Consider the following 52768-nt stretch of genomic DNA (forward strand, 5'->3'; position numbering starts at 1 on the left):
CCTGAACTGCTCAGCCATGTGCTGGTATCGAAGTATGCCGATCATTTACCGCTGTACCGTCAGCGCCTGATCTATCAGCGGGCTGGCATTGATCTGTCCAGATCCACTTTATCTGACTGGATAGGTCGCTGCGGTGTAGAACTGGAACCTCTGGCCAATGCCTTAAAACAGGTGGTGCTGCAACAGCGGGTGCTGCATGCAGATGAAACACCAGTCACCATCATGCGGATGGGTGATGATGAGAAAAAACCGAAGAAAGGTTATGTCTGGGCCTATGCCACCACACAGTACAATCCAGTTCAAGCCGTGATCTATGACTTTCAGGATAGTCGTTCAGGTCAGCATGCTGAAGCGTTCCTGAAAGACTGGCAGGGTCATCTGGTTTGTGATGATTACAGTGGTTATAAAGCACGCTTTAAATCAGGCCAGGTCGTTGAGGTGGGCTGTATGGCGCATGCGCGTCGTAAATTCCATGAACTGCATGTGACCAAAAAAAGTCAGGTCGCTGAACAGGCATTAGTGCTGATTCAGAAACTGTATGCGATAGAAGCAGAACTCAGGAAAAAGACCGATAGTACAGCAGAACACCGCCGCGAATACCGACAACAGCACAGCCAACCAGTGATGCAACAACTGTATGAATGGCTCAACCAACATCAACTGACGGTGCCATCGAGTTCTCCCACCGCCAAGGCCATCAATTACACGCTGAAGCGTTGGCCAGCTTTAAGCCGCTATCTGGATGATGGCAATCTACCGATTTGCAATAATTGGGTAGAGAATCAGATGCGACCTTGGGCCTTAGGACGCAAGAACTGGCTGTTTGCTGGCTCGCTGCGCAGTGGCCAACGAGCTGCCAATATCATGACTTTAATCCAGTCAGCAAAGCTCAATGGCTTGGATCCGTATGCCTATTTAAGTGATGTGCTGAAAAGGCTACCGACACACAAAGTGACCCAAATTGAAGAATTACTGCCACACCGGTGGCAACCCGACCAAAATTAAAAAATAGGTATGGGGTTCAGCGGATGCTTACTATGGCTTTGTTACACAAAGCTCATATAGGAGGCTTATTGAGTAATATAAGCTCAAAATGAATAAGCCTATTCCTAAAATTTCTCGCACAACCAATTGGTCTTCCTATCATGGATCCTTGGTTAGCCCAGACAATCTTTCCATTCGGTTTCATACTTAGAATCGGTGGTATGATCAGCCAAAAGGAAAATAAAGTAAGAATCAAATCTACTCTGATACAATTATTCAATGATCAAAGCTCTATTTTAAGTCTTTTTAAGTAGGGGGGGAGGTTTGGTTCAAAGTCTGATTAAACTTTGCGGATGAGATGCGACAGCCCTAGAGTACATAATGCTGTGTAGAAGAAAAAAGCATATTGCGATGAGCGATCAAAAAAATCATGATAATCTTACCTTAAAAGTTGAACTTTATACCTCTTGCGAAAGTAAAAATCACCTCCATATAAATTTCATGAGATATCAGAAATTAAACCGTTTTTCAGATCCTGAATTCAAACGCTTAGTTGGCGTACCTCGACAAGTTTTTACTGAAATGGTAGAGGTTCTAGAAAAAGCAGAATCACTCAAAAAGAAATCAGGTCGACCTCATACTTTAGATATAGAGGATCAGTTGTTATTAACTCTCGATTACTTACGCAACTACAGCACTCAACTGGAATTAGCGGCAAATTACCATATCGCTGAAAGTAATGTGAATCGAACCATTAAGAAGGTTGAAGATGCATTGATGAAATCAAGACGTTTTACCCTGCCAAAACGAAGCATAACCACAGCAGAAGAACACTTGAACTGGGTCATTATTGATGCGACAGAATGTTCAATCGAACGCCCGAAAAAAAAATCAGAGTAAGTTCTACAGTGGTAAAAAGAAACATACGCTAAAGGCCCAAGTGATCTATCATCCGAAGAGTAAACAAACCATAGGGCTAGATATATCGAATGGCGGTCAGCATGACATCAAACTGGCAAGAGAAACGGTTAAGAAATTTAAGCATTGTAAATATGTTGTGACCGATTTAGGGTACTATGGATTAGAGCAACATGGCTTTAAATTATTGATGCCCATAAAGAAAAAGAAGAATTTCCCGTTATTTAGTGTTGAGAAAAAGTACAATAAACTGATTGGAAAAATACGAGTTGTGATCGAACACATCAATAGTCAATTGAAAACATTTAGAATATTAAGTGAACGCTATCGAAATAGACGGAAAAGATTCGGTTTACGCATTAACTTAATTGCTGCACTAGTAAACCGAATAAACTTGCAATAACCACTTTCGCAAGAGGTCTTTTCTTTAGCTCAGTTTAAATTGAAAATATTACTTCTATGAAAAATATTCTTAGGGATTTAAGCCTAAATTTATCCAGCTGCATTTATTTGGATATGGTAAGGCATTAAAGAAAAACAGTCAGACATGTAGGAGGGTCTCTGGTCTGAGTGCCGTCTTCGAAGGTTTGGTGGAAGCCACGATACATCGCATCAAATTATTAGACGATAAATTGCCAGTAAGGAGCTTCTCTAGTGAGATGTATGCACATGTAGTAGTACTCAATAGATTTATAGAATTAATCTGTCCTCATACCTAAGCTGCATCTTAAAGTTGAATAATTAAGGGTAGCTCTGCCCCTATGAATCTTTGGGCAACAAAGCTAGTCCGTATAAAAAGTTATCTCTTCGGATAAAGTTTTGAGGGAATTTTGATAAGAATTGATAGAGTTGAGTGTTTTATATTGTAGGGTAATATAGTTTCATACTATACATTTTATAAATAATTGATTTTAATAAATAAATTTTTAATATTAATTAAAGAAAGTTTCATACTACTAACAACAAAATAATTTTTGATTCATTTAAAAATAAAAAAAGTTCCATACTTATTTCTTAATATACTGAAAAATATGTAAATATATTTTAAGTATAGAAAAAGTATGGAACTTTATTTTAGGGTGAAGGACTTTATTACATAGTATTAAACATTTTTACTCTATTACAAAAGCGCCCTTCTTTATGCACTGTATTATTCAACTGTTACCGATTTTGCCAAGTTACGCGGCTGATCGACGTCCGTACCACGTAACACTGCAACATGATAAGACAGCAATTGCACAGGTACGCTATATACAATTGGCGCCAGAATTGGGCTAATACTTGGTACAGCGACCACATGTTGACGCTCTTTACAGCCAATACCGCTGTTTTCATCAGCAAAAACAAACAGTTCACCACCACGTGCTTGCACCTCTTCCATATTCGATTTTAGTTTATCGAGCATGTCATCTTTAGGTGCAAGAATCACCACTGGCATATCGTTATCCACGAGTGCCAATGGACCATGTTTGAGTTCACCTGCAGCATAGCCTTCAGCATGAATATAAGAAATTTCTTTAAGCTTTAACGCACCTTCTAAGGCAATCGGGAACTGTGTACCACGACCTAAGAATAAGCAATGCTGTTTTTCAACAAATAATTCAGATAAACGCAAAATTGAATCATTGTTTTGCAGGGTATCTAAAATCACTTTTGGCGTATGCCAAAGCTCAGCGGCAATGCTAGAAATTCGCTCAGCATTAATGGTATTTTTTACTGCACCAATTTTAAGGACTAGAAGCATTAAAGCTGCAAGTTGGGTGGTAAAGGCTTTGGTCGAAGCTACACCAATCTCAGGACCCGCTAAAGTCAACAAGTTATGATTGGTCTCACGAATCATTGACGATGTTGCCACATTACAAATGGCCATCGTTGTAATATCTAAATCTTTAGCTCCTGCACGTTTTTGCGTATCACGTAATGCAGCTAAAGTATCAGCAGTTTCACCTGATTGTGAAATGCATAGATATAAAGTATTGGCTACAACCACTGGCAAGCGATAGCGGAATTCGCTGGCAATTTCCACTTGGCATGGTAAATCAATTAGTTGTTCAAACCAATATTTAGCAATCATGCCCGCATGGTAACTGGTACCACAGGCAATAATTTGTATTTGCTGAATTTTCTCAAAATCTACAACTGCATCTTTTAAGAAATCAGGGCGTAGGGCATTGCCATCTAAAGCTTGAGAAATGGTTTGCTGAATAGCTTCAGGCTGCTCATAAATCTCTTTCAGCATGTAATGTTTATATTCACCCTTAGATGCATTGCTGACCGTTGCATCTAATTCTTTCACTGGACGTTCAACTAGCTTGCCATCGACAAAAACTTCAATGGTATTACGAGTTAAACGTGCAATATCACCTTCTTCAAGGTAGATAAAACGGTTGGTAATTGGCAATAATGCTAACTGATCCGAACTAATAAAGTTCTCGCCAATACCTACACCAATCACTAGCGGTGAACCTTCACGTACTGTGATGAGTTCATCTGGGTGTGAAGTGTGGACAATACCAAGCGCATAAGCACCTTTAAGTTGAGGAACAACTTTTTTGACCGCTTCTAATAAACTTGGTGTGGTTTTAAGGGCATCATTAACTAAATGCGCGACAACTTCGGTATCAGTTTGTGAAGTAAAGACATAGCCTAAAGCTTGTAAGTCATCTTTAAGTTCTTGATAGTTTTCGATAATACCGTTATGCACCACAGCCACATTGCCTGAAATATGCGGATGGGCATTATTTTCAGTCGGTTTACCATGGGTTGCCCAGCGAGTATGTGCAATACCCAATGAACCTGTGATATGTGACTCTTTAACAGCTTGATCAAGATTAGCCACTTTGCCTACACGGCGTTCACGTAACACTTGACCTTGGCTGACTAAGGCTAGACCTGCTGAGTCATAGCCGCGATACTCAAGACGCTTTAGACCTTCAATTAAAATACTGGTAATACTACGTTCTGCAACGCCACCAACAATACCGCACATATTTAAATCCTCTTATTTCTTAACCTTTTGGGGGCGTGGATAGTTTTCTTTTACCAATTGTTTACTGCGTTCAAAAGCAAGGCTATGGTCTGCCACATCACGGGTAATCACTGAGCCTGCACCTACGGTTGCACCATTGCCAATGGTCACAGGAGCAACTAAAGAACTGTTTGAACCAATAAATGCAGCATCACCAATGATGGTTTTAAATTTATTGGCGCCATCATAGTTACAGGTAATTGTGCCTGCACCAATATTTGAGCCTGCGCCCACTTCTGCATCACCTAAATAAGTAAAGTGATTGGCTTTAGAACCAAGACCAATGCTCGAATTTTTAACTTCAACAAAGTTACCAATATGTACTTCGTCTGCAAGTTTAGCGCCTGGGCGTAAACGGGCAAATGGGCCAATCTGTACATTTTCACCCACTACTGCATTTTCAAATACGCTATATGGTTGAACTTTGGTGCCTGCTGCAATGGTGGTGTTTTTAATGATACAACCTGCACCAATTTCCACGTTGTCGCCTAAAGTCACCTCGCCTTCAATAATCACATTGATATCAATGCGAACGTCTCGACCAACAGTTAAATCACCACGTAAATCAAAACGACTTGGGTCAATTAAATGCACACCTTGTTGCATTAAGCTCTTGGCTTGAAAGGCTTGGAATTCACGTTCTAAGGCTGCTAGTTGTACGCGGTCATTGACGCCTTCAACTTCAAAAGCAAGTGTTGGTTGCACAGAGGCTACGGTCATACCATCGGCTAAAGCCATAGCGACAATATCTGTTAAGTAATATTCGCCTTGGGCATTGTCGTTAGACAGTTTTGGGAGCCACTCATGCAATTTGGCATTGCTGACACAGTAAATACCGGTGTTAATTTCTTGAATTTGGCGCTGCTCATCAGAAGCATCTTTATGCTCAACAATAGCTTGAATTGCGCCATTTTCACGCACAATACGCCCATAACCTGAAGCATCAGGCAGGGTAAGAGTGACTAAGCCAATACCGCTTTGTTGTGAAGCATCCAGTAAGCGTTGTAAAGTGTCTTGTGTTACACAAGGTACATCACCGGATAAAATTAACGACATACCCTCTTGTTTAAGGACGGGTAGGGTCATTTGTACCGCATGACCTGTACCGAGTTGCTCGGCTTGTTCGACCCAATCAATTTGTTCAGCTGCAAAAGCTTGTTGTACTAAAGCGCCGCCGTGACCGTAGATTGTAATAATATTATTGGCGTTCAATTTCTTGGCAGTGGCAATCACGTGACCCAACAATGGACGCCCTGCAAGCGGTTGCAATACCTTAGGTAAACTTGAACGCATGCGCGTGCCTTTACCGGCAGCTAAGATAATAACGGTCGTAGACATGAAAAATCCTACTTAATGATCTATGTCATTGTTAAATGTAAGTATGCCCAGATACATAATGCTGCCCAAATACCCGCGATAATATCATCGAGCATGATGCCAACGCCCCCACTGACTTGGCGATCTACAACATTAATTGGCCAAGGCTTCCAAATGTCAAACACTCGAAATAGCACAAAACCAATGAGTACCCAGAATAGACTCATTTGCCCGAAGTAAATGAGAGGTAAAAAAGTAATAGACTGTCCTGCAAACTCATCCCAGACGATACGCCCATCATCATGTACCTGCATGATTTGAGCGGTCTTTCCACAAATATAAATTCCCACCAAAGACATCAGGACGATAGCTAATATAGTGTTTATAAAGCCAAATGCAAGCCAAATAGGAATAAATATCAATGCGAAAGCTGAACCAAATGTGCCTGGTGCTTTAGGTGTTAGACCCGAACCAAAACCGACGCCACAGAACACAATAAAACGTTCAAAAGCAGACATACGGCTAAATTGAATAGGTGTTTTAGGCAAAATGTTGGTATCCGTTAAAATCGAAGTGATAAGCCTGTCCATATTGGGTAAATGTTAACCCAAGTGTGTTGTGCACTGCACCAATTTTACGATAAGCGAGATTAAGATTCAGCGCTTCAAGACGCGCATAATTTTCTGGACTGATGGTAAAGCACAACTCGTAGTCATCACCTCCAGCCAAAGCATAGCGATAACGCTGTTGTTCGTCTAAAGCAGCTAATGTGGCACTGAGCGGTAAATCATTGACTTCAATCACTGCACCCACTTGAGATGCCGTTAAAATATGGCTTAAATCTTGAGCTAAACCATCTGAAACATCAATCATACTCGAGGCTAAGCCTTTTAAAGCAGCACCTAATTCACAACGCGGTGTCGGATAATCGAGACGTTGTTGCAGGGGATGACCTAGATGTGCGAGGCCATAAGCAGCATCACCAACGGTGCCACTGACACAAATATAATCGCCTGGCATTGCACCAGAGCGGAGTACCCCTTGACCGTGTTCAATCCAACCAAGGGCGGTGACGGTAATAGTCAGATGTGGGCTTTGCGTGGTATCACCACCAATTAAACTTACACCAAATTGATCGCAACAATCATATAAACCCTGACTAAAGCCTTTGAGCCAGTCATGATCAATTTGGGGTAGGCTCAATGCCAATAAAATACTATGCGGTTTGGCACCCATTGCAGCAATATCAGATAAATTCACTGCCACAGATTTCCAGCCAATCGAATGTGGATGGGTTTCTACAGGAAAATGCCGACCTGCGACAGAGGTATCTGCGCAAATCACCAATTGTTGACCTTTTGGCGGGGTGAGCAGGGCTGAGTCATCACCCACACCTAAATCGACAGAGTTTTTATTCTGCCGATTAAAGTAGGTCTCAATAATTGAAAACTCAGCCATCGCAACAAACCAAAATTAATTTGCTTGTTGCTTTTCTGCTGCACGTAAAGTCGTTGCTAAGCGATCTAATACACCATTGATGTATTTGTGGCTATCGGCACCGCCAAAATGTTTCGCAAGCTCAATTGCTTCGTCTAAAACCACGCGATAAGGAATTTCAAGATGTTCTTGAAGTTCATAGGCGCCTAAACGAAGGGTCGCAAGTTCAACGCCATCTAGGGCATTTAATTCACGATCCAGCACAGGGATAAGCAGCTCATCTAGAGCTTCTGAGTTTGCAACCACTTGAGTCAACAATTCATGATAGTAGCCAAGATCCACTTTATGCATGGCATTGTCGGCACGTGTACGTGCTTCAATTTCATGCACAGGGTTGTGGCTCATTTGCCATTCATAAATACCTTGTACAGCAAAGCGACGTGCTTTACGTTTTGCTGCATAAGTTGCTTGAAGTGTTTGCGACATAGCGTTAAATAGCCTTTAACAAGTTAACCATTTCAATAGCAGTCAAGGCAGCTTCGCTACCTTTGTTGCCTGCTTTCGTACCAGAGCGTTCAATCGCTTGTTCGATACTATCCGTAGTTAATACACCGTTAATTACTGGTAAGCCAGTATCTAGACCAACAACGCCTAAACCTTTGGCACATTCACCCGCAACAAAGTCGAAGTGAGGTGTGCTACCACGAATTACCGCGCCAAGAGCAATGATTGCATCAAACTTATTGGTTGCTGCTAATTTCTTAGCCACAACTGGAAGTTCCCAAGCGCCGGGTGCATGAACAACAGTGATATTATCCTCTGATACACCATGACGTTTCAATGTATCAATTGCACCTTCTAGTAAATGTTCTACAACAAAACTGTTAAAACGACCCACTAAAATCGCATAACGGTCTTCGTTCGCGAGATGTAACATACCTTCAATACGGCGAACTGCCATAATAACCTCGATGATTTCTTAAGATGTTTGATTTGCGGTGATGTATTCCACCACTTCTAAGTTAAAACCTGAAAGTGCATTAAAACGTAATGGCGAACTTAACAGTTTCATTTTTTCTACGCCTAAATCGCGTAAGATTTGTGCACCAACACCAATGGTTTGATATTGCTGCGACAATGCTGCATTAGATTTAGTCTTCTTAGGTGCGGTTAAGCTCTCTAAAGCTGGACCTAAATCTTGTAAATGACGTTGACCAATCCATACCAAGACACCGCGCTCGCTGCTTGAAATTTCTTTTAAAGCACGATCTAAGTTCCAAGCGGGTTCACCGTCTTGTTTATTAATTTTGAGTAAGTCGCGTGCTGGGCTAAAACCATGTACACGTACGGTGGTCACACCTTGTTTAGGCTCACCCTTGACCAAAGCTAAATGAATATCTGGGTTACCCAATTCACGGTAACGGAATAATTCAAAAGTACCGTATTCAGTATCTAGTGTTTGTTGATCTAAACGTTCTACCGTTTGCTCATTGGTCATACGGTAGTGAATGAGGTCCGCAATGGTACCAATTTTAAGACCATGCTTTTCTGCAAAGACTTCTAAATCAGGACGGCGCGCCATACTGCCATCTTCATTAATAATTTCACAAATCACAGATGCTGGCTCTAAACCTGCTAAACGCGATAAATCACAACCTGCTTCGGTATGACCGGCACGGTGTAATACACCACCTGGCTGCGCCATTAACGGGAAAATATGCCCCGGTTGTACAATATCCGCAGGTTTAGCATGTGCTGCCACCGCAGTTTGAATGGTGTGGGCACGTTCGGCAGGAGAAATACCGGTTGAGATGCCTTCAGCCGCTTCAATAGAAAGGGTGAAATTAGTACCGTGCTGGGCACCGTTAGCATCAACCATTAAAGGCAGATTTAATTGTTGGCAACGCTCTTTACTCAACGTTAAGCAAACAAGGCCACGCGCGTGCGTGATCATAAAGTTGATGTCTTCCGGACGCACGTGCGTGGCAGCAATTACAAGATCACCTTCATTTTCACGGTCTTCATCATCCATAAGGATGACCATTTTTCCTGCACGGATATCTGCTACAAGCTCTTCAACTGTATTGAGCGGCATCAACCTTCACCTTCTTGTTTGTCTCAACGGACATTTCATTGCATTGATTGTGGGCATAGTCTAACGCTTTTATAGGCCTTTTGACTATGCTTATTGCTTTTCCCTAAAGTCCATTGTTATACACAGCAGCGTCATGTTTGAAAAGAGCTAGACTTTAAAGTGTGTTGATTATGCAACGTGTTTTAGCAAATAAAATGCAGAAAAACTGCGAAAAATATCAAAAAAAATGCAAAGTTAGCTAATTTTAGGAAAATTTTTACAGTAAAAAGCTCGAATGCCCATAGGATAAAACTTTAGTGGCAAGACTGCTTGGTTGCTTATTCTATGTGCAAGGCTAGTAAAAAATAATAGGCGAAAAAAAACCCTGATATAAAATCAGGGTTTTTTTAGAATCTGGAGCGGGAAAGGAGACTCGAACTCCCGACCCCAACCTTGGCAAGGTTATGCTCTACCAACTGAGCTATTCCCGCGGAGTCTATTCGGTTTTTTAAATAAAAAACTAAATCAAAAAAAATTTGGAGCGGGAAAGGAGACTCGAACTCCCGACCCCAACCTTGGCAAGGTTATGCTCTACCAACTGAGCTATTCCCGCGGAGTCTATTCGGTTTTTTAAATAAAAAAACTAAATCAAAAAATTTTGAGCGGGAAAGGAGACTCGAACTCCCGACCCCAACCTTGGCAAGGTTATGCTCTACCAACTGAGCTATTCCCGCATGGCTACGTATAATACAGATTGAAAAAATTAGGTCAACACCTTTTTTTAAATTAATGCATTGTTTGAGTAAAATTGCAGCAAATTAATTTAATTTGATTAAAATCAAAGCATTTTTACCTGATTAATACGCTGACTACTGCTTTTTTAAAGGAGCACGCTATACTCAAATCAAAATGAATCAATGGTGAATACAATGTTAGAGCAGCAGTTAACACAGTGTTTAGAGGCACTCAGCCCGACTTATTTAGAAGTGGTTAATGAATCTTCTGGTCATGGCGGCTATTATCCAGGTAAAGAATCGCATTTTAAAGTGGTGATTGTGAGTGATGTATTTGCAGGCTTACGTTTGGTACAACGTCATCAAAAAATCTATGCAGCAGTGGGTGATTTACTCAGCCCAGGTAAAATTCATGCACTGGCCATTCATGCGTTTGTAGCAGATGAATGGCAAGGTCAAGATACAGCAAGTCCAGAATGTGCGCATGCACCTAAAGCCTAAGGTAGATTATGGAAACTCAATTATTGGTCAAAATTATTCATATGAGCTTGGCCAGCCTACTGATTGTCGTCATGTTGGCACGTACAGCGAGTTTATTTGTAGGTACACAAGGTCAACAGCCAAGTCCCAAAGGGCGAAAAGTGTGGGTAGGTTTACAGCATTTTAGTTTAACTTTTATGGCTTTAACTGGTTTAATCTCTTTGTATTTAAAGGATTTTGTGGTACAGCCATGGTTCTATGCCAAAGTGGTGCTATTTTTTGTCATTGTCTCCTCAATGATCAAAGCTTTTAAACAAGATGATTCAGTTTTGTTGGTACAGCGTCGTGCTGGAATGGGAATTGCCATATTGGCTTTAATAGGCTTACTAGGTTTGGTTATTATTAAACCAGTTTTCTCGTGATTGTTGGACATAATTAAGCCCTGATTAAAACCTCTCAGTTAGACTGATGTAAAACTACACAATAAAAACTGAGGGGGAATTTATGCTGACACGCGTGGTCTTTAATCAAAAAGGTGGTGTGGGAAAATCCAGTATTGCTGTAAATTTGGCGGCGCTAAGTGCTCAGCAAGGCTATACCACATTACTTATTGATTTAGATGCTCAAGCCAATGCCAGTCAATATGTGTTAGGGCAGGATGCCATTGCTAGCGCTGATTATTGGCTCCAACCGAATATTCAAGAATATTTTCAAAATGTCTTAAATAGTCCTGCTAAAGGCCTACTGAGTAATGCTTTAGGTGGTTTATTAAAAAATCGTTCTCAAGGTTTAGCACCTTATATTCATCAATCTAAATTTGCCAATCTTGCAGTGGTACCAGCAAGTCCACATTTGGGCAGCTTAACTGCGGCCTTGGAGGCCAAACATAAAATTTATAAGTTACGTGACGCGCTAGCGGAGCTTAATGGGCAGTATCAGCGTATTTATATTGATACACCACCTGCATTTAATTTCTTTAGTTTATCGGCATTAATTGCTGCAGATCGCGTCTTGATTCCTTTTGATTGTGATGTCTTTTCGCGCCGTGCTTTAGATAGCTTAATTCATAATATTATCGAAACGCAGGATGATCATAATCCTGATTTAAAAATCGAAGGAATTGTAGTCAATCAGTATCAAATGCAAGCCAAATTACCCCGCAGTGTAGTGGCAGATTTGGTGGCGGAAGGTTTGCCCGTATTTGAAAATAAACTGCCGCCATCCGTAGTGATGAAAGAGTCACATCAACGTAATTTACCGTTAATCCATTTTGCCACAGAGCATAAATTGACGCAGGCCTATCAATCGTTGTTCAATGAAATAGAACAATGAACATATTGAGATCGATATGAAAAAATTAACTGTTGCTGCTGTGTTGGCGAGCTGTGCTGTATTACTCAGCGCATGCTCAACGCCAGTTAAGCCTACTTATGTTTCGCCAACCCAATATCAAGCGTTAAACTGTCAACAATTGCAAAGTGAATATAATCGCATCAGCCAATATATTGCCAATGGTATAGAAACGCCAAAACGCACAGGCATGGGCGTAGGCGTTGGTCTTGGTGGTGGTTGGGGCAGTCGTGGTGGCTGGGGCTTGGCACCCAATGTGTCGGTGAATATGGGACAGTCAAGTAATACCAAACGTAGCGAAGAAGCACGACTTTTGGGTCAACAAGAAGCTTTAGTACAAGCGGCAAAATTTAAAAGCTGTCCTATGATTGTGCGTCAAAATGTAAAAAAATAATACGCTTTAAGCAGCCCAATGGAGTGTTTTAAGCTGCAGCATGCGAAGGGGTAAGGATGCTAGAGAACTGGATTTTTCTGATGGCTGTATTTGCTGTGTTGATGATCCCTGGGCCGACCAATGCTTTATGGGCCAGTTCGGCTCATCAACAAGGCATTGCCAAAACCAGTGTTTATCTTCCGATGCAATTATTTGGTTATATCTATGCCATTAATTTATGGGCATTATTTATTCACTTAATGCAGCCTTACTGGCCAAAAATTAGTTTGGTTTTTCATGTGGCGAGTAGTCTTTATACGATTGGTTGGGCTTTTTATTTATGGAAAGCCAATCACTTACAGAAGTACAGTCAACAGCATCATACCATTCGCGCTTATCAATTGTTTTTTGCCACCTTAAAAAATCCTAAAGCGTTACTTTTTGCCGCGGGGATTTTTCCAATACAGACTTGGGATGATCCACAACGTACCGTTACTGTCTTTGCTTGTTTTAGTATTATTTTAATTCCAACAGCACTATTTTGGATGGGCTTTGGACGTGCCTTATTAGACCCTCAAAACAGTGCAAAAAATGCCGATCGCTTATATAAGGGATCGGCAGTTTTATTAATCGTGTGTGTACTACCAGTACTCATTGGCTTGTTTTAAGCTGGGGTTTTCTTAAAAAATCTTTGACGAATAACACCAATGACACCGGGTAAAACACTTAAAATAATGATGCCAAAAATTAGGTGGGTGAAGTTATCTTTGACAATTGGCATATTGCCAAATAAGTAGCCCAAAATCACAAAGGAGCTAATCCACAGCGCACCACCCACGATGTTATAGGTTAAGAAAAATTTATAATTCATATGACCTGCACCAGCGACAAAGGGCGCAAAGGTACGGGCAAAAGGCACAAAGCGCGCAAAGATAATGGTTTTACCACCATGCTTTTCAAAGAATTGTTGTGTAGCCAGTAAGTGTTTTTTATTAATAAAGCGTGATTCAATTTCAAAGACACGTGGCCCAATATAACGACCAATATGATAATTTAAGGTATCACCTAACACTGCAGCAACAAACAACAGTGGAATTAAAATCCAAGGGTCCATAGCACCCGTTGATGCTGCTAAAGCTCCCGCTGCAAAAAGTAAACTGTCACCTGGCAAAAATGGCATCACCACCAAACCAGTTTCCACAAAAATAATCAAAAACAAAATTGCATAAATCCACACCCCGTAATTGATGATGAATTCAAGCAAGTGATCGTCTACGTGTAAGATAAAATCGAGGAGTTCCATGAGCGGCAGCAAGCTAAAGTGTCGCCAAATGCTAACAGTCTAGGGGGGGAAAGTCAGTAGCCAAGTCAAATAATTTCAGCTTTTGTTGTGCTGTAATCATCTTGTAAAACTATAAGATTATAGAGGTATAAAACTGCTCAAATTACCACCAAAATTTACATTTAAAAAAAGTTGAGCTCTTAAAATAATGCTATCCATACAACAATCCAGAGAGAAATATGCAAAAAATTATTTTAAGTCTGTGTCTTGGTGCAGCATTACTCAGCAGTCCTTTAGCTTTTGCCAAGTCAGATCAACTGCTATTACAAGAAGCAGCTAAAAATCAGGTGAGTGTTGCCAAAGCCAAAACACTTAAAGATGAAACTGGCGTGACTTTAACAGGTACCATTGTTAAGCATATTGCTGGCGATGATTTTGAGTTTAAAGATGCTACAGGCAGCATTATGCTAGATATCGATGATGATCTATGGAAACCGATGCAACTCAAAGCTGGTGATAAAGTGAAGCTGATGGGTGAAGTGGATACCCATCGTAGTAAACCTACAGATATTGAAGTGATTAAACTACAACGTCTGCCTTAAGCCCGCAATTTCAGCCAAAATAATCAGGTTAGAAGCTAAATTGGTTAAAAAGGCACAGTTTAGTTTTTAACCTTATCTGAATAGTGTGCCTAATCGTAGGAAAAATGCTAGAATAGCGCGCTTATATTCGTTGCCTGCATAGTTGTTTGCCATGACTACCAATACCCAAATTACTGAAGATCGTATCCTGATTCTGGATTTCGGTTCTCAATATAGTCAGCTTATTGCACGTCGTGTACGTGAAGCTGGTGTTTATTCAGAAATGTACGCCTTTGATATGTCTGAAGAAGACATTCGTGCATTTAACCCAAACGGGATCATCCTGTCAGGTGGTCCAGAAAGTGTTCATGAAGAAGGTAGTCCACGCGCACCGCAAGTTGTATTTGAACTTGGTGTACCTGTTCTTGGTATTTGCTATGGTCTACAAACCATGTCTGCACAGCTTGGCGGTAAAGTAGAGCCAGGTACTGTTCACGAATTTGGTTATGCAGAAGTGAATATTCAAGTGCGCGACAAACTTATTGGCGACCTTGAAGATTCTAAAGACCAGTTAAAAGTTTGGATGAGTCACGGCGATAAAGTGACTGCCATTCCTGAAGGTTTCCAAATTACTGCTAGCACACCAAGTTGCCCAGTGGCGATGGTTTCTGACGAAGCACGTCGTTTCTACGGTATTCAATTCCACCCAGAAGTAACTCACACTGCAAAAGGTGCTGAATTACTGTCTAACTTCGTACACAACATTTGTGGTTGCCGTGCGCTTTGGAATTCTGAAAACATTATCGATTTACGTGTTGAACAACTTCGCGCGCAAATTGGTGATCAAAAAGTTCTTTTAGGTCTTTCAGGTGGTGTGGATTCATCGGTTGTTGCGGCATTATTACACCGCGCAATTGGCGATCAATTGACTTGTGTATTCGTAGATAACGGTTTATTACGTTTGAACGAAGGTGAGCAAGTGATGGACATGTTTGCGAAAAACATGGGTATTCGCGTGATCCGTGCTGATGCTGAAGATCGTTTCTTATCTGCACTTGCAGGTGAAGTTGATCCTGAGAAAAAACGTAAAATTATTGGTCGTGAATTCATCGAAGTCTTTGCTGAAGAAGCACGTAAGTTAGATGGCGTAAACTTCCTTGCACAAGGTACGATTTACCCAGACGTGATCGAATCTGCTGCAACCAAAAATGGTAAAGCACACGTCATTAAATCACACCACAACGTGGGCGGTTTACCAGATGATTTAGCTTTTGAATTGGTTGAGCCAATCCGTGACTTATTTAAAGACGAAGTTCGCCGTTTAGGTACAACTTTAGGTTTACCTTTCGAAATGCTTTACCGTCACCCATTCCCAGGTCCGGGTCTAGGTGTTCGTATTCTTGGCGAAGTAAAGAAAGAATATGCAGACATTTTACGTTTAGCAGATGACATCTTTATGCAAGAATTACGTGCAAGTGGTTGGTACGACAAAACTGCGCAAGCATTTGCGGTATTCCAACCTGTAAAATCTGTTGGTGTAGTGGGTGATGGTCGTCGTTATGCATGGGTGATTGCACTTCGTGCCGTTGAAACTGTAGACTTTATGACAGCGCGTTTCGCACATCTTCCATACGATTTAGTCGACAAAATCTCGACGCGTATCATGAATGAAATTGCTGACGTTTCTCGTGTTGTTTATGACGTATCGTCTAAGCCACCAGCGACTATCGAGTGGGAATAATTTTCTAACGAAAATTATTTGATAAAAAAGGGCGCTTAGGCGTCCTTTTTTTGTTTAAGATATATGTAATTAAGAAAAAACTTAGATATATAAAATGTATACCCATTACGATTTAATGTTGCCTTTGCTAAAAATTATGCAAGCTAATGATAGAGTTTATAGTTTACAAGAAGCTTATAAGGAACTCATTCAGGCATTAAAATGTTCTGAAAAACAGGCAAACGCCACTATGGAAGATGGTCGGAATATTATTTTTTATCGTTTGCAATGGGCGAAAACATATCTAAAAAAAGCAGATTTACTTGAATACCCAAAGAAAGCGCATTTTCAATTGTCAAAGACAGGTAAAAATCTTGATCTAAGAAATATTGAACTAATTAATGCTAAATATCTTTCACAATTCGGCTCTTTTAGTGATTTTCGAAAATTAAATTCCAAAACTGATAAAGAGACTAAAGTTTCTGTCATAAAAGAAGAGAGTTTAGTAGAGGAACTTACCCCTCCTGAAATAATTGCTGAACAAGCACAAATTCTAAAAGATGATTTAAAAAGTGAGTTATTAGGTTTAGTAAAGAATAATTCTCCAAGATTCTTTGAAAGATTGGTTGTTGATCTTCTCGTTGCTATGGGCTACGGAGGTTCTCATCAAGATGCTGCACAAGCGATTGGAAGAACTAACGATGGTGGTATTGATGGTGTGATTAGTGAAGACCGTTTAGGTTTAGATAAAATTTATATCCAAGCGAAGCGTTGGGAAGATACCGTTGGTCGTCCTCATATTCAGCAATTTAAAGGTGCATTGGCAGATCAAGTAGCTAAAAAAGGCGTATTTATTACTACGTCAGGTTTTAGCAAAGAAGCAATCGAATCTGCGAAAAAGTCGGGAATCGTGCTGATTGATGGCGATAAACTCACATCATTGATGATCGAATTTGGTTTAGGCGTACAAGTTGAGCGTAGTTTTCATATTTATAAAATCGACCAAGATCGCTTTGATGAAGATAATCTTTAGAGCCTTAAAAGGCTCTTTTTTGTTACTAAATTAAAATAGTGTTGTCCTAAAGATAGGATTTAGCGTATCAAATGGATGATAGATTCGTACCAGTAAAATGATTAAACTTTTATAATCAGCAACACTTAGGATGTGTCATGACCAATAATACTTACACCGAAATTTCGCATTCTGATGATTGCGCCAAATATATCAACCAATTTATTCAAACATTTACTCTACGCCGTGCTGAAATTGGCCAAGGTACGGTGATTAAGCGCGCTTTGCCAAGTCGTGAAAAACGTATGATTGGTGCATGGTGTTTCTTAGATCATGCGGGTCCTGTCCATTTTCCACAAGGTGATGGTTTAGATGTTGGTCCACATCCACATATTGGTTTGCAAACCTTTACTTGGATGATTGATGGCACGATGTTGCATGATGACAGCTTAGGTTCGAAGCAATTAATTCGCCCTAAACAAGTCAATTTAATGACCGCAGGGTATGGTATTTCACATACCGAAGTAGCGCCCGAAAATGAAACGCAAATGCACGCGGCACAGCTATGGATTGCGTTGCCAGATGATAAGCGCAATATTGCACCACGTTTCGATCATTATCCAGATTTACCGGTAGTGCTTAAAGATGAGATTGAATTTACCGTGTTAGTAGGTGACTTCTTAAATAAGACTTCACCAGTGAAAGTCCATAGCGAGCTACTAGGGGTAGATTTAACAACCAAGCAAGCAGCCAATAGCATGTTAAAACTCAACCCCAAGTTCGAGTATGGCTTTATGGTGTTAGAGGGCGAAGCAAGCGTCAATGGCCATGACTTAAATGACGATAATTTCCTCTTTATTGAACCTGGTTTACAACAGATTGATATTCAAATTGCCGCTAACAGTCGCGTGTTATTGCTTGGCGGTGAACCATTTGAATCACCTATTTTATTGTGGTGGAATTTTGTCGGACGTACCCAAGAAGAGTTGGCTGAAGCACGTCAGCAATGGGTAGAGGGGCATGCGCGTTTTGGTACGATTCCAGCCTACGAAGGCCCACGTTTAGAAGCACCGGTTTTACCTGAGCGTATGCGGGCCAGTAAATAACAATGTTAAGGCATTTAGGCTCTAAATAGCCTTTATGTAAATGGGGCAGATTTTCTGAAGCAAAGCTCGTTATAGTCAAGACCAAACGAGAATAGGAGCATGCAGATGATCTGCTTACATCATTTAGAAAAGTCGCGTTCGTTAAGGATTTTATGGGCGCTTGAAGAACTTCAGCTCGACTACCAAGTTAAATTTTATCAGCGTCAGAGCAATTTCTCCGCACCGCCAGAATTAAAAAATGTTCATCCATTAGGTAAAGCACCTATTTTAACCGATCAAGAATTTACTTTAGCTGAATCAGCAGCCATCTTAGAATATCTCCAAGAACAATATGATCAACAAGATCAGTTTAAGCCTAAAGCGCAAGCTCAAAAATTACAGTATCGTTATTGGATGCATTATGCTGAAGGCTCATTGATGCCTTTATTGCTAATGACCTTTGTTATGAATGAAGTGCCTAAAAAACTCCCTGACGTGCTGCAAGGTGTTGCAGATAAAGTCTTGGATGGGGTGAAGCACAATTTCATTAGCCCTCGTTTAAAAGAACATTTAGAATATTTGGAAGACTACTTAACCCAAAATGAATATTTTGCTGGCCAATTTTCTTTTGCTGATATTCAAATGAGCTTTGCACTGCAAGCCTTGGCAGCACGCTTTGGGGATGAATATGCCAATATTCAATCTTATGTAAAGCGTATTGAAGCGCGTGATGCTTATCAACGCGCGAAAGCCAAAGATCAAGAACTAAATCAGACGCCATAAAAAGCGACCATTTAGGTCGCTTCAGTTTTAGCGTTTTACCACAATGGAATCAATACCACTGTGTTGTAAGGTTTGCTGAGCACTGATTGCAGCATCTTGCGATTCATAGGGACCTGAGATGACGCGATACCAGGTCTCACCATTTTCTTGAATTTTGAGTACATCGGCAGATAAGCCATTTAAAATAATTTCAGCACGGCGTGCATCGGCCTGATCAGGGTCATTATAGCTACGCACTTGTAAAATGTAGTTGCTTTTGACTTCTTCTGGGCTGAGTAAACCAGTCTGATTAGGGTTGGCTTCTGAAGCCGGCGCTTCAGGCGCTTCAATAATCACCACTGCATTGGTGTTTTTATTTTCGGGTATAGCTTGTTCGGGAATTGGAGTAACTTGTTGTTGGGGTAACAACTCATAAAAACGATAGTCTTTGTTGGTGTCTTCTTGGGTTTGCTCAGTGGTGACTTGGGTCTTGGTCTGTACAGGCGACCACGGTTTCCACAGCATCAATGCGACAGCAAAGCAAAGTACAATTAAAATGACCAACAACATCCATAACCAAGTCGGGATGAGTGGCTTTTTTTGCTTATTCGGTCGTTCAGATACGCCGCGTTGCGTTTTTCCAAACACGTAGATGTCCTTATTTAAACAGATCGAGTGAATAAACCACTTGTAGCGATTCAAAGACTTAAAGTCAAACCTTAAGCCTTTGAACTCACCATGTAATAACAATCTATTACATCGTGAATATAAAGTGCTTGATGCACTTTAAGTTTGCTGCTCAAAAGATGATGAGCAGCAAGAAAGGGCAGCCCTATAAAGGTATTACATGCTCTCTGGTGCAGATACACCGAGTAGCTCTAAACCGTTACGTAGCACTTGCTGTACATTCACTGATAACAATAAACGTGCTTGAGTGAGCTCAGCGTCGTCACCTAGTACTTTATTTTCGTTGTACCAGCCGTGGAATAACGCTGCCAGTTCTTTTAAATAATTACCCACTTGGTGCGGTTCGTAGCTATTAGCAGCACGCGCAACAATTTCAGGATAAGCAGCAAGCTTGGCTAAGATTTCAGTTTCAGCATCTAGCTCAAGTTTAGCAGCTAAGCCACGCGCAACTGTTGCATCAAAGTTGATGCTTAAGGAGGCTGCTTTTTCTAACATACGGCAAATACGTGCATGCGCGTATTGGATGTAGTACACCGCATTGTCTTTACTTTGTGACACAGCTAAGTCTAAATCAAAGTCAATGTGCTGCTCTGATTTACGCATCACGTAGTAGAAACGAGCCGCATCGTTACCCACTTCTTTACGTAGGTCACGTAAAGTTACGAACTGACCTGAACGAGATGACATTTGCACCATCTCGCCGCCACGCCATAAGCTAACAAATTGAACCAAAAGTACGGTCAATTTTTTAGAGTCGTAACCCATAGCATCAATCGCTGCTTTCACACGTGCAATATATCCGTGGTGGTCTGAACCCCAAATATCGACGATATCGGTATAGCCACGTTGTAATTTATTCAGATGGTAAGCAATATCAGAGGCAAAGTAAGTAGTTTGACCATTACGACGTTTCACCACACGGTCTTTTTCATCGCCAAATTCAGTGGATTTAAACCAGATGTTGCCGTCTTTTTCATAAAGGAAGCCACGTTGGTCTAAGGTCTGTAGTGCTTCTTCAATTTTCTCAGTTAATGAAGCTTCGCTAAACCATTGATTAAACGTAACACCAAATTCGCCAAGGTCATCTTTGATGTCATCAAGAATGGCTTTTAAAGCTGCTTGGTGGAATACGCGGTAACCTTCGCCAATTAACGCTTGTGAGTTATGAATTAAACCATCGATATGCTTTTCTTTGTCGCCAGATAAAACGACCTTGTTGCCATCTGCATCCAATTCGGCAGCAAACTGTACGTCTTCAGGTACATCTTTATAGATATCTGCTACAGGACGCACGTGTGCATCACCATCTTGGTCAATAATGCTTTGTGCGATTTCTTTAACATAGTCGCCTTGGTAAGCATTTTTTGGGAAGACTAATTCTTGACCTGTTAATTCTAAGTAACGTAGGTAAGTAGAAGTTGCCAAAATGTCCATTTGACGGCCAGCATCATTGACATAATATTCACGGTCAACAGTGGCACCCGTTGCTTCTAACAGGTTTGCGACTGTCATACCATACGCTGCACCACGACCATGCCCTACGTGTAGGCTAGACGTTGGGTTTGCAGAGACAAACTCAACTTGGACACGTTTTTGCGCATTGACTTGGGTGCGACCAAAAGCTGCTTTTTGTGCTTGAATGGCATCTAGCACTGCAAAACGTTGGTCAGCATTTAAGAAGAAGTTAATAAAACCTGGACCTGCGATTTCAGCTTTGCTGATATCTGCAACTTCAGGAAGTGCTGCTAAAATCTTTTCCGCTAAATCACGAGGCTTCATACCCGCAGCTTTCGACGCGATCATGGCGATATTTGACGCAAAGTCACCGTGACTGCGGTCTTTAGTACGCGTTAAGTTACCGCTATTATTAAAGTCGGATGGGAGTACACCTTCAGCTTGAAGGGCTTGCACTGCATGATCGAGCGCTGCTTGGATTGCCGTGTTCATATTCAGTCGAAAATAAATGTCGCAGAAAAACAGCAAATATAGCAAATTTCCGTGCCTTTAGGTGAAGCCATTTGTTGTGAATAAATAATGTGCGATGTTTTTTAAGCCTCGCTAAGATTTAAGCTGTATAAGGCTAAGCAAACCATAACGGAAAATAGGGTTGTTGAATCATAGCAAAGCAGTCAAAAAGTTTAATCTTGAGTTGTAAAAATGAGCATTTTAAGACCTTTGTTTGCTTGGATTTTAAACTGATAATATGCTTACGATCATTTCGCTATTAAATGACTAAATTGTAGTCTTAAACGGAATTAACGATTGTAAGCTGAACTCTGTCTAGGCTTAGCCCTAACACGAATTTTTAAAGTGTAAGATGTGGCTTTGTGCTTAGAGTAGCGAAAATAATGGCTTTGTCTAAGTATGGATGCGAAAAAAATGTGATTTAAGTTGGATTTTTGCCCGAACTCAGGCTAATTTTAGTGGTATTAATAAAAGAAATTAGTTTGATATCATTATCAATTTACTAAATATACATTTTGTTAAAAATAGGGTTAAGCTTAGGCATCTTTAAGCAAGGGGTACGACAGCTAACCCCATTTTTGCAAAACACAATAACGAGCTTAGGCATGACCGCAGACGATTTCAAAAAACCATTATATCTCCCTTATGCAGGCCACAATCTGCTAGAACTTCCTTTACTCAATAAAGGTTCAGCATTTACTGCAGAAGAACGTAGCAAATTTAATTTGCATGGCTTAATTCCACATGCTATTGAAAGTATTGAAGAGCAAAGCCAGCGTTCTTATCAACAATACTGCGCATTTAATGATGACATTAACCGTCATATCTATTTACGTAATATTCAAGACACCAATGAAACCTTGTTCTATCACTTAATTGAAAATCATTTAAGTGAGATGATGCCTATTATTTATACCCCAACTGTGGGCGAAGCCTGTCAGCGTTTTTCTGATATTTACCGTCGTCATCGTGGCGTATTTATCTCGCATGCAGATCGTGGTCATATTGACGACATTTTGCATAACGTGACTAAGAAAAACGTTAAAGTGATTGTGATCACTGATGGCGAACGTATCTTAGGTTTAGGTGATCAAGGCATTGGTGGTATGGGTATCCCTATTGGTAAGTTATCGCTGTATACCGCTTGTGGTGGGATTAGCCCAGCTTATACGCTGCCGATTACCTTAGATGTTGGCACCAACAACCAACAGTTACTGAATGATCCCATCTATATGGGGCTGCCGCAGCCACGTATTAGTGGCGATGAGTATTATGACTTTGTGGATGAAGTCATCGATGCTATTCAACGTCGTTGGCCTGAAGCCTTAATTCAATTTGAAGACTTTGCGCAAAAAAATGCGATGCCATTACTGATGAAATATCGCGATAAGATCTGCTGCTTTAATGATGATATTCAAGGTACGGCAGCGGTTTCAGTTGGTAGTCTGATTGCTGCAAGTCGTGCTGCAGGTAAACAACTCAAAGACCAAGTGGTGGCATTCTTAGGTGCAGGTTCGGCTGGTTGTGGAATTGCAGAACAAATTGTGGCGCAAATGGTGGCAGAAGGCTTAAGCGATGCCGAGGCGCGTGCACGGGTGTTTATGGTGGATCGTTTTGGTTTAATTACTGAAAATCAGCCAAATTTATTAGATTTCCAACGTAAATTAGCACAAAACCCTGCCAATGTAAGCCATTGGGCTGACATCAATGACATGATTTCATTATTGGATGTCGTGAAAAATGCCAAACCTAGTGTACTGATTGGTGTATCAGGTCAACCGGGTCTATTTACCGAAGAAGTCATTCGCACGATGGCCAGCCATTGCGAGCATCCGATTGTGTTACCGCTTTCTAATCCAACGTCACGTGTTGAAGCATCGCCAAGTGATGTGATCGCCTGGACTGAAGGGCATGCTTTAATCGCAACAGGTAGTCCATTTGCACCTGTGAATTATCAAGGCAAAATTTACAATATTTCGCAGTGTAATAACTCGTATATTTTCCCAGGCATTGGCTTAGGGGTAATTGCAGTGGGTGCTAGCCGTGTGACCGATGCGATGTTAATGGCATCGAGTAATGCTTTAGCAGAATGCTCTCCAAAACTCCAAGATATTACTGCTGATTTATTACCTGAAATTGATCAGATCCAAAAAGTATCGCGCTTCATTGCCTTTAGAGTGGCAAAAGCGGCTATGGCAGATGGAGTAGCACCGATTATTGATGATGCGGCTTTAGAAGAGATGATTGAAAGTAACTTCTGGACACCGCAATACCGTCCATATCGACGTGTAACGTTCTAAATAAAAAAGGCGCTTAAAGCGCCTTTTTTTATGCTGTTGTCAGCACTTCTTCGAGCAATTCTTCGCTTGGGGCAAAGTAATATGCTCCATCTTTTGGAGTAACAAAATGCAGCAGACGGTCATGAATCCCATCGCCACTGCTGCCAAACATTTGCAAGAGCATTTGATCAATAATGCTTAAATCGTTGGTGTAGGCAATAAAAAATAGACCTTGATCACCACGACCATCCCCATAAGGCAGTGAATGACGCAAAATGGCCAATTCTTCACCATCTTCGTCTTCTACAATGGCGCGTGCGGTATGTGCATTGTCAGGCTTTACATCATCATCAAGTTCAATACTTTCTAATTTAGTACGGCCAATCACTTGTTCTTGTGCATCAACTTTGAGTTTTTTCCATTTTCCTAAATCATGGGCATAACGTTGGGCAAAGACAAATGAGCCATCGGCAAAAATACCTGCATCTTCAGGCAATAATGCAGTTTCAGCACGATCATCTGGGAATTGTGGGTTCTCTGTGCCATCAATAAAACCGGTTAGGTCACGTCCATCAAAATTACGGAAGCAGACGCGTTCATCTAATACGTCTACTTTATCTTGAATCCCGTCAAAGAAAGCTTGGCTTAAGGCAAAGCAAATGTCACTACGCTGTGCAGCAATATGAATCAACACATCCGCCTCAACCACAGGCATTGTAAATGAGCCATGAATCGGTTCGAGTTGTTTAAAGCCTTGCGGTGCTTGCTGATAGAGCTGCTGCCACAGCTGAGGGCCAAATGCCACTGCAGTTTTTACTTGAGCTTGAGGATGTTGAGTGATTAAACGATCGCGTGTGCTAAACAGTGCTGCAAGTTGCTGCTTGAGTTGATTAATGTTTAGATCTTTTAGACGTAAAACAATAAAACGGGCATGCTCAGAAGGTAGTGGCAAAATGACAGATTGTGCGGTCATAATCAGCTCCTTGAATATATTTTTGCTATTTGGCTCGGGCCTATTGTGCCCGAGCAGTTATGCTGTGCATAGAGTAGGCTTAAAATTTCACAGCGATGAGTTCAGTACGACGCTATAATAAGCGTAATTTTTGCAGTGGGTTGAGATGATGTCGTATCAGCTTTGGCTAGGTTTTATGCTGGCATGTTGGGTGATTAGTATTTCGCCTGGCGCAGGGGCAATCGCTTCGATGTCAAGTGGACTCAACTATGGTTTTCGCCGTGGCTATTGGAATGCGTTGGGTTTGCAATTGGCCTTATTGGTGCAAATTGCGATTGTCGCTGCTGGGGCAGGGGTATTGTTTGCGACCAGTCCGTGGGCCTTTTTAGCGATTAAATGGTTTGGGGTGGCGTATTTGTTGTATTTGGCTTATTTACAATGGCGTGCGCCAGTACAATCCATTCAAATTGCACAAGACACCCAATTAAAGTCGCCTGTAAAACTTGTGCTCAGTGGCTTTTTAGTTAATATGAGTAATCCCAAAGCGATTGTATTCTTACTGGCGGTACTGCCACAATTTTTAGATTTATCACGGCCACAATGGCCACAGTATGTGATGATGGCCATCACCATGATTAGTATTGATTTGATCGTGATGGCGGGTTATACCGGATTGGCGGCCAAAGTGCTTCGCTTATTGAAATCACCCAAACAACAAAAAATTCTCAATAAAAGTTTTGCCACGCTGTTTGCAGGTGCAGCAATTTTACTCAGTTTGGTTCATCAATAAAAGAATAGCCCGACATCCTGTCGGGCTATTCTAGATGGGGGTAGGTTTAGGTATAACTCCTGTCGTACCTCACGTTCCTGATGTAAGAACTTATAATTATTGTTTTATGTTCCGGAACTTCCTGTTCCTGATGTAGTTAGAATAAGTCACAGCGAACTTTTGCCCAAGCGACGATTGGCACTATACGATGTAAGCTTTCACCTACAACATTGTAAGTTAAAAGCAAAAAAGCCACTGAAGGTGACTTTTTTAGGAATTTTTAGCTTTCAAGCGAGGGGAGGGGAGTGCTTTTACGCTATTTTGCGTAGTTTTTGTACGCTAAAGATCAGGGCAAACAGCATTGACATGGTAATGACAATACTTAAGCCACTTGAGATATTGAGACCTGCACTTGACCATAAACCAACACTGATACCCATTTGTGCCACTACAAAAGCCCAAATCAGCATTTGTTTAGGTGAGTGTGCCAACAGGCGTGCAGTCAAAGCGGGAATGACTAGTAATGCGCCCATGAGTAATGAACCAACAGCTTTAAGCGCCAATACAGTAAATAAAGCCAACAGTAACATAAACACTAAACGTTGCCATTTGGCATTAATCCCTTCACTGACTGCAATATCAGGGTCAATCGCAACTTGGATTTGTTGATGCCAATATTTATATAACACCACAAGTGCAGCAATGATGACGCAGGCAAAGACAGGTAAATCTGACCAAGCAATTTGCAGTAAGTCACCAAATAAATAGCTGAGCAGTTCAGGGCGTAAACTTGGAATATGTTGAATAAACAATAAACCTGAACACAGTAAAGTAGCCGAGCACAGTGCCAGTAGCGCATCGTTTGGTAGGCGTGGATCATGCAGGATCCAAAGAATGCCCACTAACAGCAGCGCAATAAAAGTCACGCCCATCCAAAGCGGTAAGCTCATCGCACCAGCAATGGCAACCCCCAATAAGGTACCATGCGCCATTGTATCGGCAAAAAATGACATACGGCGCCATAACATTAAACAGCCCAGTGGCGCGGTTAAAAATACCAAGAGTGTACCCATCGTCCATGCAGGTAACAGCAGTTGTAACCAATCCATCATGTTTTAAACTTCCGGTTCTGGGTGAATATGCGGGCGTGGATCATGTTGGCACGGCGTAGCTGAATCACCATGTGCACAATGGTCATGATGATGTTGGTAAAAGACGCGATTGGTGCCAAAAATTGCTTGGTATTCGGGGTGTTGCTGTACATTGGCAGGTGTCCCGCTGCAACAAATGTGTTTGTTTAAACACACCACACGATGCGTACCTTGCATCACCCATTGTAAGTCATGCGACACCATCAGCACGGCACAGCCATATTTGGCTGGTAAACTGCTGACGTAGTGGTACAGTTCAGCTTCAGACTGAATGTCTAAACCTTGCATCGGTTCATCTAGCACTAAGATATCCGGTTGGCGCAGTAAAGCGCGTGCAATTAGTACACGTTGCCGTTCGCCCCCTGAGAGTTGTTGAACCTTAGAGCGCTCAAGCTTGGCAATACCGGTATCACGAATAATTTGTTGCTTAATCTCAGCATCGCATTTTTCTAAGGCCAATAAATCACACACCCTAAGCGGCAAGCTATGTGAAGGATTAAACTTCTGTGGCACATAGGAAAATTTCAGCGCTTTATGGCTGATCACGTGTCCAGATTTGGGTTTAAGAATACCCAGTAACACCTTAATTAAAGTTGATTTTCCTGCACCGTTGGGACCAATTAAAGTCACAATTTCTTGAGGATGCAGACTAAAATCAACATTTTTTAAAATGTCACGTTCATCAATACGGACCTGAATGCCACGTAATTCAATTAATGGGTTATTCATTATTTTTGACACTGTTGGCAAATGCCAGAAATCTCAATAATGCTGTGATGTGGGGTAAAGCCATCATCATCGGCTAAAGATTTCAATTGTTGTAATAAGGTTTGTGCTGATGCCTCTTTAACCACTTTACATTCGGTACAAATTAAAAAAGCGGCCTGATGTCCTTCACGTGGATGACAACAAGGAATGTAAGCATTAATAGAGGTTAAACGATGGATTAAACCTTTTTCTAATAAAAAATCTAAGGTGCGATAGACGGTAGGCGGTGCAGCCGGACGATCAGATTGACCTTTAATTTTAGCCAATAGGTCATAAGCACCCATCGGGCCATTGGCATTTAAAATCAGTTCTAATACTTCTTTACGTAGTGGGGTTAGACGCGCGCCGCTAGTGGCACACAGGCTTTCTGCTTCCGCAAGACGCGCTGCCACATTGTGATGATCGTGGACGCCGTGCAAGACATTGTGGTGTTCATGCGAACATAAGCTCATGCGCAAACCTCAGTTCAGAGAGTCAAGAAAAGTGGACATTAAATTTTAGCACGAAGCGCTTTGAGTTTCGATTACGCGTAGGTATTTTTGTCGAGTTGTTATATTATAACAACAGTTAAAAATTTAGCGATTTCTCCTCATGTCCCGTTTAATAGCATTTGTGTCACTGGTTTTGTTTACGAGTTTATCGTGGGCGCAAGGTCTAGTCGTGTCTACACAGCCGATCTATCTCATTGCCAAGGAAATTACCAAAGGGGTAGAAAAACCAACTTTGTTATTGGCGGAACAATCAGGACATGATGTCAGTTTAACGCCCAATCATCGTAAGTTGATTCAAGATGCCTCGTTGGTATTGTGGTTAGGTAAAGCACATGAAGCCCCTTTAGAAAAACTATTGGCCAATGATGGCAAAGCGATTGCGTTATTAGATTCGGGTATTTTACAAACCCTGCCGCTACGTAATACCCGCGGAGTGGCGATTAAAAACAGTGTAGATACCCATGTGTGGTTAGATCCAAATAATGCGGTACGTATTGGATTCTTTATTGCGGCGCTACGTTCACAACAAATGCCTGAAAAGCGTGAAATGTATTGGAATAATGCCAAACAATTTGCGCAAAGCATGTTATTAACTGCACAAAAATATACGCATAGTAGTACGGGTAAAAGCTATTGGGCTTATCATGATGCCTATCAATATTTAGAGCGTCCGCTCAAGCTGAAGTTTGCTGGTGCTTTAACCGATGATCCACATGTGGGGGCAACGGTTGCGCAAATTAAATATCTTAATGACAACCGTCCATATCGTAAAATGTGCTTACTTGCTGAAGGACATGCGAGCAAAAGTCAGTATCAAAAATTAGGCAATATCGTGTTTAGCACGGTAGATGAAAGCATGAGTCATGAGACGAATTTTGTGCAAGCGTGGCAATCATTGGCTGATAAAACTCATGAGTGTGTATTAAATGCACGAAAGTAAAGCAAAAAATATGCAAATTGCTAGGTTTATTGATTACATGCCAACATACAAAAAAACGCGACTAAGGTCGGGAAAAGATTGCATGTTCAGGGGTGTAACTCTATAATGCCTGCGATTAAAAACGATCATCAGCTAAACTTGTCAAGCGTCATTGCTGTGAGTGGATAAAAAATGAGCCGAACTAGTCGCTTGATTGACCGACGATTAGCGAAAGCTTTGGTCTTCTTACAAGCATGCATGATTCCTGTTTCAGCCTTGATAGGATGGGTTGTAAAAGACTCAACCGTGGCCTTAAGTGCAGCTTTAGGTGCATTTGTCTGTTGGCTCGCGAGTTGCTACTTTACGTGGCAATCTTTTCGTACAGCAGGCGCTCGAGCTTCTCAACAAGTTTATTTGAACATGTTTAGAGGCTTAATGGGTAAGTTTGCGATTGTGATCGTAGGATTCGTTTTGATTTTGAGTAATGTCGAACCGTTGTCAGCGGGGGCATTGTTCTGTGGTTTTATTCTCGTTCAAGCCATGTCGTGGGTCGCACCTTTTTGTGTGTCACGTCTAAAACGATGAGTATCAGCACAAGCAAAAATTGAAAAGTTTTTTGGAGTTGAGCGAGATATCAAGCAGCACGCGATGTTCGCTTATCTCTATATTAGTATTTGACATTGACCAGGTGTGATTTATGGCTGCTGAAGAACATGCCCTTACTTCGACCGAGTATATCAAGCATCACTTGACTAACATGACCTATGGCAAAATGCCAGACGGTTCGTGGAAGTTAGCTGAAACTGCTGAAGAAGCTCAACAGATGGGGTTCACTGCTATTCATTTGGATTCAATGGGTTGGTCAATTGGCCTTGGTATCATTTTCTGTTTTCTGTTCTGGGTTGCAGCGAAAGCTGCAAACGCTGGTGTTCCGACCAAGTTCCAGTCTGCAATTGAAATGATTATCGAGTTCATTGACTCAAATGTTCGCGACACTTTTCATGGCAAATCGCGTTTAATCGCACCGCTTGCATTGACCATTTTCGTGTGGATTTTCCTCATGAACTTGATGGACTTAATCCCAGTTGACTTTATCCCGTATACAGCTCAATTGATCGGTGCACACGTATTTGGCATGGACCCGCATCACGTCTACTTTAAGATTGTTCCAACAACAGATATCAACGTGACTTTAGGTATGTCGTTGTCTGTTTTTGCTTTAATCTTCTTCTACGGTATTCGTGCGAAAGGTTTAGGTGGTTTTGCAGGCGAATTTGCATTCAACCCGTTTAGTTCAAATAATATTGTATTTAAAATTTTACTAGTTCCAGTAAATTTAGTTTTAGAGTTAGCTACTTTCCTAGCACGTCCAGTTTCATTGGCTCTACGACTGTTTGGTAACATGTACGCAGGTGAGTTAATCTTCATCCTAATTGCATTATTACCGTTCTGGATCCAATGGGCATTGTCTGTACCTTGGGCAATTTTCCATATTCTTGTAATTACACTGCAAGCTTTCGTATTTATGATGTTGACCATCGTGTACTTAAGTATGGCAAGTGAAAAGCATTAATCGTATTTTTTTATCTAATTGTTCGTTAATGGTTAGATGATTATTAGTTTTGATTTAACCTAACATTTGAGGATTTTTTCATGGAATTAGTACTTGGTTTGTCTGCTATTGCAGTCGCAATCTTAATTTCTTTTGCTGCATTAGGTACTGGTATTGGTTTCGCACTATTAGGTGGTCGTTTCCTAGAAGCTGTTTCTCGCCAGCCTGAGCTTGCTCCACAACTTCAAACACGTATGTTCATCGTAGCGGGTCTTCTTGATGCGATCCCAATGATCAGTGTTGGTATTGGCTTATTTATCCTATTCGCTAATCCATTTGTAGGTTAATCAGCTTAATTCCGAAATTCACTATTTGAGGAATTTGCAATGAATATCAACCTCACATTGTTTGGCCAAGCGATTGCGTTTGCGATGTTTGTCGCATTCTGCATGAAGTTTGTATGGCCACCACTAATCAATGCGATTAGTGAGCGTCAGCGTAAAATTGCTGACGGCTTAAATGCGGCTGAGAAAGCAAAAGCTGACCTTGCGGATGCGCAAGCACAAGTAAAAGCTGAACTCGACGCAGCTAAAGCACAAGCGGCTCAATTGATCGAACAAGCGAACCGTCGCGGTGCGCAATTGGTAGAAGAAGCGCGTGCTCAAGCAGCAGCTGAAGGTGAGCGCATTCGTCAACAGGCTAAAGAAGCTGTTGATACTGAAATCAATGCGGCTCGCGAACAATTACGTCAACAAGTGGCTGCTCTTGCAGTAGCTGGTGCTGAGAAAATTCTTAGCCAGCAAGTTGATGCAGAAGCTCACAATGCCATGCTGACTCAGCTGGCTGCTAAACTTTAAGAGAGGCGGATTATGGCTGAACTCTTGACGTTGGCACGCCCTTACGCAAAAGCAGCATTTGCTTACGCTTCTGAGCAAAACGCAGCTGACTCTTGGTCAACTGCGCTTAACTTGCTCAGTGCTGCGGTGCAAGACGAAGCATTTTCAGCTTATCTAAATCGCCCTGAGCTTAATCCTGCTGAGCAGGTAAGTCTTTTTGCTAAAGTTTTAGGTGAAGACCAAACCGCAGCAGTGTCAAACTTTTTGACATTGCTTGCTGAAAATGGTCGTTTGAGTCTTCTACCTGAAATTGCAGCGGAATACGAACAGCTTAAATCACAGAATAACAATATTGTGGATGTCGTGATCGAATCGGCTTTTCCATTAACTTCTGTACAAGAACAACTACTTGCACATGCCTTAGAGAAGAAATTCCAAGCAGCAGTAAATGTTTCTGTAGAAGTGAACCCAGCGTTAATTGCGGGTGTTGTTATTCGTGCAGGCGACCAAGTGATAGATGATTCTGCGCTTAATAAGCTTGAAAAAATGCGGACTCGTCTTCTTGCGTAATTGCTCGAAGACTGAACTTTAAAAAGATTGAGGTATAGCGCAATGCAACAACTGAATCCATCCGAGATCAGTGCGCTCATTAAACAGCGTATCGGCGATCTGGACACCAGCGCAACCGCTAAAAACGAAGGTACCATTGTTATGGTATCTGACGGTATTGTGCGCATTCACGGTCTTGCTGACGCAATGTACGGTGAAATGATCGAATTCGACGGCGGCCTTTATGGTATGGCACTGAACCTAGAACAGGATTCAGTGGGCGTCGTTGTTTTAGGTAACTACTTAAGCCTTCAAGAAGGTCAAAAAGCGCGTTGCACAGGTCGTGTATTAGAAGTTCCGGTTGGTCCAGAACTTTTAGGCCGTGTAGTTGATGCTCTTGGTAACCCGATTGATGGTAAAGGCCCGATCGATGCAAAATTAACTGATGCTGTTGAAAAAGTAGCACCAGGCGTAATTTGGCGTCAATCAGTGGATGAACCTGTACAAACTGGTTATAAATCAGTAGATACAATGATTCCAGTTGGCCGTGGTCAGCGTGAGTTGATCATTGGTGACCGTCAAACTGGTAAAACAGCGATGGCGATCGATGCGATTATCGCACAGAAGAATTCTGGCATTAAATGCGTATACGTAGCTGTTGGTCAAAAACAATCAACAATCGCGAACGTTGTACGTAAGTTAGAAGAAACTGGCGCTATGGCGTATACAACTGTTGTAGCAGCAGCGGCAGCGGATCCAGCAGCAATGCTTTTCCTTGCTCCGTACTCTGGCTGTACAATGGGTGAATACTTCCGTGACCGCGGTGAAGACGCATTAATTATTTATGATGATTTGTCTAAGCAAGCTGTTGCTTACCGTCAAATTTCATTGTTATTACGTCGTCCACCAGGTCGTGAAGCGTATCCAGGTGACGTATTCTATCTTCACTCACGTCTTCTTGAGCGTGCTTCGCGCGTTTCTGCTGACTATGTTGAGAAATTCACCAACGGTGAAGTTAAAGGCCAAACTGGTTCTTTAACTGCATTACCGATTATTGAAACTCAAGCGGGTGACGTATCTGCATTCGTACCAACAAACGTAATTTCGATCACTGACGGTCAGATCTTCTTAGAAACATCATTATTCAACGCAGGTATTCGTCCTGCTGTGAACGCGGGTATCTCTGTATCTCGTGTTGGTGGTTCTGCGCAGACTAAAGTGATCAAAAAACTGTCTGGCGGTATCCGTACTGCTCTTGCACAGTACCGTGAATTAGCAGCGTTTGCTCAGTTCGCTTCTGACCTTGATGAAGCAACTCGTAAGCAACTTGAACACGGTCAACGCGTAACTGAGTTAATGAAGCAAAAACAATACGCTCCATACTCAATCGCTGACCAAGCTGTTTCAATTTATGCATCTAACGAAGGCTACATGGCTGACGTAGAAGTGAAGAAAATCGTAGACTTTGATGCTGCGTTAATTTCTTACTTCCGTTCAGAGCACGCTGCGTTAATGCAAAAAATTGATGAGACTGGTGCTTGGGATAAAGACATCGAAGCAGCATTCAAATCAGGTATTGAAACGTTCAAAGCGACTCAAACTTACTAATTTCAACAATTGTTGGATTTAGTGTTGGTTTGGTTCACGGAATCAACCTTCGGAGGCTCGAAAGGGCCTTCGAATACTAGGTTAAGCGTATGGCAAATTTAAAAGAAATTCGCGCCAAAGTAGCTAGTATCAAAAGCACGCAGAAAATTACTCGCGCGATGCAGATGGTGGCAGCTTCTAAGATGCGTCGTGCGCAAGAGCGCATGGCTCAAGGCCGTCCGTATGCCGAAAATATGCACCGTGTAATTGCTCATTTGGTTCAAGCGAATCCTGAATATAAACACCGTTATATGGTTGAACGTCCTGTAAAGCGCGTTGGCTATATTATCGTGTCTTCAGATCGCGGCCTTGCTGGTGGTTTGAACATTAACTTGTTCAAAAAAGTGGTTAAACACGTTCAACAGCAACAAGAGCAGTCAATTGAAGTTCAATTTGCTTTGATTGGTCAAAAAGCGGTTTCGTTTTTTAAAAACTACGGCGGTAAAGTGCTTGGCGCAACGACGAATGTCGGCGATGCACCAAGTCTTGAACAGTTATCTGGTTCTGTACAGGTGATGTTAGACGCTTATGATAAAGGCGAGTTAGATCGCATTTATTTAGTGTCTAACGGCTTTGTCAACGCCATGACTCAAAACCAAAAGATCGAACAACTCGTTCCTTTAGCAGCTGCTGAAGAAGGCGAGAGTCTGAACCGTCAATACGGTTGGGACTACATCTATGAGCCAGGAGCTGAAGAGCTTTTAAATGGCTTATTGGTTCGTTACATCGAGTCTGTGGTGTATCAAGGTGTGATCGAAAACATCGCGTGTGAGCAGTCTGCTCGTATGGTTGCAATGAAAGCTGCAACAGATAACGCGGGTGAGTTGATCAAGAACCTACAACTTATTTATAACAAGCTGCGTCAAGCCGCGATTACTCAGGAAATCTCTGAGATCGTTGGTGGTGCCGCTGCCGTTTAACATATATTAGTTTGAATTGAGGAGACAGCAATGAGTAGCGGTCGTATCATTCAGATCATCGGCGCGGTTATCGACGTCGAGTTTGAACGTAACAGCGTTCCTAAGATCTATGACGCTCTCCAAGTTGACGGTACTGAAACTACATTAGAAGTTCAGCAACAACTTGGTGATGGCGTAGTTCGTACTATTGCAATGGGTTCTACTGAAGGCCTTAAGCGTGGTTTGAACGTAACTAACACACAAGCGCCGATCTCTGTACCAGTAGGTACAGCATGTTTAGGCCGTATCATGGACGTTCTTGGTCGCCCGATCGATGAAGCTGGTCCTGTTGCGACTGAAGCGCGTTTACCAATTCACCGCTCTGCGCCTTCTTATGCAGAACAAGCGGCTTCTACTGACCTTTTAGAAACTGGTATTAAAGTCATCGACTTACTATGCCCGTTCGCGAAAGGTGGTAAAGTTGGTCTGTTCGGTGGTGCCGGTGTTGGTAAAACTGTAAACATGATGGAGTTGATCAACAACATCGCGAAAGCACACTCAGGTTTATCTGTGTTTGCTGGTGTTGGTGAGCGTACTCGTGAAGGTAACGACTTCTATCACGAGATGAAAGACTCAAACGTTCTTGACAAAGTAGCGATGGTTTACGGTCAGATGAACGAGCCACCAGGTAACCGTTTACGCGTAGCGTTAACTGGTCTTACTATGGCTGAGTACTTCCGTGACGAGAAAGACGAAAACGGTAAAGGCCGTGACGTATTATTGTTCGTAGACAACATCTACCGTTATACACTAGCAGGTACTGAAGTATCAGCACTTCTAGGTCGTATGCCATCTGCAGTAGGTTACCAACCGACTCTTGCAGAAGAGATGGGTGTTCTTCAAGAACGTATTACATCGACTAAGTCTGGTTCTATTACGTCAATCCAAGCGGTATACGTACCTGCCGATGACTTAACAGATCCATCACCTGCAACTACGTTCGCTCACTTAGACGCAACTGTAGTATTAAGCCGTGATATCGCATCTCAAGGTATTTACCCTGCGATCGACCCGCTTGACTCTACTTCACGTCAGTTAGACCCACTTGTTGTAGGTCAAGAGCACTATGCAATTGCACGTCAAGTTCAAAACGTTCTTCAACGTTATAAAGAATTGAAAGACATTATTGCAATTCTTGGTATGGACGAATTGGCTGAAGAAGACAAACTTACTGTATACCGTGCACGTAAGATCCAACGTTTCTTCTCTCAACCGTTCCACGTAGCTGAAGTATTTACTGGCGCGCCTGGTAAACTTGTACCACTTAAAGACACAATCCGTGGCTTTAAAGGTCTTCTAGCTGGTGAATACGACCACATCCCAGAACAAGCGTTCTACATGGTTGGTGGTATTGACGAAGTTATTGCTAAAGCTGAGAAACTTTAATTAGTTCCCTAATTTAGGAGATTCTCATGGCGACTATGCAATGTGATGTTGTAAGTGTTCAAGAGTCTTTGTACTCAGGCACAATCAGCATGATTATCGCAAAAGGTGCTAGTGGTGAACTCGGTATTATGCCTGGTCATACACCATTGGTAACTTTGCTCAAGCCTGGCGCGATTCGTGTTGTGCTTGAAAATGGTACAGAAGAGTTGATCTATGTATCTGGTGGTGTTCTAGAAGTTCAACCGCATGTTGTTACGGTGCTTGCAGATACTGCAGTCCGTGCAGAAAACTTAGATGAAGCAGCAATTATTGAAGCACGTAAAAATGCTGAAAACTTGCTTGCAAATCAAAAGAGCGATTTGGACGCTGCTGCTGCATTAGCTGCTCTTGCAGAAACTGCTGCTCAGTTAGAAACGATCCGCAAAATCAAAAACCGCGCTCAATAAGAGACGGTTTAAGATTGAAAAAACCACCCGCAAGGGTGGTTTTTTTATGGCTTGAATTAATGAATCAAATAATATTTAACTTCTGCAATGTATTAACCCCCAATTAAAACGGACACTCACAATTAAGACCTAGGCATAGAACTAGAGTTAAGGAGTGTCTTATGGAACGTATTGAAGTTATTACATCTGTTCAGCGTCGTAGACGTTATACAGGTCAAGAGAAAGCACAGTTTGTTGCTATGACCATGCAACCAGGATCATCCGTTTCCTCCGTTGCTAGACAGTATGGAATTACGCCAAGTTTGCTGTTTAAATGGAAGAAACTTATGCAAGATGGTGGAGTAACTGCCGTGGAAGCGAATGATCAAGTCGTGAGTGTTTCAGACTACAATTCATTATTAAAAAAAATAAAACAGCTTGAACAGATGCTCGGTCGAAAGACCGTTGAAGCAGAAATTCTCAAAGATGCATTAGAGATCGCTCAGACAAAAAAGTACATATCGCACATGCCCTTATTACCACCAGACGATACCCAACACAACAAATAGCACGAACACTCGGTGTGTCGAGATCGAACTTGTATCGTCGTTTGAAGCAACCGAATATGAAGTCTCGTTCGAGGTATAACAAGGCGGATGATCACATTCTACTGCCGATCATTCGGGATATTTGCGACCAACGACCAAGTAATGGCTATCGGCGTGTTACAGCGCATCTTAATCGCAATTTACAGGCGAGTAATCTCATACTGAAGCAGGTAAATCATAAGCGTATCTACCGTATCATGAAACAGAATGATTTACTCCTGACTCGATCTGAGCCACTTCAAAACGATCGTACACACGAGGGAAAAGTCATTATGTCAAAATCGAATATGCGTTGGTGTTCCGATGGCTTTGAGATTAAATGTTGGAATGGCGAAAAGGTACGAGTGATCTTTAGCCTAGATTGCTGTGATCGAGAGATCATGAGCTACGCTGTAACGACCGCAGGGATTAGCAGTGAGATGGTCTGTGATGTACTCGTGCAGAGTATAGAACGACGCTTCGGTGTGGTCTCTCATCTTCCACATATGATTGAATGGCTTACAGATAATGGTAGCTGCTACATCGCCCATGCAACACGTGTATTTGCTCAGTCATTAGGGTTTCGTATTTGCACAACACCTATCCGTAGTCCACAGAGTAATGGAATGGCTGAGGCTTTCGTTAAAACTTTTAAACGGGATTATGTGTATCTGAATGATGTACCTGATGCACAAACAGTTATACGATGTTTACCCAATTGGATTGAAGATTACAATTGCAATCATCCGCATAGTGGGCTAAAAATGAAATCTCCTCGAGAATTTCGATCGCTAAAATTAGCAAGTTAACTGTCCGTTTTTACGGGGGCTAATACATGCAATGACTTGATGAGAAGTTCCTTATGAAGATTTGGATCCATTCCTTGTTTCATTTGTATATTTAGAACATAAGGAATAACTTCACGATTTGCAGTTTCAATCCATCCAACAAGCCAACCGACATCGTATGGTTGAGTTGTTCCCCAACCTGTTTTGCCATACAGCTTGTAACTTGGATGAGTTTCAATGAGCAACATTTCACTGACAGTCTGTTGCACTTCAGGTCTAAAGGGCAAGGTATTGTGTGAAAGTTTAGTAATAAAGCCTAAAAACTGACGAGGGCTAATTTCTAAGGGGCCATCAAGCCAAAAACGATCAATCACATCGCCCATGGTTTCATTACCATAATGCAGGCGTTTTAACTCCGCCTGCATAAGTTTGCAACCAATACGCTTGGCGATCTCTTGATATACAGGCACAGTAGATAACTGCATAGCTTCAACCATACTCATGTCTTTTTGCCAATGTGTATAGGCACGAGGCTGACCATCCCATTTAAAAATTTCGTTGGGATTGCTTTTATGATATTCAAGCGCAACCAATGCATTGAATATTTTAAAGCTCGAAGCAGGAATAAAGAATTGATCTGCCCTATGCAGCTGATTTCCTGTAATCACTATTTGATCATTTTTTTGAAATAACAACACACCTGCAGTATTGGCTTTGGTAAAGCTCTGTGCAATATCCTGCTGAATTTGGCTTAGGCGCTGTGCATCAGTTTGAACACTTGGCGCTGATGAGACACAAGCGGTCAGCAAAATTGTGCTACACAGAATGGTGAGTAAGGCGGTACTTTTTTTCATATTTAAGAGATGTATTTTGTGGTGACGCAAGAGAAAATTTTCTATTGCTCATCATTTTGATTAGATAAATCGCTTGATAGCCTTGGCTCTGGTTTATTATTTCAAAGTTTTACTACTTAAGCTCAAGATAAAAGAATTTTTAATTAAAGCACAGTGAAAGTTTGAACGTGCATTTAATCATGAAAGCTTTTTTATGCTATACATTTATTTTTTACAACATCACAATTAAAAAATGAAGCTGATCCAACAACAACCCCATTTTTGGGAACTTTATCAACAACAAGACCAATATTATTTAGGCTTTGCCGTAGATACAGGCGATGCGATGCACTGCTGGCATTTACAATTAACTCAGCAGCAAATTTTAGCTTACCAAGAGCAGGGTAGAGCCGCCATAGAGCAACTTGCCAAAGATTTTAGCCACCAAGTCTACCAAGCCAATTTTAAACAACTAAAAGCACAGCAAGTTGACCCACTAACAGAAGCAAAGATGCAGGTTGCGTTTAAGGCATGGCGTCAAACAGCATCAAATACTTGAATTGAAAACTCGCCATTACCTATAATTTTGACCTGATATATTGCGCTAAAGCCTTCGCGCAATGTTGGCTTTTCAAGTTTTCTATAGGTTGCTCGTACGCCAATTTCAGGAATCTGGGCTTTAGCTATTCGCTGATTATTTCTAATTAAAGTACTTTTTAAATCGGTATCAAAATAATAAGCAATCACTTCAAAACCAGCAGCTTTTGCTCGCGCGATATAACGACTGCGTGCCTCGATATTTATGTTGGTGTTATCAATCACCATTTTAGTTTTAGAAGCTAGAGCGGCTTCAAAGAGCAAATTTTCACGGTGCCTTGTTTTGAGCATATCTAAATTTAAACGTAAATGTGTAGTATAAAAATACTGCTGATAAAAGGTCGATTTACCCGAAGCTTGTACGCCACAAAAAATAATTAATTGCATCAAAATAAGCTGCTTTTATAACACTAAGAGCAGCATAGGGTGGTTTTCACATAAGCACAAGTTGCTTATTTTTCAGGGAATTCTTGGCGTTTACCTCCGCCATAGGTTGCAAAGCGTGCTTGTTCACGTTTAAAAGTAGGTGCAGAACTTGGCCATGGCCAATTGCCAAATTGGGTCGCGCGATAACGACGAAAAGCAGCATCAAGTTCTTGTTCACTATTTAAAACAAAAGGCCCACGCATGGCTACAGGTGCGCCAATTGGTTCGCCTTCTAACCATAAAATTCGTGCTTCTTTATCACCCGCGGTTAAGGTGACCTCTACATCAGCTTGAAGCTCAATGAGATGCTTAAACTTCACTGTTTGACCAAATAATTCAAGATTTGAGCCTTGATAGAAATAGGCAAAACGCGTTGAAGTTGCAGTGGTTGCAGGTAGGGTCACTTGAGCATGTGCTGGAATTTGTAGCAGGAAAATATTGACGTGATTTTCTTGTGCTGCTGCCCAAGAGTGTGGCGGACGGGGAAGTGCTTTTTGATCATGTAATCGCCCTGAAATAACGCGAATATCAGTGGTTTGACCATTGGCATCTTTTAAATAGACATGCGGAATGTGTTCACGCCACAGCATTTTATAATCTGGATCTTGTTGTTTTTGTTCGGGTGATGAATTAAACCAAATTTGAAACAATTCCATGGTATTGGCGCGATCTTCATGAATTAAAGGAAACATTTCACAATGTTCAATCCCATTGCCTGTGGTCAGCCATTGCACGTCGCCTGCGGCATAACGTCCGCCATTGCCTAAAGAATCAAAATGATCCACCACACCTTGCTCTACTAGGGTGATAGTTTCAAAACCAGTATGCGGATGTTCAGGAAAACCTGGGACAGTCTCGCCATAGTGCATGCGATATTCATGATTTAAGGCAGGATGTTGAGGACCTAAATCAGCATTGCCTTCAGGAAAATAATCAATATGATGCGCGGTAAAGATAAAAGGGTCTTTGAGATCTAAACGAAATTCTACTGGGACAATAGAATAGATAGCCTGTTGCATACAGCTCTCCTTGCCTTTTTAATTTATTGTTATGCTAGCAAGCTGGTTATTTTTTCGTGTTGTACTATGGCTATTGGGTTGTATAAAGTCAGTGAAGCCTATGCTTAGGCTTCACTGTCATATGTCTTAAGATTCAGCTTCTTTTTGTGGCAGTAGCAGACCTGCTAGTTTCAGCATCTCAGCTTGTACATTGCCCATTTGTGCCTCAATTTGCTTAAAATCAACTTGGCTAAAATTGAGTTGACCGTTTAGAAACTCGGAGGCTAACACTTTTTCATTGGCCTCAATAATATTGTGGCGAATGTCGGCAATTTCCTGACTTTTTAGATCAAGGCTATTTAAAGCTTGGTTAAAGCCTGTTAATTGACTATGTAAATTTTTGGCAGCAGCCTCTAATTTTTCATGATCTTGTAAATCAACTGCTTGTTGCAAGTCAGTTTGGGTCTGTTGCAAGTCAGCAATGTAACTACCTGCTTTTAACTGTACATCAGCAACGTCGCGTACCATATAAAACATACTGCCTGATTTGAGTTCACTGGTTTGCGCTGTTGTTTCTTCAGTCACCTGTTGTTCTAAATTGACATTGGTTTCAGGCTGGGCAGTTGCTTCAGGGGCAGGGGTTTGGCCACAGCCCAGCATTACAAGACCAAAACTAAATAACACAATTGGCGTTGCCATGCTTTGCAAAATCTTTCTCATGCCTAATTAGATCCAATATTCAATGTATAGAGTAAGATACGACAGAAATATGACAACAATATGGATTGTTGCAAAGGCATAACAAAAAATAAAAAAGAGTGCCTAAGCACTCTTTTTTTCAGCAAGATCATTTGAAAGACTTGATAGATGTTGGAATATATAGTCACCGTCAATATTCATCCAATGCAACAACTTGTATTGAATAAAAAGTAAAGTATCTAAGAGGTATAGATACTTTACGGAATGTATAATTTATTTGGCTAATTCAGCTGCAATGGCATCGCTAATACGCGCATCATCTGCGGCAATGTCTGGAGCAAAACGTGCCACCACTTCACCATTTTTATTGACCAAGAATTTCTCAAAGTTCCAAAGCACTTCAGGCGGTTGATTTGGTGTTAAACCATAATCAGTTAAATCTTTCACCCATGGACCTTCACCAATACGCTCCGGAATTGCTTGGGTTAATGCTTGGTAAAGCGGGTGTTTATCTTCGCCGACAACCGTAATTTTGCTAAACAATGGGAAATCAATTTGGTAATTTACACTACAAAATTGTTGAATTTCTTCATTACTTCCTGGTTCTTGTGCCAAGAAATCATTAGATGGAAAAGCTAAGATTTCTAAGCCAGCGCTTTTTTGATCATTGTAAAGTTTTTGTAGGCCTTCGTATTGTGAGGTGAGGCCACATTTAGAAGCCACGTTTACAATCAGCAGCACTTTACCTTGATATTGATTTAATGTGGTTTCTGCGCCATTGATGGTGACTACAGGAATATTGTATACAGAAGTCATTATGACTGATCCTTATTTGTTTTTAAGCAACTGATGTTGTAGCGAGAAAATGCGATACGAGCAAGTGAAAACTTGTACAGCTGATCTAGAAAAGCCCGCTAAAATGGCAGCAAGTTAAAATAAGATGCTGTGCTATGACCACACCCACTGCCACTACTCAGACTCATTCAATTTGGTTATATAGTTTTCCGCTGATTCCAGTGGTGATTTGGGCGCTGAATATGGTGGTTACACGTTATGCTGCTCATGTGATTGAGCCAGTGAGTATTAGTTTTTGGCGTTTACTGATTGCCTTAATGGTTATCGCACCTTTTGTATTTAAAGCACTCATCCAACAAAAACAGCAAGTGTTTGCACATTTGGGTCAGCTAACTGTGTTGGCAAGTCTGGCCATGCTGATTTATCAGTGTTTGTCTTATTGGGCAGGGCATAGTACCACTGCCACTAATATGAGCATTATCAATGCTTTTATTCCTATTTTTACCATTTTCGTCAGCTTCATTATTCTGACTGAAAAGCCCAATCAATACGGAATATTTGGAAGTATCCTCTCTATCACAGGTTTACTATTTTTAATATCACGAGGTCAACCAATGACTTTATTGCAGGGCATTTTTCATTTTGGTGATGGCCTAATGATTATTGCGGTGCTGAGCTATGCACTATATGGCGTGTTATTACGTGCCTGGCAATTGCCTTTAAATTTAGGGGTGAGTTTATTTGCACAAACACTCTTGGCCCTACTCCTGCATATCCCTTTGTTATTGGTGTTTGGTTTGCAACCCTTAGATCAAGCTAATGTGAGCAGTGTGATGTATGCGGCGCTACTTCCTTCAATTGTGGCACCATTTATGTGGATGAAAGCTATGCAAACTTTGGGACCTAATCGTTCAAGTATGTTTACGAATTTGGGGCCCATTATTACCGCACTTGTGGCTTATTTTTATTTGGGTGAGCAGTGGATGTATTACCATACATTAGGTACCATCATGGCCATTGCAGGCGTGATGTTGGCGCAAAAGAAAAATTAAGGACAATACAATGAAACAAAGCCGGATGGCTTGGTGGGCAGTGTTATTACCCATTGGTGCAGTATTAATTTGGTCATTAAATATTGTGGTGACACGTTACGTCACTGAATTTATTGAACCTATCAGTATTAGTTTTTACCGATGGTTTATTGCATGGCTCATTTTGAGCCCATTTATGCTACTACCTGTGTGGCAGCAACGTCAGCAGATTAAGCCTGCTCTTGGCAAGATTGCTATTCTGAGTGCTTTTGGCATGTTGCTGTATCAAGGTCTGGCCTATAGTGCGGCGCATTATACGACGGCCACCAATATGGGCTTAATTAATGCTTTCATCCCTATTTTTACCATTTTTGTGGCGCTGCTGATTTTAAAACAACGCCCTAACCGTTATGCGGTTATTGGCAGTGCGTTATCTTTTTTAGGCTTATTATATGTGATTGGCCAAGGACAATTGGCGGCAATACTCAGCCTCGGTCAGCATAGTGGCGATCTTGTTATGCTACTAGCAGTGTTTTTCTATGCTTTTTATGGAGTATTTTTAAAGAAGTGGCAATTGTCTTTGCCACTGATGATCATGCTGTATATGCAAATCTGTTTCGCGGTCCTGTATCACTTACCCTTCATCGCGTATATAGGCCTAGATACATTAACGAGCGCCAATATTTTAAGCGTATTATATGCAGCGGTTTTTCCATCTTTGCTAGCACCTTTACTGTGGATGCTAGCCATTCAAAAATTAGGCCCCAATAGCACCAGCATTTTTATGAATTTAATGCCAATTTTTACCGCTATGATCGCCTATGTTTGGCTCAATGAAGCATGGACCATCTATCACAGCATAGGAGGTGGGGTGATTTTGGCAGCCGTTTTTTTAGCACAGCGTAAAGCTTGAGTCTAAAAATTAAGCAGCCACATGGCTGTAAAAAATATTTTTATTGAAGTTGTTCTAAAAGAACTTCAGTTTTTCAAATATGGAAAATTGATAATTCTTTTAAAACTAAATACAAAATAGTCAGATACGTTGAACAAATAGGTAAAAATATAATTAGCTAATACATTTTATATATTAATTGAGTTTAAAAATATATTTGTTAAAAACAAGTGATTAGAACATAATACCGCCATCGCAAATACTTAAGTAATTCTTAAAGATCTTAAGTAGGCACCAGATTGAAAGACCCTCTGGATGTGATTTACACATCCTTTTTATGCTCAGCCGTCCCTATATGGCTGAGCTTTTTTTTGCCTAAAATTTAATGATTTAGGCTCGAATCACTGCACCTGTTTCAGCGTCTAAAATGCGACTTGGTTCACGGCTTAAGCCTAAATCACCATTTAAATAATTTAATTCTTGGGCGAAATATTGACTAGCATCTTGTAAAGAACGTGCAGGTTCAAGTCCTGCTGGATTGGCACTGGTAGAGACGATAAAACCATCAAAAGCATTGCATAGTGCTACGCATAAAGGATGCGTCGTAACACGTACCGCGACCTTTGGATGATTGCCTTTGATCCACGTTGGAATTTCATTGGTCGCAGGCAATAGCCATGTGGTGGCACGTTCGTTGGCACTGCGATTGGTCCATGAGGCAATCACTTGTTCACGAATACTCGTTTGCAAATGTGCCAACAAAGGTTCCACTTGATGCAGACTGGCAGCCAGTAAAATTACCCCTTTTTCCATCGGACGCTGTTTTAAGCGTAAGATCTCTAAAAATGCCTGTTCGTTATATGGGTCACAACCTAGACCCCAAACAGCCTCTGTAGGGTAAGCTAAAACTTGTCCTTGTTTGAGACATTGTGCCGCTTCAGCAACAGAGGTCGTAATCATATACATCTTTCCCTTAACTTGATGGATGGAAAGACTATTGTGAACCTTATTGACCTGAACCACAACGCAGGTATAAACCTGACTGTTGCATCGCTAACCCAAGGAGTTCAAGTTCCATTAATTGGCCTGTTAAGCTGGCTGCATGGTCATTTAATTTCAAACACAGTTGGTCTAAATCCTGACCTTGCCAATCGAGTACGGCGTAGAGCGCTGCTAAATGTTCAGGTACAACAGTCTTGCTGGTTTTAGGCAGTAGAGGGGGTGTGCGATCAGAGACGTTTGATTTGCGCTGGCTCTGTTGTTGATGTTGCCATGTAGTGGCTAAAGCTAAGTCTTCAAGCACTTGTTCAGGATGATCCACTAAGGTTGCGCCTTCACGAATGAGTAAATGGCAACCTTGATGATACTCATCATAGATATAACCTGGAATTGCAAAAATATGTTTACCTTGTTCCGCAGCAATTTTAGCAGTAATGAGCGAGCCACTTTTTAAAGTTGCTTCAGCCACAATAATACCTAGGCTTAAACCACTGACAATTCGGTTACGCCGTGGAAAATGATGTTGTAAGGGCTGAGTGAAGGGTAAAAGTTCACTAATCACTGCACCACCTTGGGCAATGATTTGTTGTCTTAATTGCAAATGTTGGCTGGGGTAGGTTGTTTCTAAGCCAGTGGCAATAACCGCCAAGGTACGCCCATGTAGTAAGCCACCTTTATGTGCAGCTTCATCAATCCCTAAGGCTAGACCGCTATTAATATAAAATCCTTTTTCACTTAAATAATACGCAAAATCATAAGCTACTTGTCGGCCATGTGGACTGGGTTTACGACTGCCTACAATCGCAATTTGTGCTTCATTTAAAATAGAGACATCACCCTGACCAAATAAAATAGGTGGCTTGTCATTATAGGTGTTGAGTTGTTGTGGATAGTCAGCATCATCTAAACACAGTACAAAATCACTATGTTGCTGAATAAGGTCTAAAGTTTTTTGGAAATGATCTTGAACGGCAGCTTGTTCAAAGTCTTGAACACGTTTTAGATGGCTGCGATGTAAATTCAAGCTGGCCCAGTCATGTCGCGCTGTAAAGGCGGCTTGGACTGAGCCATAATGCTGGATGAGTTTATAAAAACTCGATAAGGAATGTTGCACCAAATACCAGAGACGTATGGTATCAAGTTGATTCTGTGAGAGTTGCTGCAACATACCTCACCTCACTTTAGAGATTAGTCATCACTGTCCGGTGCCACTAAATGAGCACCGACTTTAATGGGTAATTCACTATTTAGAATATAGCCATAGCTGAATTGATCAAAGGTTTTAAAGACCATGACATGCCCAATACGTTGTCCTGGGAGCTGAATCCGTTCTTTGGTTTTTGGATCGGTGACAATTTCGCCTTGTTGTGAAAGTGCAAAAACATGGCCACTTTGTACGCCGTGTTGGCTACCACGATCTAAAGTGACGACGCTACCTTGAGCTGCTGTACCAATTGAACCTTGTACACGAATCACTTTACCCTCTGGCACGACATGATCTGCCTCTACAGGGTAGAACAAAGTTGGCAACATTGGGTCGTAAATTGGTAAAACACGATCACCACGACGGACTTCGTAGTTGTAAGTGTCGGTAATTTCTAGGGTGGTTATATCATCCGTATTTTTGCTGGCAATGGCTGTCGCGACTTGTGTCAGTTCTAAAGCAATTGGATATTTGCGTCCTTTCGCATCTACTGCTGTATAAGGTTCACCTTCACGGTAAATTGCATAGCGTTGACCTGATTCTAAACCAGCACCACGTGCATAAACTGTTTGTCCTTTGGCTGCTAACACACGTTGATCAGCTGCACCCACAATATAAGGCGTTGCATCTAGTGCATCAGGGCCAATAATATGTGAGCGTTCTAAAAAGTTTTTGATATCATCTAAGGCAATTACAGGAATGGCATTGTTAGTCGATTCTAAACGCACTTGAGGTCTTAAGTTTTGACTGCCTAAGTAGCGATTAATAATGCCTTCACAACCATCACCTTCATCTTTACCCAAAATTGGACGACCTTGATAATCGCACATTAAGAGGCGGTCACCAGGGAAAATCCAATGCGGATTTTTGACATGTTTATTGCTGGCCCAAATTTCACGCCAGCGTAGCGGATTTTTTAAAAAACGTTTTGAAATGTCCCACAAGGTATCGCCTTTTTTGACAATATACACGTTGGGTGCATTGGCTTTTAAAGCAGGTGGATTAATATTACGTGCCGGCGCAGCTTCAGCGACACTGATAAAAGCCAGCCCCAAACTGGTACATATTGCAACAGCCAATAATTGCTGCTTAAACCCCAAGACACGAAAAATAGCAGTGTCTGTCAAAACCTTTTTCATTATCATAATTCCTAAAATTATGTATGTAGTTGCGTTATAATAACGATCTTACACACAATTTTCTGATGAAGCATTCCTTCATTGGGTTTTTTAATTCAATGGCAGAATTGAGGACGCAGTATGGCCTTGTTACCTATTTTAAGTTTCCCGGATCCCCGTCTTCGTACCATTGCGAAACCTGTCGAAGAAGTTACTGATGAAATTCGTCAGCTTGCTGCAGATATGTTTGAAACGATGTATGCAGCGCCCGGCATTGGCTTGGCTGCGACCCAAGTTGACCATCATATTCAATTGATCGTGATGGATTTATCTGAGAACAAAGATCAACCTTTGGTTTTCATTAATCCAAAAATTACCCCACTGACGACAGAGACCCAACCGTATGAAGAGGGCTGTTTATCAGTGCCCCAAATATACGACAAAGTTGAGCGTCCGTCACGCGTAAAGATCGAAGCAATTAACCTTGAAGGTCAAGCATTTGAGATGGAAGCAGATGAACTTCTGGCAGTTTGTATTCAGCATGAAATGGATCACTTAAACGGTAAACTTTTTGTCGATTATCTCTCACCACTCAAACGTCAACGTGCACGTGAGAAAGTGGAAAAAGTGTTACGTCAACGTCAAAAAGTGCAACGTTAAGCAAAGAGGCTGCTTTTTTCTGCCACTTTGTTATACTTAAACCCATACTCAAGGTATGGGTTTTTGTTTTTGTATCAGCGCAGTGCTTTACTGCTGTCTTTTGCAGCCGTGTTTTTACAGATTGCTGTGTTTTTACAGCCTTTATTGCCAGCACATTATCAAGTGGCGCCGGTCTGTGAAACTATTGCCCAAGCTTTACTGCATTCACATTCAGAAACACATGCACATCATCACGCTGTAGAGCAACAACATGAGCATCAGCATCATGATGCTAATCATCAGTGCCAATATTGTACGGTATATGGCAATTTAGTTTTACCACCTGAATTATCGGTTAAGGAAGTACTAGACCGTATTCAAGTGCGTTTTGCTGCCTGGCAAAATAATGCCGCCTATGTTTGGTTTGTTCTACAACGCTTATTTTTATTGCCGCAAGGGCGAGCTCCACCACTTTTTGCATAAATTTCGATCAATTTTTTAGGGTCTTTGTTGGCTCTAGCCTACTCGTATTTATGTTTTAAGTGAGATGATCATGACATCAGGTCAGTTTTTATTACAGCCTCTAGCGGCTGCCATGGCGATCGCCTATTCAAGTACAATTTTTGCGGCTCAAAATTCAGAAAATCAACCTCTATCCTTAGCGCCAATTGTGGCAACAGCACAGCAAGGCAATGATGCCCATGGTTTAATTGTACGCGCTGATCCTAAACAGCCGATTCAACCCATTCCAGCTGCAGATGGGGCGGATTATTTGCAAAGTATTGTGGGATTTAGCGCCGTGAATAGTGGTGCAGGTACCAATGGTGACGTGACCTTCCGCGGTATGTTTGGTTCAAGAATTAAAATTTTGACCGATGGTACAGAAAACCTTGGTGCTTGCCCAAGTCGAATGGACTCGCCAAGCTCATATATTTCACCTGAAAGTTATGATCAAATTTCAGTGATTAAGGGTCCACAAACCGTTCAATATGCCAATACGGGCTCGGCCGCTACAGTGATTTTTGAACGTAGACCTGAGCAATTTGATCAGGATCACAATTATCGTGGTCAAGCCAGTGTTGTGGTTGGTTCTTATGGGCGCTTAGACCATAACATTGAAGCTGCTGTGGGCGATGAACACAAATATATCCGTTTGAATACCAATCGTTCGGTTTCAGATAGCTATCAAGATGGTGATGGTAACACTGTGCCTTCGGATTGGCAGCGTTGGAATGCTGATCTGGCTTTGGGTTGGACACCAAATCAAGATACTTGGTTAGAGTTGACCGCAGGTAAGGCTGATGGTGAAGCGGTGTATGCTGGACGCGCGATGGATGGATCTAAATTTGCCCGTGAGAGTTTAGGCCTACGTGCTGAAAAGAAGAACTTAACTGATCATGTAAAAAAACTCGAAGCTCAAGTGAATTACAACTTTAATGATCATGTGATGGATAACTTTAGCTTGCGAGAGTTTAACCCTGCAGGCGGTATGAAAATGCCAATGGCCACCAATGTTGCACGTCAAACTTTAAATGCCCGAGTGGCCATGACTACAGAGTGGGATAAGCTGCAATTGATCAGCGGCTTAGATAGTCAACGTAATCGTCATAGCATTCGTAAAGGTATGCATAACAGTTATAAGGATCTGCCACGCGAAACTGATATGCAGTTTCAATCTTATGGTGCTTTTACGGAACTAAGCTATGACTTGGGTGACGATAATCGTGTGGTCACAGGGCTGCGTGTTGATCAGGTTCAGGTCCAAGATCAACGTGCGAGTACTCAAACAGGTTTAAATCGTGAACGAGAGCAGACTTTACCTAGTGCTTTTATCCGTTTTGAAAACATTCATCCCGAACACGATGACGGCAAAACCTATATTGGCTTAGGGTATGTAGAGCGTATGCCGGATTACTGGGAGTTATTTAGTCCAAAATCAGGTAATGGTCATCTCAACACCTTTAACCATGTGGATACTGAAAAAACTTTACAGCTCGATCTTGGCTATCAACATCATCATGCGGGTTGGAATTCTTGGGTATCGGCTTATGCAGGTTTAGTGCAGGACTATGTTTTAACGACATATCAAGCTACAGGTATGCAAGGTGCTTTAGAGGCACATAGTCGTAATGTAGACGCTACAATTGCAGGTGCAGAAGCCGGTATTGGCTATCAATTTACTGATGCAATCTCTGCAGATCTAAGTGCGATGTATGCTTGGGGTGAAAATACCACTGACCATACTGCTTTGCCACAAATTGCACCTCTAGAGGCGCGTATTAATCTGCGTTATAGCCAAGATAAATATAACTTAGGACTACTCTGGCGTATGGTTGATGATCAAGACCGTGTCAGTGTCGGTGAGGGAAATATTGTGGGTTATGACCTGAAGCCAAGTCATGGTTTTGGCACACTCGCAGTCAATGCGACCTATCATTTAAGACAGGGTGTTGATCTGGCAGTCGGAATTGATAATGTATTAGATAAAAGCTATGCCGAACACTTAAATAAAATGGGTAATGCTGGCATTGGCTTAGCGGGTAATGAGCAATTTAATAATATTGGCCGTAATTATTGGGCACGTCTAAGTATGAAGTTCTAAAACTATGTCACAAGCCAAAGCCGATTTTTCGCTTTGGCTTGTTCTTGGCTCTGATCAGAATCAAAAACGGCTGTTTTGCATTGATTTAACTGAAAAAAACTAGATTCTAAAACCAAAAGGAATCAATTTGGTATAAATTATTAAAAATATTTTCCCATAAAAATCATTGTCTTATATTTTTTTGAGTTGATTTAATCAACATTTAATTAAAAAAGAGCTTGTTAGTGTTACATTTTTATTTATAATGCTCATCCATCGGCAGTGATTGAAATAAATCGCTTGACTCTTGTGAGAATAAGAGTATTATAGCCGACTACTTGCTTCTGACGAAGATGCAAGAAAATCATTAAGAGATTATGAAGAACAACTTGTGTGGATTTTTACTGGTTGATCAATCGAATATATTTTCATTGATAATTGGTAAGAATTTCTCGAAGTTTATTTGAGCAAATTTTTTGTCAGTAATTGATGAGCCAAGATTGGTGCCCTATAGGCACTATTGATTTTAAACTGAAGAGTTTGATCATGGCTCAGATTGAACGCTGGCGGCAGGCTTAACACATGCAAGTCGAGCGGATGAAGGTAGCTTGCTACTGGATTCAGCGGCGGACGGGTGAGTAATGCTTAGGAATCTGCCCATTAATGGGGGACAACAGTTGGAAACGACTGCTAATACCGCATACGCCCTACGGGGGAAAGCAGGGGATCTTCGGACCTTGCGTTAATGGATGAGCCTAAGTCGGATTAGCTAGTTGGTGGGGTAAAGGCCTACCAAGGCGACGATCTGTAGCGGGTCTGAGAGGATGATCCGCCACACTGGGACTGAGACACGGCCCAGACTCCTACGGGAGGCAGCAGTGGGGAATATTGGACAATGGGCGAAAGCCTGATCCAGCCATGCCGCGTGTGTGAAGAAGGCCTTTTGGTTGTAAAGCACTTTAAGCGAGGAGGAGGCTACTTAGATTAATACTCTAGGATAGTGGACGTTACTCGCAGAATAAGCACCGGCTAACTCTGTGCCAGCAGCCGCGGTAATACAGAGGGTGCGAGCGTTAATCGGATTTACTGGGCGTAAAGCGTGCGTAGGCGGCTTTTTAAGTCGGATGTGAAATCCCTGAGCTTAACTTAGGAATTGCATTCGATACTGGGAAGCTAGAGTATGGGAGAGGATGGTAGAATTCCAGGTGTAGCGGTGAAATGCGTAGAGATCTGGAGGAATACCGATGGCGAAGGCAGCCATCTGGCCTAATACTGACGCTGAGGTACGAAAGCATGGGGAGCAAACAGGATTAGATACCCTGGTAGTCCATGCCGTAAACGATGTCTACTAGCCGTTGGGGCCTTTGAGGCTTTAGTGGCGCAGCTAACGCGATAAGTAGACCGCCTGGGGAGTACGGTCGCAAGACTAAAACTCAAATGAATTGACGGGGGCCCGCACAAGCGGTGGAGCATGTGGTTTAATTCGATGCAACGCGAAGAACCTTACCTGGTCTTGACATACAGAGAACTTTCCAGAGATGGATTGGTGCCTTCGGGAACTCTGATACAGGTGCTGCATGGCTGTCGTCAGCTCGTGTCGTGAGATGTTGGGTTAAGTCCCGCAACGAGCGCAACCCTTTTCCTTATTTGCCAGCACTTCGGGTGGGAACTTTAAGGATACTGCCAGTGACAAACTGGAGGAAGGCGGGGACGACGTCAAGTCATCATGGCCCTTACGACCAGGGCTACACACGTGCTACAATGGTCGGTACAAAGGGTTGCTACCTCGCGAGAGGATGCTAATCTCAAAAAGCCGATCGTAGTCCGGATTGGAGTCTGCAACTCGACTCCATGAAGTCGGAATCGCTAGTAATCGCGGATCAGAATGCCGCGGTGAATACGTTCCCGGGCCTTGTACACACCGCCCGTCACACCATGGGAGTTTGTTGCACCAGAAGTAGGTAGTCTAACCGTAAGGAGGACGCTTACCACGGTGTGGCCGATGACTGGGGTGAAGTCGTAACAAGGTAGCCGTAGGGGAACCTGCGGCTGGATCACCTCCTTAACGAAAGATTGGCGACCGGTAAGAATCCACAACAAGTTGTTCTT

General features: G+C 41.7%; 53 protein-coding genes, 3 tRNA genes and 1 rRNA gene. 32 read left to right on the forward strand and 25 right to left on the reverse strand.

Annotation, left to right across the window (positions count from 1 at the left end; genetic code table 11):
• A partial coding sequence (tnpC, locus tag AC5YCI_RS13455; protein WP_496175689.1) for an IS66 family transposase occupies positions 1-1005 on the forward strand: 1005 nt, incomplete at its 5' end.
• A gap of 480 nt (positions 1006-1485) precedes the next feature.
• A protein-coding gene (locus AC5YCI_RS13460) for an IS5 family transposase (RefSeq protein ID WP_496175709.1) occupies positions 1486-2305 on the forward strand; the annotation gives its coding sequence in 2 pieces (ribosomal slippage) (positions 1486-1866 and positions 1868-2305; 819 coding nt in all).
• 747 nt (positions 2306-3052) lie between these two features.
• Here the strand turns inward: AC5YCI_RS13460 and glmS are convergent.
• The 10 genes from glmS to AC5YCI_RS13510 form a co-directional block, all read right to left on the reverse strand.
• Positions 3053-4891, reverse strand: coding sequence for a glutamine--fructose-6-phosphate transaminase (isomerizing) (glmS, locus tag AC5YCI_RS13465; RefSeq protein ID WP_496175690.1), 1839 nt, complete (start codon positions 4889-4891; stop codon positions 3053-3055).
• A 12-nt stretch (positions 4892-4903) separates the two neighbouring features.
• On the reverse strand, positions 4904-6268 hold the full coding sequence (gene glmU / locus AC5YCI_RS13470) for a bifunctional UDP-N-acetylglucosamine diphosphorylase/glucosamine-1-phosphate N-acetyltransferase GlmU (RefSeq protein WP_496130289.1): 1365 nt from the start codon (positions 6266-6268) through the stop codon (positions 4904-4906).
• Between the two features lie 20 nt (positions 6269-6288).
• Positions 6289-6837, reverse strand: a complete 549-nt coding sequence (locus AC5YCI_RS13475) for a phosphatidylglycerophosphatase A family protein (RefSeq protein ID WP_496130290.1) — start codon at positions 6835-6837, stop codon at positions 6289-6291.
• The gene (gene thiL / locus AC5YCI_RS13480; protein ID WP_496130291.1) at positions 6788-7705 is read right to left on the reverse strand and encodes a thiamine-phosphate kinase; all 918 of its coding nucleotides are present in this window, start codon (positions 7703-7705) and stop codon (positions 6788-6790) included. Before thiL ends, AC5YCI_RS13475 begins: the two co-directional genes overlap by 50 nt.
• 15 nt (positions 7706-7720) lie before the next feature.
• Positions 7721-8170: a transcription antitermination factor NusB gene (gene nusB / locus AC5YCI_RS13485; RefSeq protein WP_496130292.1), complete on the reverse strand. Its 450-nt coding sequence runs from the start codon at positions 8168-8170 to the stop codon at positions 7721-7723.
• 4 nt (positions 8171-8174) lie between these two features.
• Positions 8175-8645: a 6,7-dimethyl-8-ribityllumazine synthase gene (gene ribH, locus AC5YCI_RS13490; protein WP_122900914.1), complete on the reverse strand. Its 471-nt coding sequence runs from the start codon at positions 8643-8645 to the stop codon at positions 8175-8177.
• 18 nt (positions 8646-8663) lie between these two features.
• Positions 8664-9779 (reverse strand): bifunctional 3,4-dihydroxy-2-butanone-4-phosphate synthase/GTP cyclohydrolase II, encoded by a 1116-nt coding sequence (gene ribBA, locus AC5YCI_RS13495; protein WP_496130293.1) that lies wholly within the window; start codon positions 9777-9779, stop codon positions 8664-8666.
• Between the two features lie 394 nt (positions 9780-10173).
• Positions 10174-10249, reverse strand: a tRNA-Gly gene (locus AC5YCI_RS13500).
• 46 nt (positions 10250-10295) lie between these two features.
• Positions 10296-10371: transfer RNA gene (locus AC5YCI_RS13505), tRNA-Gly, on the reverse strand.
• Positions 10372-10419: 48 nt separating this feature from the next.
• Positions 10420-10492, reverse strand: a tRNA-Gly gene (locus tag AC5YCI_RS13510).
• 195 nt (positions 10493-10687) lie between these two features.
• On the opposite strand from AC5YCI_RS13510, the gene AC5YCI_RS13515 reads away from it, so the two are divergent.
• The 5 genes from AC5YCI_RS13515 (at position 10688) to AC5YCI_RS13535 (ending at position 13363) form a co-directional block, all read left to right on the forward strand.
• Positions 10688-10993, forward strand: coding sequence for a BolA family protein (locus AC5YCI_RS13515; RefSeq protein ID WP_496175691.1), 306 nt, complete (start codon positions 10688-10690; stop codon positions 10991-10993).
• 8 nt (positions 10994-11001) lie between these two features.
• Positions 11002-11394 (forward strand): SirB2 family protein, encoded by a 393-nt coding sequence (locus tag AC5YCI_RS13520; protein ID WP_496175692.1) that lies wholly within the window; start codon positions 11002-11004, stop codon positions 11392-11394.
• A gap of 82 nt (positions 11395-11476) precedes the next feature.
• On the forward strand, positions 11477-12304 hold the full coding sequence (locus AC5YCI_RS13525; protein ID WP_496175693.1) for a ParA family protein: 828 nt from the start codon (positions 11477-11479) through the stop codon (positions 12302-12304).
• Between the two features lie 16 nt (positions 12305-12320).
• Positions 12321-12716: a hypothetical protein gene (locus AC5YCI_RS13530; RefSeq protein ID WP_496175694.1), complete on the forward strand. Its 396-nt coding sequence runs from the start codon at positions 12321-12323 to the stop codon at positions 12714-12716.
• 56 nt (positions 12717-12772) lie between these two features.
• Positions 12773-13363 (forward strand): threonine transporter RhtB, encoded by a 591-nt coding sequence (locus AC5YCI_RS13535; RefSeq protein WP_496175695.1) that lies wholly within the window; start codon positions 12773-12775, stop codon positions 13361-13363.
• On the opposite strand, the gene AC5YCI_RS13540 is transcribed toward AC5YCI_RS13535, so the two are convergent.
• Positions 13360-13998, reverse strand: coding sequence for a DedA family protein (locus AC5YCI_RS13540; protein ID WP_496130299.1), 639 nt, complete (start codon positions 13996-13998; stop codon positions 13360-13362). The genes AC5YCI_RS13535 and AC5YCI_RS13540 overlap by 4 nt on opposite strands.
• A 218-nt stretch (positions 13999-14216) precedes the next feature.
• Here AC5YCI_RS13540 and AC5YCI_RS13545 point away from each other — a divergent pair, with 218 nt between their 5' ends.
• The 5 genes from AC5YCI_RS13545 to AC5YCI_RS13565 all read left to right on the forward strand — a co-directional run bounded on the left by AC5YCI_RS13545 (position 14217) and on the right by AC5YCI_RS13565 (position 19158).
• A complete protein-coding gene (locus AC5YCI_RS13545) occupies positions 14217-14579 on the forward strand; it encodes a NirD/YgiW/YdeI family stress tolerance protein (RefSeq protein ID WP_496175696.1) in 363 nt (120 codons plus the stop codon).
• A 151-nt stretch (positions 14580-14730) separates the two neighbouring features.
• Complete coding sequence (gene guaA / locus AC5YCI_RS13550) at positions 14731-16299, forward strand: glutamine-hydrolyzing GMP synthase (RefSeq protein WP_496175697.1); 1569 nt, start codon at positions 14731-14733, stop codon at positions 16297-16299.
• A gap of 94 nt (positions 16300-16393) precedes the next feature.
• Positions 16394-17311, forward strand: a complete 918-nt coding sequence (locus AC5YCI_RS13555) for a restriction endonuclease (RefSeq protein WP_496175698.1) — start codon at positions 16394-16396, stop codon at positions 17309-17311.
• Positions 17312-17448: 137 nt separating this feature from the next.
• Positions 17449-18396, forward strand: a complete 948-nt coding sequence (locus tag AC5YCI_RS13560; RefSeq protein ID WP_496175699.1) for a pirin family protein — start codon at positions 17449-17451, stop codon at positions 18394-18396.
• Positions 18397-18501: 105 nt separating this feature from the next.
• Entirely contained in the window at positions 18502-19158 is a 657-nt protein-coding gene (locus AC5YCI_RS13565) for a glutathione S-transferase family protein (protein ID WP_496175700.1), read from the forward strand.
• 27 nt (positions 19159-19185) lie between these two features.
• On the opposite strand, the gene AC5YCI_RS13570 is transcribed toward AC5YCI_RS13565, so the two are convergent.
• Both AC5YCI_RS13570 and argS read right to left on the reverse strand, forming a co-directional pair.
• On the reverse strand, positions 19186-19785 hold the full coding sequence (locus AC5YCI_RS13570; RefSeq protein WP_496175701.1) for an SPOR domain-containing protein: 600 nt from the start codon (positions 19783-19785) through the stop codon (positions 19186-19188).
• A 195-nt stretch (positions 19786-19980) separates the two neighbouring features.
• Positions 19981-21771, reverse strand: coding sequence for an arginine--tRNA ligase (argS, locus tag AC5YCI_RS13575; RefSeq protein WP_496175702.1), 1791 nt, complete (start codon positions 21769-21771; stop codon positions 19981-19983).
• Positions 21772-22394: 623 nt separating this feature from the next.
• Here argS and AC5YCI_RS13580 point away from each other — a divergent pair.
• The gene (locus tag AC5YCI_RS13580; RefSeq protein ID WP_496130305.1) at positions 22395-24089 is read left to right on the forward strand and encodes an NAD-dependent malic enzyme; all 1695 of its coding nucleotides are present in this window, start codon (positions 22395-22397) and stop codon (positions 24087-24089) included.
• A 28-nt stretch (positions 24090-24117) separates the two neighbouring features.
• Here the strand turns inward: AC5YCI_RS13580 and AC5YCI_RS13585 are convergent, their stop codons facing one another.
• Positions 24118-25041, reverse strand: a complete 924-nt coding sequence (locus AC5YCI_RS13585; RefSeq protein WP_496130306.1) for a Dyp-type peroxidase — start codon at positions 25039-25041, stop codon at positions 24118-24120.
• Positions 25042-25189: 148 nt separating this feature from the next.
• On the opposite strand from AC5YCI_RS13585, the gene AC5YCI_RS13590 reads away from it, so the two are divergent.
• A complete protein-coding gene (locus AC5YCI_RS13590) occupies positions 25190-25810 on the forward strand; it encodes a LysE family transporter (RefSeq protein ID WP_496130307.1) in 621 nt (206 codons plus the stop codon).
• Between the two features lie 290 nt (positions 25811-26100).
• Here AC5YCI_RS13590 and znuB read toward each other — a convergent pair whose 3' ends face one another.
• Genes znuB through AC5YCI_RS13605 form a run of 3 tightly spaced genes read right to left on the reverse strand, consistent with a single transcriptional unit; the run spans position 26101 to position 28160 of the window.
• On the reverse strand, positions 26101-26901 hold the full coding sequence (gene znuB, locus AC5YCI_RS13595) for a zinc ABC transporter permease subunit ZnuB (protein WP_496130308.1): 801 nt from the start codon (positions 26899-26901) through the stop codon (positions 26101-26103).
• Positions 26902-26904: 3 nt separating this feature from the next.
• The gene (znuC, locus tag AC5YCI_RS13600) at positions 26905-27669 is read right to left on the reverse strand and encodes a zinc ABC transporter ATP-binding protein ZnuC (protein WP_496130309.1); all 765 of its coding nucleotides are present in this window, start codon (positions 27667-27669) and stop codon (positions 26905-26907) included.
• Positions 27669-28160 carry a transcriptional repressor gene (locus tag AC5YCI_RS13605; protein WP_496175703.1) on the reverse strand — a complete coding sequence of 164 codons (492 nt, stop codon included), beginning with the start codon at positions 28158-28160 and terminating at the stop codon, positions 27669-27671. Before AC5YCI_RS13605 ends, znuC begins: the two co-directional genes overlap by 1 nt.
• Before the next feature lie 139 nt (positions 28161-28299).
• Between AC5YCI_RS13605 and AC5YCI_RS13610 the strand changes: the two genes are divergently transcribed.
• From AC5YCI_RS13610 to AC5YCI_RS13660, 11 genes are all read left to right on the forward strand, one after another.
• Positions 28300-29139, forward strand: a complete 840-nt coding sequence (locus AC5YCI_RS13610; RefSeq protein ID WP_496175704.1) for a metal ABC transporter solute-binding protein, Zn/Mn family — start codon at positions 28300-28302, stop codon at positions 29137-29139.
• Positions 29140-29310: 171 nt separating this feature from the next.
• Positions 29311-29703 (forward strand): ATP synthase subunit I, encoded by a 393-nt coding sequence (locus AC5YCI_RS13615; protein WP_496130312.1) that lies wholly within the window; start codon positions 29311-29313, stop codon positions 29701-29703.
• 112 nt (positions 29704-29815) lie between these two features.
• Positions 29816-30691, forward strand: a complete 876-nt coding sequence (gene atpB, locus AC5YCI_RS13620) for a F0F1 ATP synthase subunit A (protein ID WP_496175705.1) — start codon at positions 29816-29818, stop codon at positions 30689-30691.
• 80 nt (positions 30692-30771) lie between these two features.
• A complete protein-coding gene (gene atpE, locus AC5YCI_RS13625; protein ID WP_104989258.1) occupies positions 30772-31017 on the forward strand; it encodes a F0F1 ATP synthase subunit C in 246 nt (81 codons plus the stop codon).
• 39 nt (positions 31018-31056) lie between these two features.
• Positions 31057-31527: a F0F1 ATP synthase subunit B gene (locus AC5YCI_RS13630; RefSeq protein ID WP_496130314.1), complete on the forward strand. Its 471-nt coding sequence runs from the start codon at positions 31057-31059 to the stop codon at positions 31525-31527.
• A gap of 12 nt (positions 31528-31539) precedes the next feature.
• Positions 31540-32076 (forward strand): F0F1 ATP synthase subunit delta, encoded by a 537-nt coding sequence (locus AC5YCI_RS13635; RefSeq protein ID WP_496130315.1) that lies wholly within the window; start codon positions 31540-31542, stop codon positions 32074-32076.
• A 42-nt stretch (positions 32077-32118) separates the two neighbouring features.
• A complete protein-coding gene (gene atpA, locus AC5YCI_RS13640; RefSeq protein ID WP_496130316.1) occupies positions 32119-33663 on the forward strand; it encodes a F0F1 ATP synthase subunit alpha in 1545 nt (514 codons plus the stop codon).
• An 89-nt stretch (positions 33664-33752) separates the two neighbouring features.
• Entirely contained in the window at positions 33753-34622 is an 870-nt protein-coding gene (atpG, locus tag AC5YCI_RS13645; RefSeq protein WP_496130317.1) for a F0F1 ATP synthase subunit gamma, read from the forward strand.
• A 30-nt stretch (positions 34623-34652) separates the two neighbouring features.
• A complete protein-coding gene (gene atpD, locus AC5YCI_RS13650) occupies positions 34653-36047 on the forward strand; it encodes a F0F1 ATP synthase subunit beta (protein ID WP_496130318.1) in 1395 nt (464 codons plus the stop codon).
• 26 nt (positions 36048-36073) lie between these two features.
• A complete protein-coding gene (locus AC5YCI_RS13655; protein ID WP_496130319.1) occupies positions 36074-36493 on the forward strand; it encodes a F0F1 ATP synthase subunit epsilon in 420 nt (139 codons plus the stop codon).
• 161 nt (positions 36494-36654) lie between these two features.
• Positions 36655-37868 (forward strand): IS3 family transposase gene (locus AC5YCI_RS13660; protein WP_496175706.1). Its coding sequence is split into 2 segments (ribosomal slippage): positions 36655-36982 and positions 36982-37868, totalling 1215 coding nucleotides; the frame shifts between segments, so codons are not numbered across the junction.
• Here AC5YCI_RS13660 and blaOXA read toward each other — a convergent pair.
• Complete coding sequence (blaOXA, locus tag AC5YCI_RS13665; RefSeq protein ID WP_496175707.1) at positions 37865-38701, reverse strand: class D beta-lactamase; 837 nt, start codon at positions 38699-38701, stop codon at positions 37865-37867. The genes AC5YCI_RS13660 and blaOXA overlap by 4 nt on opposite strands.
• A gap of 232 nt (positions 38702-38933) precedes the next feature.
• Here blaOXA and AC5YCI_RS13670 point away from each other — a divergent pair, with 232 nt between their 5' ends.
• Entirely contained in the window at positions 38934-39239 is a 306-nt protein-coding gene (locus AC5YCI_RS13670; RefSeq protein WP_496130321.1) for a hypothetical protein, read from the forward strand.
• Here AC5YCI_RS13670 and AC5YCI_RS13675 read toward each other — a convergent pair.
• From AC5YCI_RS13675 to AC5YCI_RS13690, 4 genes are all read right to left on the reverse strand, one after another.
• Positions 39218-39664 (reverse strand): AAA family ATPase, encoded by a 447-nt coding sequence (locus AC5YCI_RS13675; protein WP_496130322.1) that lies wholly within the window; start codon positions 39662-39664, stop codon positions 39218-39220. The genes AC5YCI_RS13670 and AC5YCI_RS13675 overlap by 22 nt on opposite strands.
• A gap of 65 nt (positions 39665-39729) precedes the next feature.
• Complete coding sequence (locus tag AC5YCI_RS13680) at positions 39730-40722, reverse strand: pirin family protein (protein WP_496130323.1); 993 nt, start codon at positions 40720-40722, stop codon at positions 39730-39732.
• 126 nt (positions 40723-40848) lie between these two features.
• Complete coding sequence (locus AC5YCI_RS13685) at positions 40849-41421, reverse strand: PM1805 family lipoprotein (RefSeq protein ID WP_496130324.1); 573 nt, start codon at positions 41419-41421, stop codon at positions 40849-40851.
• 252 nt (positions 41422-41673) lie between these two features.
• The gene (locus AC5YCI_RS13690) at positions 41674-42219 is read right to left on the reverse strand and encodes a glutathione peroxidase (RefSeq protein ID WP_496130332.1); all 546 of its coding nucleotides are present in this window, start codon (positions 42217-42219) and stop codon (positions 41674-41676) included.
• Positions 42220-42350: 131 nt separating this feature from the next.
• Here AC5YCI_RS13690 and AC5YCI_RS13695 point away from each other — a divergent pair, with 131 nt between their 5' ends.
• Positions 42351-43247, forward strand: a complete 897-nt coding sequence (locus tag AC5YCI_RS13695) for a DMT family transporter (protein WP_496130325.1) — start codon at positions 42351-42353, stop codon at positions 43245-43247.
• A 10-nt stretch (positions 43248-43257) separates the two neighbouring features.
• Complete coding sequence (locus AC5YCI_RS13700; RefSeq protein WP_496130326.1) at positions 43258-44139, forward strand: DMT family transporter; 882 nt, start codon at positions 43258-43260, stop codon at positions 44137-44139.
• Between the two features lie 369 nt (positions 44140-44508).
• Here AC5YCI_RS13700 and tsaC read toward each other — a convergent pair whose 3' ends face one another.
• The 3 genes from tsaC to AC5YCI_RS13715 are packed head-to-tail and all read right to left on the reverse strand — an operon-like array spanning position 44509 to position 47460.
• The gene (tsaC, locus tag AC5YCI_RS13705) at positions 44509-45078 is read right to left on the reverse strand and encodes an L-threonylcarbamoyladenylate synthase type 1 TsaC (protein ID WP_496130327.1); all 570 of its coding nucleotides are present in this window, start codon (positions 45076-45078) and stop codon (positions 44509-44511) included.
• 46 nt (positions 45079-45124) lie between these two features.
• Positions 45125-46285 carry a DNA-processing protein DprA gene (gene dprA, locus AC5YCI_RS13710; protein ID WP_496130328.1) on the reverse strand — a complete coding sequence of 387 codons (1161 nt, stop codon included), beginning with the start codon at positions 46283-46285 and terminating at the stop codon, positions 45125-45127.
• Between the two features lie 20 nt (positions 46286-46305).
• Positions 46306-47460, reverse strand: a complete 1155-nt coding sequence (locus AC5YCI_RS13715) for a LysM peptidoglycan-binding domain-containing protein (protein ID WP_496130329.1) — start codon at positions 47458-47460, stop codon at positions 46306-46308.
• A 120-nt stretch (positions 47461-47580) separates the two neighbouring features.
• Here AC5YCI_RS13715 and def point away from each other — a divergent pair, with 120 nt between their 5' ends.
• The 4 genes from def to AC5YCI_RS13735 all read left to right on the forward strand — a co-directional run bounded on the left by def (position 47581) and on the right by AC5YCI_RS13735 (position 52724).
• Entirely contained in the window at positions 47581-48099 is a 519-nt protein-coding gene (gene def, locus AC5YCI_RS13720; protein ID WP_496130330.1) for a peptide deformylase, read from the forward strand.
• 69 nt (positions 48100-48168) lie between these two features.
• Positions 48169-48561 carry a DUF2946 domain-containing protein gene (locus tag AC5YCI_RS13725; RefSeq protein ID WP_496130333.1) on the forward strand — a complete coding sequence of 131 codons (393 nt, stop codon included), beginning with the start codon at positions 48169-48171 and terminating at the stop codon, positions 48559-48561.
• A 70-nt stretch (positions 48562-48631) separates the two neighbouring features.
• Positions 48632-50680, forward strand: a complete 2049-nt coding sequence (locus AC5YCI_RS13730) for a TonB-dependent copper receptor (RefSeq protein WP_496175708.1) — start codon at positions 48632-48634, stop codon at positions 50678-50680.
• Positions 50681-51187: 507 nt separating this feature from the next.
• A 16S ribosomal RNA gene (locus tag AC5YCI_RS13735) occupies positions 51188-52724 on the forward strand.
• Positions 52725-52768 lie beyond the last annotated feature (44 nt).

Source organism: Acinetobacter sp. CY17, from assembly GCF_059515825.1.

What these genes read in the sequence shown, in the direction of transcription:
- glmS (WP_496175690.1), bottom strand. Translation starts at nt 4,891, where the DNA reads ATGTGCGGTATTGTTGGTGGCGTTGCAGAACGTAGTATTACCAGTATT.
- glmU (WP_496130289.1), bottom strand. Translation starts at nt 6,268, where the DNA reads ATGTCTACGACCGTTATTATCTTAGCTGCCGGTAAAGGCACGCGCATG.
- AC5YCI_RS13475 (WP_496130290.1), bottom strand. Translation starts at nt 6,837, where the DNA reads ATGGACAGGCTTATCACTTCGATTTTAACGGATACCAACATTTTGCCT.
- thiL (WP_496130291.1), bottom strand. Translation starts at nt 7,705, where the DNA reads ATGGCTGAGTTTTCAATTATTGAGACCTACTTTAATCGGCAGAATAAA.
- nusB (WP_496130292.1), bottom strand. Translation starts at nt 8,170, where the DNA reads ATGTCGCAAACACTTCAAGCAACTTATGCAGCAAAACGTAAAGCACGT.
- ribH (WP_122900914.1), bottom strand. Translation starts at nt 8,645, where the DNA reads ATGGCAGTTCGCCGTATTGAAGGTATGTTACATCTCGCGAACGAAGAC.
- ribBA (WP_496130293.1), bottom strand. Translation starts at nt 9,779, where the DNA reads ATGCCGCTCAATACAGTTGAAGAGCTTGTAGCAGATATCCGTGCAGGA.
- AC5YCI_RS13515 (WP_496175691.1), top strand. Translation starts at nt 10,688, where the DNA reads ATGTTAGAGCAGCAGTTAACACAGTGTTTAGAGGCACTCAGCCCGACT.
- AC5YCI_RS13520 (WP_496175692.1), top strand. Translation starts at nt 11,002, where the DNA reads ATGGAAACTCAATTATTGGTCAAAATTATTCATATGAGCTTGGCCAGC.
- AC5YCI_RS13525 (WP_496175693.1), top strand. Translation starts at nt 11,477, where the DNA reads ATGCTGACACGCGTGGTCTTTAATCAAAAAGGTGGTGTGGGAAAATCC.
- AC5YCI_RS13530 (WP_496175694.1), top strand. Translation starts at nt 12,321, where the DNA reads ATGAAAAAATTAACTGTTGCTGCTGTGTTGGCGAGCTGTGCTGTATTA.
- AC5YCI_RS13535 (WP_496175695.1), top strand. Translation starts at nt 12,773, where the DNA reads ATGCTAGAGAACTGGATTTTTCTGATGGCTGTATTTGCTGTGTTGATG.
- AC5YCI_RS13540 (WP_496130299.1), bottom strand. Translation starts at nt 13,998, where the DNA reads ATGGAACTCCTCGATTTTATCTTACACGTAGACGATCACTTGCTTGAA.
- AC5YCI_RS13545 (WP_496175696.1), top strand. Translation starts at nt 14,217, where the DNA reads ATGCAAAAAATTATTTTAAGTCTGTGTCTTGGTGCAGCATTACTCAGC.
- guaA (WP_496175697.1), top strand. Translation starts at nt 14,731, where the DNA reads ATGACTACCAATACCCAAATTACTGAAGATCGTATCCTGATTCTGGAT.
- AC5YCI_RS13555 (WP_496175698.1), top strand. Translation starts at nt 16,394, where the DNA reads ATGTATACCCATTACGATTTAATGTTGCCTTTGCTAAAAATTATGCAA.
- AC5YCI_RS13560 (WP_496175699.1), top strand. Translation starts at nt 17,449, where the DNA reads ATGACCAATAATACTTACACCGAAATTTCGCATTCTGATGATTGCGCC.
- AC5YCI_RS13565 (WP_496175700.1), top strand. Translation starts at nt 18,502, where the DNA reads ATGATCTGCTTACATCATTTAGAAAAGTCGCGTTCGTTAAGGATTTTA.
- argS (WP_496175702.1), bottom strand. Translation starts at nt 21,771, where the DNA reads ATGAACACGGCAATCCAAGCAGCGCTCGATCATGCAGTGCAAGCCCTT.
- AC5YCI_RS13580 (WP_496130305.1), top strand. Translation starts at nt 22,395, where the DNA reads ATGACCGCAGACGATTTCAAAAAACCATTATATCTCCCTTATGCAGGC.
- AC5YCI_RS13585 (WP_496130306.1), bottom strand. Translation starts at nt 25,041, where the DNA reads ATGACCGCACAATCTGTCATTTTGCCACTACCTTCTGAGCATGCCCGT.
- AC5YCI_RS13590 (WP_496130307.1), top strand. Translation starts at nt 25,190, where the DNA reads ATGTCGTATCAGCTTTGGCTAGGTTTTATGCTGGCATGTTGGGTGATT.
- znuB (WP_496130308.1), bottom strand. Translation starts at nt 26,901, where the DNA reads ATGATGGATTGGTTACAACTGCTGTTACCTGCATGGACGATGGGTACA.
- znuC (WP_496130309.1), bottom strand. Translation starts at nt 27,669, where the DNA reads ATGAATAACCCATTAATTGAATTACGTGGCATTCAGGTCCGTATTGAT.
- AC5YCI_RS13605 (WP_496175703.1), bottom strand. Translation starts at nt 28,160, where the DNA reads ATGAGCTTATGTTCGCATGAACACCACAATGTCTTGCACGGCGTCCAC.
- AC5YCI_RS13610 (WP_496175704.1), top strand. Translation starts at nt 28,300, where the DNA reads ATGTCCCGTTTAATAGCATTTGTGTCACTGGTTTTGTTTACGAGTTTA.
- AC5YCI_RS13615 (WP_496130312.1), top strand. Translation starts at nt 29,311, where the DNA reads ATGAGCCGAACTAGTCGCTTGATTGACCGACGATTAGCGAAAGCTTTG.
- atpB (WP_496175705.1), top strand. Translation starts at nt 29,816, where the DNA reads ATGGCTGCTGAAGAACATGCCCTTACTTCGACCGAGTATATCAAGCAT.
- atpE (WP_104989258.1), top strand. Translation starts at nt 30,772, where the DNA reads ATGGAATTAGTACTTGGTTTGTCTGCTATTGCAGTCGCAATCTTAATT.
- AC5YCI_RS13630 (WP_496130314.1), top strand. Translation starts at nt 31,057, where the DNA reads ATGAATATCAACCTCACATTGTTTGGCCAAGCGATTGCGTTTGCGATG.
- AC5YCI_RS13635 (WP_496130315.1), top strand. Translation starts at nt 31,540, where the DNA reads ATGGCTGAACTCTTGACGTTGGCACGCCCTTACGCAAAAGCAGCATTT.
- atpA (WP_496130316.1), top strand. Translation starts at nt 32,119, where the DNA reads ATGCAACAACTGAATCCATCCGAGATCAGTGCGCTCATTAAACAGCGT.
- atpG (WP_496130317.1), top strand. Translation starts at nt 33,753, where the DNA reads ATGGCAAATTTAAAAGAAATTCGCGCCAAAGTAGCTAGTATCAAAAGC.
- atpD (WP_496130318.1), top strand. Translation starts at nt 34,653, where the DNA reads ATGAGTAGCGGTCGTATCATTCAGATCATCGGCGCGGTTATCGACGTC.
- AC5YCI_RS13655 (WP_496130319.1), top strand. Translation starts at nt 36,074, where the DNA reads ATGGCGACTATGCAATGTGATGTTGTAAGTGTTCAAGAGTCTTTGTAC.
- blaOXA (WP_496175707.1), bottom strand. Translation starts at nt 38,701, where the DNA reads ATGAAAAAAAGTACCGCCTTACTCACCATTCTGTGTAGCACAATTTTG.
- AC5YCI_RS13670 (WP_496130321.1), top strand. Translation starts at nt 38,934, where the DNA reads ATGAAGCTGATCCAACAACAACCCCATTTTTGGGAACTTTATCAACAA.
- AC5YCI_RS13675 (WP_496130322.1), bottom strand. Translation starts at nt 39,664, where the DNA reads ATGCAATTAATTATTTTTTGTGGCGTACAAGCTTCGGGTAAATCGACC.
- AC5YCI_RS13680 (WP_496130323.1), bottom strand. Translation starts at nt 40,722, where the DNA reads ATGCAACAGGCTATCTATTCTATTGTCCCAGTAGAATTTCGTTTAGAT.
- AC5YCI_RS13685 (WP_496130324.1), bottom strand. Translation starts at nt 41,421, where the DNA reads ATGAGAAAGATTTTGCAAAGCATGGCAACGCCAATTGTGTTATTTAGT.
- AC5YCI_RS13695 (WP_496130325.1), top strand. Translation starts at nt 42,351, where the DNA reads ATGACCACACCCACTGCCACTACTCAGACTCATTCAATTTGGTTATAT.
- AC5YCI_RS13700 (WP_496130326.1), top strand. Translation starts at nt 43,258, where the DNA reads ATGAAACAAAGCCGGATGGCTTGGTGGGCAGTGTTATTACCCATTGGT.
- tsaC (WP_496130327.1), bottom strand. Translation starts at nt 45,078, where the DNA reads ATGATTACGACCTCTGTTGCTGAAGCGGCACAATGTCTCAAACAAGGA.
- dprA (WP_496130328.1), bottom strand. Translation starts at nt 46,285, where the DNA reads ATGTTGCAGCAACTCTCACAGAATCAACTTGATACCATACGTCTCTGG.
- AC5YCI_RS13715 (WP_496130329.1), bottom strand. Translation starts at nt 47,460, where the DNA reads ATGAAAAAGGTTTTGACAGACACTGCTATTTTTCGTGTCTTGGGGTTT.
- def (WP_496130330.1), top strand. Translation starts at nt 47,581, where the DNA reads ATGGCCTTGTTACCTATTTTAAGTTTCCCGGATCCCCGTCTTCGTACC.
- AC5YCI_RS13730 (WP_496175708.1), top strand. Translation starts at nt 48,632, where the DNA reads ATGACATCAGGTCAGTTTTTATTACAGCCTCTAGCGGCTGCCATGGCG.